Annotated in this window: 41 protein-coding genes and 1 tRNA gene (1 of these 42 cut by a window edge); 15 read left to right on the plus strand and 27 right to left on the minus strand. The window is 37.5% G+C overall.

What is annotated here, in order from left to right; genetic code table 11:
* The 4 genes from IEV57_RS03910 to IEV57_RS03925 form a co-directional block, all read right to left on the minus strand.
* A protein-coding gene (locus IEV57_RS03910) for an alpha-amylase family glycosyl hydrolase (protein WP_188439878.1) crosses the window boundary here: on the minus strand, window positions 1–38 show its 5' portion. The gene continues 1,513 nt to the left of window position 1, outside the view; 38 of the gene's 1,551 nt are visible here — the first part of the coding sequence; its start codon is at window positions 36–38; its stop codon lies off the left edge, out of view.
* Between the two features lie 67 nt (window positions 39–105).
* Window positions 106–1,167 carry a class II fructose-bisphosphate aldolase gene (gene fbaA / locus IEV57_RS03915; RefSeq protein WP_188439881.1) on the minus strand — a complete coding sequence of 354 codons (1,062 nt, stop codon included), beginning with the start codon at window positions 1,165–1,167 and terminating at the stop codon, window positions 106–108.
* 21 nt (window positions 1,168–1,188) lie between these two features.
* Window positions 1,189–3,984: an alpha-amylase family glycosyl hydrolase gene (locus IEV57_RS03920; protein ID WP_188439883.1), complete on the minus strand. Its 2,796-nt coding sequence runs from the start codon at window positions 3,982–3,984 to the stop codon at window positions 1,189–1,191.
* 112 nt (window positions 3,985–4,096) lie between these two features.
* Window positions 4,097–5,143 carry a SusE domain-containing protein gene (locus tag IEV57_RS03925; RefSeq protein WP_188439885.1) on the minus strand — a complete coding sequence of 349 codons (1,047 nt, stop codon included), beginning with the start codon at window positions 5,141–5,143 and terminating at the stop codon, window positions 4,097–4,099.
* Between the two features lie 350 nt (window positions 5,144–5,493).
* Between IEV57_RS03925 and IEV57_RS03930 the strand changes: the two genes are divergently transcribed.
* The 4 genes from IEV57_RS03930 (at window position 5,494) to IEV57_RS03945 (ending at window position 11,500) form a co-directional block, all read left to right on the plus strand.
* The gene (locus IEV57_RS03930) at window positions 5,494–6,522 is read left to right on the plus strand and encodes a LacI family DNA-binding transcriptional regulator (RefSeq protein WP_188439887.1); all 1,029 of its coding nucleotides are present in this window, start codon (window positions 5,494–5,496) and stop codon (window positions 6,520–6,522) included.
* A gap of 212 nt (window positions 6,523–6,734) precedes the next feature.
* A complete protein-coding gene (locus tag IEV57_RS03935) occupies window positions 6,735–9,158 on the plus strand; it encodes a glycoside hydrolase family 31 protein (RefSeq protein WP_188439889.1) in 2,424 nt (807 codons plus the stop codon).
* Window positions 9,159–9,190: 32 nt separating this feature from the next.
* The gene (locus IEV57_RS03940) at window positions 9,191–10,525 is read left to right on the plus strand and encodes an MFS transporter (protein WP_188439890.1); all 1,335 of its coding nucleotides are present in this window, start codon (window positions 9,191–9,193) and stop codon (window positions 10,523–10,525) included.
* Window positions 10,526–10,630: 105 nt separating this feature from the next.
* On the plus strand, window positions 10,631–11,500 hold the full coding sequence (locus IEV57_RS03945) for a substrate-binding domain-containing protein (protein WP_188439892.1): 870 nt from the start codon (window positions 10,631–10,633) through the stop codon (window positions 11,498–11,500).
* A gap of 67 nt (window positions 11,501–11,567) precedes the next feature.
* Here IEV57_RS03945 and IEV57_RS03950 read toward each other — a convergent pair whose 3' ends face one another.
* Genes IEV57_RS03950 through IEV57_RS03965 form a run of 4 tightly spaced genes read right to left on the minus strand, consistent with a single transcriptional unit; the run spans window position 11,568 to window position 14,370 of the window.
* Complete coding sequence (locus IEV57_RS03950) at window positions 11,568–12,584, minus strand: hypothetical protein (protein ID WP_188439894.1); 1,017 nt, start codon at window positions 12,582–12,584, stop codon at window positions 11,568–11,570.
* On the minus strand, window positions 12,571–12,993 hold the full coding sequence (locus IEV57_RS03955; RefSeq protein WP_188439896.1) for a hypothetical protein: 423 nt from the start codon (window positions 12,991–12,993) through the stop codon (window positions 12,571–12,573). The genes IEV57_RS03950 and IEV57_RS03955 overlap by 14 nt, the downstream gene beginning before the upstream one ends.
* A complete protein-coding gene (locus IEV57_RS03960; protein WP_188439898.1) occupies window positions 12,990–14,129 on the minus strand; it encodes a DUF4221 family protein in 1,140 nt (379 codons plus the stop codon). The genes IEV57_RS03955 and IEV57_RS03960 overlap by 4 nt, the downstream gene beginning before the upstream one ends.
* Before the next feature lie 52 nt (window positions 14,130–14,181).
* Window positions 14,182–14,370 carry a hypothetical protein gene (locus IEV57_RS03965; protein WP_188439899.1) on the minus strand — a complete coding sequence of 63 codons (189 nt, stop codon included), beginning with the start codon at window positions 14,368–14,370 and terminating at the stop codon, window positions 14,182–14,184.
* A gap of 230 nt (window positions 14,371–14,600) precedes the next feature.
* On the opposite strand from IEV57_RS03965, the gene IEV57_RS03970 reads away from it, so the two are divergent.
* The gene (locus tag IEV57_RS03970; RefSeq protein WP_188439900.1) at window positions 14,601–14,807 is read left to right on the plus strand and encodes a hypothetical protein; all 207 of its coding nucleotides are present in this window, start codon (window positions 14,601–14,603) and stop codon (window positions 14,805–14,807) included.
* 59 nt (window positions 14,808–14,866) lie between these two features.
* On the opposite strand, the gene IEV57_RS03975 is transcribed toward IEV57_RS03970, so the two are convergent.
* From IEV57_RS03975 to dnaG, 5 genes are all read right to left on the minus strand, one after another.
* Complete coding sequence (locus IEV57_RS03975; RefSeq protein ID WP_188439901.1) at window positions 14,867–16,105, minus strand: S8 family serine peptidase; 1,239 nt, start codon at window positions 16,103–16,105, stop codon at window positions 14,867–14,869.
* A gap of 162 nt (window positions 16,106–16,267) precedes the next feature.
* Window positions 16,268–17,050 carry a 5'/3'-nucleotidase SurE gene (gene surE / locus IEV57_RS03980; protein ID WP_188439902.1) on the minus strand — a complete coding sequence of 261 codons (783 nt, stop codon included), beginning with the start codon at window positions 17,048–17,050 and terminating at the stop codon, window positions 16,268–16,270.
* Between the two features lie 6 nt (window positions 17,051–17,056).
* Window positions 17,057–17,689, minus strand: a complete 633-nt coding sequence (locus IEV57_RS03985) for a hypothetical protein (RefSeq protein ID WP_188439903.1) — start codon at window positions 17,687–17,689, stop codon at window positions 17,057–17,059.
* 373 nt (window positions 17,690–18,062) lie between these two features.
* Window positions 18,063–19,280 carry a bifunctional 3,4-dihydroxy-2-butanone-4-phosphate synthase/GTP cyclohydrolase II gene (locus IEV57_RS03990; RefSeq protein WP_188439905.1) on the minus strand — a complete coding sequence of 406 codons (1,218 nt, stop codon included), beginning with the start codon at window positions 19,278–19,280 and terminating at the stop codon, window positions 18,063–18,065.
* An 87-nt stretch (window positions 19,281–19,367) separates the two neighbouring features.
* A complete protein-coding gene (gene dnaG / locus IEV57_RS03995; RefSeq protein ID WP_188439908.1) occupies window positions 19,368–21,311 on the minus strand; it encodes a DNA primase in 1,944 nt (647 codons plus the stop codon).
* A gap of 185 nt (window positions 21,312–21,496) precedes the next feature.
* On the opposite strand from dnaG, the gene IEV57_RS04000 reads away from it, so the two are divergent.
* From IEV57_RS04000 to IEV57_RS04025, 6 genes are all read left to right on the plus strand, one after another.
* Window positions 21,497–22,591 (plus strand): Mrp/NBP35 family ATP-binding protein, encoded by a 1,095-nt coding sequence (locus IEV57_RS04000; protein ID WP_188439910.1) that lies wholly within the window; start codon window positions 21,497–21,499, stop codon window positions 22,589–22,591.
* Between the two features lie 184 nt (window positions 22,592–22,775).
* Window positions 22,776–23,018: a NifU family protein gene (locus IEV57_RS04005; protein ID WP_188439912.1), complete on the plus strand. Its 243-nt coding sequence runs from the start codon at window positions 22,776–22,778 to the stop codon at window positions 23,016–23,018.
* Between the two features lie 17 nt (window positions 23,019–23,035).
* Window positions 23,036–26,104, plus strand: coding sequence for a T9SS-dependent choice-of-anchor J family protein (locus IEV57_RS04010; RefSeq protein WP_188439914.1), 3,069 nt, complete (start codon window positions 23,036–23,038; stop codon window positions 26,102–26,104).
* A 260-nt stretch (window positions 26,105–26,364) separates the two neighbouring features.
* On the plus strand, window positions 26,365–27,138 hold the full coding sequence (locus IEV57_RS04015) for a PASTA domain-containing protein (protein ID WP_188439916.1): 774 nt from the start codon (window positions 26,365–26,367) through the stop codon (window positions 27,136–27,138).
* A complete protein-coding gene (locus IEV57_RS04020; RefSeq protein WP_188439918.1) occupies window positions 27,138–28,976 on the plus strand; it encodes a T9SS type A sorting domain-containing protein in 1,839 nt (612 codons plus the stop codon). Before IEV57_RS04015 ends, IEV57_RS04020 begins: the two co-directional genes overlap by 1 nt.
* A gap of 4 nt (window positions 28,977–28,980) precedes the next feature.
* The gene (locus tag IEV57_RS04025) at window positions 28,981–29,283 is read left to right on the plus strand and encodes a rhodanese-like domain-containing protein (protein WP_188439920.1); all 303 of its coding nucleotides are present in this window, start codon (window positions 28,981–28,983) and stop codon (window positions 29,281–29,283) included.
* A 217-nt stretch (window positions 29,284–29,500) separates the two neighbouring features.
* On the opposite strand, the gene IEV57_RS04030 is transcribed toward IEV57_RS04025, so the two are convergent.
* Together IEV57_RS04030 and IEV57_RS04035 are read right to left on the minus strand one after the other, a co-directional pair.
* Complete coding sequence (locus IEV57_RS04030) at window positions 29,501–30,616, minus strand: site-2 protease family protein (protein ID WP_188439922.1); 1,116 nt, start codon at window positions 30,614–30,616, stop codon at window positions 29,501–29,503.
* Window positions 30,606–31,238 (minus strand): HAD family hydrolase, encoded by a 633-nt coding sequence (locus IEV57_RS04035; RefSeq protein WP_188439924.1) that lies wholly within the window; start codon window positions 31,236–31,238, stop codon window positions 30,606–30,608. Before IEV57_RS04035 ends, IEV57_RS04030 begins: the two co-directional genes overlap by 11 nt.
* A gap of 102 nt (window positions 31,239–31,340) precedes the next feature.
* Here IEV57_RS04035 and IEV57_RS04040 point away from each other — a divergent pair.
* The 3 genes from IEV57_RS04040 (at window position 31,341) to IEV57_RS04050 (ending at window position 35,612) form a co-directional block, all read left to right on the plus strand.
* Window positions 31,341–31,414, plus strand: a tRNA-Ile gene (locus tag IEV57_RS04040).
* Between the two features lie 1,009 nt (window positions 31,415–32,423).
* A complete protein-coding gene (locus IEV57_RS04045; RefSeq protein WP_188439926.1) occupies window positions 32,424–34,322 on the plus strand; it encodes a tetratricopeptide repeat-containing sensor histidine kinase in 1,899 nt (632 codons plus the stop codon).
* A gap of 1,086 nt (window positions 34,323–35,408) precedes the next feature.
* Window positions 35,409–35,612: a hypothetical protein gene (locus IEV57_RS04050; RefSeq protein WP_188439928.1), complete on the plus strand. Its 204-nt coding sequence runs from the start codon at window positions 35,409–35,411 to the stop codon at window positions 35,610–35,612.
* A 100-nt stretch (window positions 35,613–35,712) separates the two neighbouring features.
* On the opposite strand, the gene kdsB is transcribed toward IEV57_RS04050, so the two are convergent.
* The 7 genes from kdsB to IEV57_RS04085 form a co-directional block, all read right to left on the minus strand.
* The gene (kdsB, locus tag IEV57_RS04055; protein ID WP_188439930.1) at window positions 35,713–36,435 is read right to left on the minus strand and encodes a 3-deoxy-manno-octulosonate cytidylyltransferase; all 723 of its coding nucleotides are present in this window, start codon (window positions 36,433–36,435) and stop codon (window positions 35,713–35,715) included.
* A gap of 171 nt (window positions 36,436–36,606) precedes the next feature.
* Window positions 36,607–39,060, minus strand: coding sequence for a GumC family protein (locus IEV57_RS04060; RefSeq protein ID WP_188439932.1), 2,454 nt, complete (start codon window positions 39,058–39,060; stop codon window positions 36,607–36,609).
* Entirely contained in the window at window positions 39,060–39,872 is an 813-nt protein-coding gene (locus IEV57_RS04065) for a polysaccharide biosynthesis/export family protein (RefSeq protein WP_188439934.1), read from the minus strand. The genes IEV57_RS04060 and IEV57_RS04065 overlap by 1 nt, the downstream gene beginning before the upstream one ends.
* Window positions 39,873–40,765: 893 nt before the next feature.
* Entirely contained in the window at window positions 40,766–41,821 is a 1,056-nt protein-coding gene (locus IEV57_RS04070; RefSeq protein ID WP_229744218.1) for a glycosyltransferase family 4 protein, read from the minus strand.
* A gap of 1,370 nt (window positions 41,822–43,191) precedes the next feature.
* Window positions 43,192–44,199, minus strand: coding sequence for an alkaline phosphatase D family protein (locus IEV57_RS04075; protein ID WP_188439936.1), 1,008 nt, complete (start codon window positions 44,197–44,199; stop codon window positions 43,192–43,194).
* Window positions 44,180–44,842, minus strand: coding sequence for a cyclic nucleotide-binding domain-containing protein (locus tag IEV57_RS04080; RefSeq protein ID WP_188439938.1), 663 nt, complete (start codon window positions 44,840–44,842; stop codon window positions 44,180–44,182). The genes IEV57_RS04075 and IEV57_RS04080 overlap by 20 nt, the downstream gene beginning before the upstream one ends.
* A gap of 116 nt (window positions 44,843–44,958) precedes the next feature.
* Entirely contained in the window at window positions 44,959–48,150 is a 3,192-nt protein-coding gene (locus IEV57_RS04085; RefSeq protein ID WP_188439940.1) for a TonB-dependent receptor, read from the minus strand.
* Window positions 48,151–50,664: 2,514 nt separating this feature from the next.
* Here IEV57_RS04085 and IEV57_RS04090 point away from each other — a divergent pair.
* Window positions 50,665–50,847, plus strand: coding sequence for a hypothetical protein (locus tag IEV57_RS04090; RefSeq protein WP_188439942.1), 183 nt, complete (start codon window positions 50,665–50,667; stop codon window positions 50,845–50,847).
* Window positions 50,848–51,096: 249 nt separating this feature from the next.
* On the opposite strand, the gene IEV57_RS04095 is transcribed toward IEV57_RS04090, so the two are convergent.
* The 5 genes from IEV57_RS04095 to IEV57_RS04115 form a co-directional block, all read right to left on the minus strand.
* Complete coding sequence (locus IEV57_RS04095) at window positions 51,097–51,477, minus strand: hypothetical protein (protein WP_188439944.1); 381 nt, start codon at window positions 51,475–51,477, stop codon at window positions 51,097–51,099.
* 205 nt (window positions 51,478–51,682) lie between these two features.
* On the minus strand, window positions 51,683–52,069 hold the full coding sequence (locus IEV57_RS04100; protein WP_188439946.1) for a hypothetical protein: 387 nt from the start codon (window positions 52,067–52,069) through the stop codon (window positions 51,683–51,685).
* A 347-nt stretch (window positions 52,070–52,416) separates the two neighbouring features.
* Window positions 52,417–52,584 carry a hypothetical protein gene (locus tag IEV57_RS04105; RefSeq protein ID WP_188439948.1) on the minus strand — a complete coding sequence of 56 codons (168 nt, stop codon included), beginning with the start codon at window positions 52,582–52,584 and terminating at the stop codon, window positions 52,417–52,419.
* Window positions 52,585–53,613: 1,029 nt separating this feature from the next.
* The gene (locus tag IEV57_RS04110) at window positions 53,614–54,549 is read right to left on the minus strand and encodes a terpene synthase family protein (RefSeq protein WP_188439950.1); all 936 of its coding nucleotides are present in this window, start codon (window positions 54,547–54,549) and stop codon (window positions 53,614–53,616) included.
* A 48-nt stretch (window positions 54,550–54,597) separates the two neighbouring features.
* Complete coding sequence (locus IEV57_RS04115; protein WP_188439952.1) at window positions 54,598–55,176, minus strand: hypothetical protein; 579 nt, start codon at window positions 55,174–55,176, stop codon at window positions 54,598–54,600.
* Between the last annotated feature and the right edge of the window lie 1,350 nt (window positions 55,177–56,526).

Consider the following 56,526-nt stretch of genomic DNA (forward strand, 5'->3'; position numbering starts at 1 on the left):
AAAACAGTTAAAATGGAGGCAAATAAATATTTTTTCATGGTAATAGAGTAAAAAAGAAAAAGTCACCGTAAAGTGACCTTTTCTTTGATAGGTAATTGATTGTTTTTAATTTCTATTGACAGCATTGAGCATGTCAAATGCTACTTCTAATCGCTGCACAAAGTTCTCCTCTCCTTTTCTCATCCAAGCTCTTGGATCGTAGAATTTCTTGTTCGGACTGTCAGGCCCATTAGGATTACCTAGCTGCGTTTGAAGGAAGCCTTCATTTTTTTGATAATATTTCAAAACACCTTCCCAGAATGCCCATTGCATATCTGTATCTATGTTCATTTTGATCGAACCATAACTGTTAGCCTCTCTAATCTCTTCTACCGTGGAACCTGATCCACCGTGGAATACAAAGAACAAAGGCTTTCCAGAAGTACCATATTTTTGATTGATATAATCTTGAGAGTTTTTCAAAATAACCGGCTTTAAGCTCACATTTCCAGGCTTATAAACACCATGCACATTGCCAAAAGCTGCCGCAACTGTGAATAAATCACCAACTTGCTTCAGATGCTCATATGCATATGCAACTTCTTCAGGTTGAGTATATAATTTTGAGCTATCGATGTCAGTATTATCTACCCCATCTTCCTCACCGCCTGTGACACCAAGTTCTATCTCGATAGCCATTTCAAGCTTATTGAACTCTTTGAAATATTTAACTGAAGTTTCTACATTTTCTTCCAATGATTCTTCAGATAAATCCAACATATGAGAACTGTACAAAGGTCTTTTAAAAGCTTTGTAGTACTCCTTTCCCTCTGCAAGCATACCATCGATCCAAGGCAATAATTTCTTGGCTGCGTGATCTGTATGAAGTATTACAGGCACACCATATGCCTCTGCCATTTTGTGTACATGCAACGCGCCAGAAATGGCTCCAGCTACACTAGCTTCTTGGTTGCCATTTGGAAGAGATTTACCTGCATAAAACTGTGCTCCTCCATTCGAAAATTGAATAATTACTGGGGAATTGACCTTTTTGGCCGTTTCCAAAACACCATTGATTGTACTGGTGTTGATTACATTTACTGCTGGAAGTGCAAATTCACTTTCCTTGGCATATTCTAAAAGATCCTTAAGTTCTTCACCGTACTTTACTCCTGGTTTGAATTTCATGTTGCTGATTTAATGGTTTGATTATTTCTTTATAAACCGCTTTCTAACTAACTGACGGTTATCATTTAGCTCAAAGATATAAAGACCTGCCTTAAAATCCTTAATTTCTAACTCTAAATTGTTATTCAGGTCAAATTCCTGTCCTTCCATTAAAACTTTTCCAGTAACATCTAATATTCTATAATTGAATTGATTAAATCCATTTGGTATAGAAATATTTAATTTATCCGCACTTGGATTTGGATAAATTTTGAATGCTGTTTCATCAATTTTTTCTTCTTCAAGGGAGGTAATGATATCCTCCAAAATCTGTCCTTCGGGCAAAGGAAGTTTCTGATTCGTAAACAAAACAAATTGATTGCCTCGCAAGCGTTGTGTGATGGAGTTAGAAACCACATTAATTTCTTCACCTGTAAAGTAATTGTACCATGTGCCATTAGAGGGGAAGGTTAAAGAAGCGTTATTTACGTCTGTTAGACCAAAATTCCCATAAACTACTACACTCAAATCCCCTTCTGACACTTTGATTGATTTCACAGATTGGGTTAAAGACAAAGTCGCTTGATCTGGATTGTTAAAAACATTGTAATTGTTTTTTAAGTGGATCATAGCTTTGTACAGATTAAAAAGCCTTTGTCTTTCTGGATTATCTAAGTAATTCCAACGCGTAGGTTTCACTCCAAGACGGTCATTGTTCAATTCCAAATCGTAACCAAATTCTTCGAATTGCCACAACATCTTTGGTCCAGGAATCGCGAAAAAGAAGGTTGCCATCAACTGATTTCTATTAGTTGCATGATTCAATTCTCTGATATCAATAGGCGATCTTTGTCCAAAGTTGACAGATTCCCACATGGTACGTTCTTCATCATGACTTTCCATATAAGTAATCAGATTACTCTGCTCCCAACCTCTCGTTTTGTAATATCCCCAATCGAAGTTTCTGGAATTTCCTTTTGCCATTTCTCTAAAATCTCCGTTCATGTTTCCCCAAAACATCAATCCATAATTAGCCAGTTCTCGCTCCTCACTGTTATCAGCAAAATGCTCTAAAATTAAATAAGCATCAGGGTGATTCGCTTTGATGTTGTCATAAATATCCTTCCAAATAGCAATTCTAGAAGCATCTCTCTGACCCCACAATGAAACATTTCCACCTGAATTAACCTGAGTAAATCCCTTACTCAAGTCAAATCTATAGCCATCAAATTTATATTCAGATAGCCAATAATCATTCACAGAATCAACAAAAGCTTTGGTGTAAGTACTTTCATGGTTAAAATCATAACCTACATTGAACGGATGCTTCGCTTCTCTATTGAACCAGGGATTGTCTAAAGTTGGCGCTCCATAATCTCCATCATTGTAAAGTCTCACCATAGGATTTTGTCCAAAAGCATGATTAAGGACCATATCAAGAATCACAACCATATCTCTTTTATGTGCTTCATCGATCAATTCTTTTAGTTCATTTTTAGTCCCATAGTACTTATCAGGCGCAAAAAAGAAGGATGGGTTGTAACCCCAAGAAAGGTTTCCCTCAAACTCCTTTATAGGCATCAATTCTAATGCATTGATACCCAAATCCTTCAAATAATCAAGCCTCTCCGTAACAGACTTGTACGTTCTTTTGTCATCAAAATCTCGAACTAAAAGTTCATAAACTACTAACTCCTCTGGTTTAGGCTTCACATAGTCCAAGTGTTTCCATTCGTAGGGTATTTGGGCTGTTTGCAAGTAGGTTGCTTGGAATTCTGTTTTACCTTGAGGATATGGCTTTAAGCCAGGGTGTCTATTTTGATCTATAATTTCCTGATCATTGAATGGGTCTGAAGTTTTATCTGCATATGGATCTCCGATTCTAATGCTTCCATCAACGAGATATTGAAAAATGTATTCTTGACCCGGAATTAGGTCAGAAATTCTTAACCAAAACATTTCCTTATTTGGCGTTTGAAACATTTGATAGTTTGGCAGGATTTGCCAATTATTAAAGTCTCCAATGACAAAAACATTCTTTTTATTTGGCGCCTCAAGTACCAATACTACTTCAGTGTCTGAAATGTAGTTAATTCCTTTTTTTGCTCCTTGGGGTAAATTTGCTTGCGGACTTTGACCTACTACATTGATAGAAAGATTTGCTGTGGCTTCTTCTGTTCCAGAAATAGCTTTTGCCTGAATATCAAAAACACCTTCGGTGGTGGCTTCAAAAATATAATTTAAACTTTCCGAGGCTGTGGCTGTGGCCACTTCAGTATTATTGACAGAGATACTTAGATTTGAAGTCTCTGAGGCGATTACTGCAATGTTTTGACTCTCTCCTATTTCTAACAATATGGATGAAGACTGAGGATTTGTAAAACTTACATCAAAGCCTTGACTAAGATTCACAAAAAAATCTCCATTAGCATCATTCTTTCCTTCTAGTGATCCAGTTGCATTCCGGAAAACCATCCCCATTCTATAAATAACTTGTCCAGAAGAGATATTAAAGAACTCATTAGGAGTCAATTCCCATTCCCAAATATTTGATTGGCCAGCAACTTTAGTCATTCGAGCATTGGCATCAGCAGTACCCCAAGTAAAAGGAACGATTGCCCATGTAGTCGATGTAGGTCCAGCGATAACTGCTCCAATATGTATATATACAGGATCTACACCTGAAAGCCCAGAAGTTCCTTTGCTAGCATCATAGATAATTTTTACTTTTTGATCCACTCTTGGGAAACTTGGTACCGTGGTCACTTGTGCAAAGACATTTCCGAAGAAGAGAAATAATGATAAAAAAATGGCTGAAATAGTAAATTTTGAAATCATAATCTTGAATCAAGAAAGGTATGGGTGTATTGTATTTAATCAAATAAATTGATGAGGATGGATAAAGAAAAAGTACTGAAATAGTCCAGTACTTTTTCTAAAGCTTTCAATATTAGTTTTTAGTAACTGTATAAAGAACAGCACCAGGAGTTTTGAAATCTAGCGTAATTGTGTAGTTACCATCCTCTGGAATAGGAATATTGTTTGCACTATTAAAATTAGCCACACCGCTTTCGTCACCTAAACCGTAGTTTTGATCCCAAGTATTGGTTCTAAATTTAATTTCACCCTCAGTGAGATCTGTCGTGATTTTCAAAACATTTTGAGCTGCATCAAAAGTCATTGGAGTTTCAGTATTCCAATCGCCTGTTGTGGCACTTCCAATAATTCCCCATACTCCTACTCTTTCTAACTCATATGTAAGGTTATTCAAATCAGCTTTTACTCTGTAAGTTCCAAATCCATCTGCAATTTTAACGTTACCACCCTTCTCTACCAAAGAACCTGGCGTTGCACCTTCTCCAAAATCTGGGAACTCATCCCATGCTGGACCTGTGATAAACTTGAACTCTCCCGAACCACTCAAAATATGAACAAAACCTTCATAAACATCATCAGAATTTTCTGAAAATAATATGGTGTTGTCATTAGATGGGTTCCAGCTTTGGTAATCACCAGGAACTCTTAAGGATGGTAGTACGACTTCAGTCGAATAAGGAGTCACTGAAATAACAACTGCTTCACCACTGACAGCTGATAATCCAGCTCTTGAAGGTGTTGCATTCACTCTGAATTCAAGATTTCCCGCTTCACCTGCAACAAGACCCTTGGATATTGCACTCCTGTTTAGATCGTCAACTTTGACCTCAACGGTTGTTGTAGTAGCGGAACCTACGCCTACTGGTGCTGCAAAATTATTCCCTACGGCATCCACTTGAATTTCATAGGTTGTCTCAGAAACATTCACGCCAAAATCAGCGGCATTCAAATTAAAAACAATCAATTCCTCAGCATCATCCATGCTTAGAACGATATTAGAAGGTGCTGCTGATAAGGTGGCTCCAGTTTGTTCAATAATTCTAGGTTGCTCAAGTTGCTCACAAGACCAAACTAATGGTAGTGCAAAGACTACAAATAGAAGTTTACTAAGTACTCTCATAATAATAGATTTTGGTGTAAATTGTTAATTCTTCAATAATGATTATTTTATATTTTTAATTTATTTTATCATATCATAAATAAATTCACGCATTAGATCGCATAATTTCTTTCGACAGTTATATATCTATATTATGTGTTGAAATCCATCCAAACAAGTCTTTAATCAAAAAAATAGTTACAATTTATCGTGCAATCGTCGCCGCAATCGTTTGCACGATATGAAAATTTTTATTCATCGAAGTACTCAAATTATAAAAATCAAGAAAAATCAAATTTTTAATGGACAAGGAAAATCCATTTTGAAATAATTTCCGCTATCTTTAAAATTCTTCGAATAATATAATTTTTATGAAATTAGGACAAGTAACAATCAAGGACATAGCTCGTGAGCTAAATGTTTCGACTTCAACAGTTTCTAGAGCTCTGAAGGATTATCCCGGGATCAGTGATGATACCAAAAAGAAAGTTAAAGATCTTGCTGAAAAATTACATTATAGACCCAATGCTGTAGCTTTAAGCTTAAGAAAAAGTAAATCCTTTACCATCGGAGTGATTATCCCCGAAGTTGTTCACTTTTTCTTTTCCACTGTAATCAGTGGCATCGAAGAAATTGCCTATGCAAATGGGTATAATGTCATCCTTTGCCAAACCAATGAAAAATTACAACGAGAATTGAGTAGCATTGAAACCATGCTTGACAATCAAATTGATGGGCTTTTGGTAAGTTTTTCTAAAGAGACTGAAAATTTTGATCACTTTACAAAGTTGATGGAACAAAACTTCCCTATCGTTTTTTTTGATAGAGTCCCTGATATAGAAAACACAGTGAATGTTACTGTGAATGATTTCAAAGGCGCTTATGACGCCACTAAACATTTAATTGAACAAGGTTATAAAAATATCATCCATTTAGCTGGTCCCAAAACACTTCCAATCAGTGCAAAAAGAAAGGATGGCTACAAGCAAGCTCTACAAGATCATCAAATGATTTTAAATCCAGAATGGATTATCCCTTGTCCTATTGGCACGCAAGAAGAGAGCTACGAAATCACAAAGACACTCTTTAAAAGTAACGAAAATCATCCCGATGCGATTTTCGCAAGTAATGATATTGCTGCCGCAGGCGCCATGATGGCAGTGAAAGAATTAGGTCTAAAAGTTCCTGAAGATGTTGGAATAGTAGGCTTTTCCAACTGGCAATTTTCATCAATGATCGACCCACCACTCTCTAGTGTTGAACAGCCAGGTTTTGAGATGGGTGAAAAAGCGACAGCTATGCTTTTGGAAATGATAGAGAAAAAAAAGGAGTCTAATTGGGAAGCAAAAACGATCGTGCTTGAGACAGAATTACTCGTGAGGAAGTCTTCACAGAAATAATTCTATAAATTTTCATTTCTTTTCAAACAATTAATGCAAACGTTTGAATAGGTCTTGGTTTAAAAAAAACAAAGATTACTTTTAACATTTAGAAGAATATTGTGTAATCAGGCCTTATCAAGCAATTTTTTACTTTAAATTTACTTTATAATTTAGCTTTACACAATAAGCAACGTGCTAGTTCTTAGCATTCCAAATACAACTTTGATTCAATGACCTTAGCTTCAAAAACAAGAAATTCAAATCGAAATCTTCATCTAGGAAATGTGGAGAGTTGGGAAAAAACAGACTTTGGTATTACAGGAAAAACAAATCATGGATTTTTCACGATCACAGTCTTTGAACACGATACAATCAGAGTTCAAGCGAACCAAGAAGAAGCGTATTTCCCTAATCCGTATAGTGTTGTTGCGCAACCGAAACATTGCGGTTTTTCGATTGAAGAATTCGAGGAACTGCTCGTCATCAAAACCAAAACTATTGAGGTTAGAATCTATCTCAATCCATTTCATATTAAATTTTATGATAGGAATGGCAAATTATTAAATGAAGATGATGCTTCATTTTCTATTTCTTGGCTTGGAACAGAAGTGACCAATTATAAGAAATTACAACCCAATGAAAAGTTTATCGGCTTAGGTGAGAAAACAGGTAATCTCAACCGTGCGGGGAATGCTTACACCAACTGGAATACAGATTACTTTGCATACGGAATTGGTGATGATCCTCTTTATATGTCTATTCCTTTTTATTTAGGCATTCACAACCAAACTGCTTACGGAATCTTTTTTGATAATACACACAAGTCTGTTTTTAACTTTGGAGCTTCCAATAACCGATTTATGTATTTTTCTGCTGAAGATGGAGAAATCGATTACTACTTTTTTCATGATGATGGTGTGGACAAAATTATCAGCGCCTATACCAAGCTGACAGGAAGAATGGAAATGCCCCCCATGTGGTCATTAGGATTTCAGCAATGCCGATATTCTTATTATCCTGAATCTGAGGTGCTAAATCTTGCTCAAACTTTCAGAGAAAAGGACATGCCTGCTGATGTAATTTATCTTGATATCCATCATATGGAAAAGTACAAGGTTTTCACATTTGACAATGAAAAATTTACCGATCCAAAAGCCATGATTGCTAGATTGAAGGAGAAAGGCTTCAAAGTAGTGGTCATCATGGATCCAGGGATCAAAAAGGAAGAGAGCTACGCGCCCTTTAACGAAGGCTTGGAAAAAGACTTATTTGTGAAGTATCCTGACGGAGAAATTTATGAAGGTCAAGTATGGCCAGGTTGGTGTGCTTTTCCTGATTTCACCAAAGAAGAAACCAGAACTTGGTGGGGTGAAAAGATGAAATTCTATAAAGATGCGGGGGTTGATGGGTATTGGACGGACATGAACGAACCGGCTTCTTGGGGTCAGCACACGCCAAATCTGATTGATTTTCACTACGAAGGCGAGCTAGTTAGCCACCGAAAAGCGAGAAATGTGTATGGCATGCAGATGGCCAAAGCAGCCAAAGAAGGAAGTGAATTGCAAGCGCCAAATCAACGGCCGTTTGTATTGACGCGTTCAGGATTTTCAGGAATTCAGCGCTATGCAGCCGCTTGGACAGGTGATAATGTGTCAAGTGAAGAACACATGTTGGCTGGTGTCAGATTGGTTAACAGTCTTGGATTGAGTGGGGTTTCGTTTTCTGGATATGACATTGGGGGATTTGCAGGAGAAGCCTCTAAATCTTTGTTTGCAAGGTGGATGAGTATCGCCACTTTCTCTCCATTCTACAGAGCACATTCAATGATCAATAGCTGTGATTCAGAGCCTTGGTCTTTTGGAGAAGAAGTAGAGGAAATCTCAAGAAACTATATGAAATTGAGGTATCAAATGCTCCCGACTTTATATAGTAACTTTTTCAAAAGCACGCAATCAGGACTTCCTATAGCTAAAAGTTTGGCGATTGATTATCCTTTTGATGCCAAAGTTTATGAAGAAACTTACCAGAATCAATACCTATTTTGTGAATCCTTACTTATTGCTCCCATAGAAAGCACCAAGGAAATCACTAAGGTTTATCTTCCGGAAGGCGACTGGTATTATTTCTTCAATGATCAAAAGTATTCAGGCAATCAGATAATTTATGTAGATACACCATTGAGCTATTTGCCTGTTTTTGCGAAAGCAGGTTCAATCATCGCCATGCAAAGTGCCATATCACATACTGACGCTCCACATGAAGAAGTCTTGAAGCTTCATATTTACAAAGGAAAGGGTTCATTCACCTATCTTCATTATGAAGATGATGGAAGTAGTAAGGATTATCAAAAAGCTGCATTTTTCAAAAGGGAAATAACTTGGGATTCAGATCAGCAAGAAATCCAATTTGGAGCTGTGGAAGGCAATTACCAATCAGCATTCAAAGATATTCAGCTTTATCTTCATGGTATTGATTCAGATTCAGTACAAATGGAAGATCAGCAAATAAATGGTCATCAAGAAAATATAGCCTTTCTAGGACGCTTGACAGAATTTGATCCATTACCAGATTATTCTCAACCTTACTATGAAGTAGAAGACATCCATTCTTTTAGAATAGAACATCGATCTACTGCATTCAAAATCAAAATCTAAACCTATCCTGCTTAATCCATAAACCCAAGCTAATGCAAACAGAAGAGAAAAGGCCAAGACTGAGTTTTTGGCAAATTTGGAATATGAGTTTTGGATTTCTCGGAATCCAATTTGCCTTTGCTTTGCAAGGAGGATTTATGTCTCGAATTTTTCAAACCCTCGGTGCGGAGAAGGATGATATTCCTATTCTATGGCTTGCAGCTCCGCTTACAGGTCTGATCATACAGCCGATTGTAGGGTATTTGAGTGACAGAACATGGCATCCCATCTTAGGTAGAAGAAGACCTTTTTTCTTTATTGGAGCAGTTTTCAGTACCATAGCCTTATTCTTTGCTCCCTACTCTAGCGCTTTGTGGATGGCGGCTTCTTCTTTATGGATTTTAGATGCTTCGATCAATATCAGCATGGAGCCCTTCAGAGCTTTAGTTGCGGATAAACTTCCTGACAGTCAACGTTCTTATGGATTTGTAGTGCAAACATTGATCATTGGAATTGGAACTTGGATTGCCAGTAATTTACCATGGTTTATGACCCAAATAGGAGTTCCAAATACAGCCGCAGCAGGTGTGGTACCTGATTCTGTAAAGTTTGCTTTTGGAATTGGCGCTTTTGTATTATTTACTTCTATCCTCTACACGATTCTCACCACGAAAGAATATCCACCAGAAGATTTAGAGAAATTTGAGAGAGAGAAGGCTGCAAGCAAAGGTTTCTTCAAAGGAGTAAAAGAAATATTTGAAAATATTCTGGACATGCCAAAAGTAATGCTCAAGCTTGGTGTTGTTCAGTTTTTCTCTTGGTTTGCATTTTTTACCATGTGGACTTATGCAACACCAGCTATCACAGAGCATATTTTCAAGGCAACAGATACCGCATCATTGGCTTACAATAATGCAGCAGATAGTGTGGGGAATTATTTGGGTACTTATGGACTAATCTCTATGTTTTTTGCCTTGATATTGGCTTTTGTAACCAGTAAGGTCAAAATCAATAGAAAACTAGTACACATGCTCAGTTTGATTTCGGGAGGTATTGGATTTATTTCCATATTCTATATTACCGAGCCATGGATGCTTCACCTATGTTTTGCATTGGTTGGAATAGCATGGGCGAGCATTCTCTCTATGCCTTATGCCATGCTCTCTAGTTCTGTAGATCCAAATAAAATGGGGATATACATGGGAATCTTCAATATGTTTATCGTAATTCCTCAGATCATTGCCTCTGTAGGTGGCATTACCGTAACATATAAATTCCTATTTGGTGAAGATGTGATCTACACGATGGTCTTAGCAGGCACATCTCTAATCTTAGCAGGATTTGCCAATCTCTTGATCACAGATAGGAATGCTACCCATGATGGATAAAATATTTTAGCCTCTTAAGTTTAATAAATTTGAAATCCGATAATTTTGTTTGTCGGATTTTCTTTTTTTAACTAGTGAATCAACGCAATTGAATTAATTTTGACCATGCAAAAAATTAGAATTACGGGTGTACCAGAGCATTTCAATTATCCTTGGTTGCAGGTGATTGCACAGCAGCCATTTTTAGACGAGGGCATTGAGTTAGTTTGGCAAGAAGAATCAAAAGGTTCCGGTGCGATGAACAAAGCCCTTAGAGAAGGAAGTACAGACCTTGCATTGGTATTGACTGAGAGCTTTATCAAGGATAGAACTGAAGGAAATCCAAGTAGAATTATTGGACTTCATATTTCCTCTCCTTTGAATTGGGGTATCCATCTGTCTGCCAAGTCAAAAGAAAATGCGCTGTCAGAACTCAATGAAGCCCCATTTCTGATCAGCCGCTATGGTTCTGGCTCTCACTTGATGGCATTTTTACTTGCGAAGCAAGAAGGTTGGAATACGAATAAATTGCAGTTTGAGGTCATTGACAACTTGGAGGGAGCCAAGAAAGCGTTTGAAAACAAAGAAGCTAAAATGTTCCTTTGGGAAAAGTACACCACCAAACCACTTGTGGATGCAGGTCAGTTTAAGCGTGTCGGAGAAATTCCCACCCCTTGGCCATGTTTTGTGATAGTGGCTACGGAGCAAATCTTAGAGACCCATGCAGAAGTACTCGTCCGATTACGAGATATGGTCTATGCCTTTGCTGATAAGATGACTCAGGACAAGGATTTTCCATCCACAATTTCCAAAACTTATGGAATCCAGCAAGAAGATGTAAAAGCTTGGTTAAAACAAACCAAATGGTCGACAGATAATAAGATTGAAAAATCCACTTTGGAGGATACGATGGATGTTTTATTGAATTTGGGATTGGCTGAAAAAAAAATTAAAGTAATAAAACTAGTCGATTTAAAATTTATAGACTTAAGCTAATTATCAATAATTTTACTTTCTTCTCTAATTTGATAAAAGTTATCCTATTAAGATGGAAATTTTATTTTTATTGGTTCAAACTTTTAATGAAAGGCTTAATAAAAAACTTATAATAATCTTCTTCAATTGTATAACCAATAAAATGACCTTGATTATCAAAACTCACGGGATACTTTGTTGAAATCTCAAAATAATTCTTTTTGTTTCTCTCAATATTTTGGACTAAAAAAGGATTTTCAATATCATCTGAAACAAGCTGACTTGTAATGTAATTTTTATCCTTATTTACATAAATTTGGATGTGCTTATCTGATTTATATTCAGCTCTTTCAGATTTCGATAATTTGGCATATTCAAATCCGCTTCCTGTAAACTCCTTTGGTTTTATATATTTCCTATTTTCACTTATTTCAAATTCCTCAATTCTATAATTTTGATTATTTAAGTCTATAATACCTATTTCATTTGAATATGGCATCAAAACATATAATTCATTGTTTCCAACAAAAAACGCTAATTCATTTACATTATCATTTACCCTTCCTTTGTGAATTTCTGAAAAATTGTCAGAACCAATAACCCCTTTTATCACTGTAAACTCCTTTACATTATTCTCCATCAAAGAATAACAGCTAAAGTAGCATGTCCCATTTTTATCGACTTCAATAGTTTTACATTTATTTTTTTCTGGAAAAACATGTCTCATACTAATTTTTTCAATTTCTTCGCCCAAATAGCTATACTTAACAAACTGTCCAATATCTTTTATTAAATAAAAATAATCTTGAAAAAGAAAAATCTCTTCAGGAATTCCACCAATGATTGTTCTGGAATTAGGCTTGATTAACTGTTTTTCCCAAATTTTTCCATTTTCATTTATGATATACAAACTTTGCCCTTCTAAGCTAAATTGATTTAATGCTACAAATTTTCCATTAAGGAATTTGACCTTTGAAAATTTTCCAGAAATATCTTTAATTGTTACTTTAATCGTTTGATTTAAATTTTGGTAATTTTGTTTTTCGCTAGAATAGCAAGAAAATAAAACTAATAACAGACAAATAAATATATTAATTTTCTTCATGATTTAAATTTTTTTTCAATTTTGCAATATGGTTAATTGGAATTGAGTCATAGTGTCCTTCGTTTAGCTTATATAAGACGGGGAGACTTTGAAACAGCTTAAGTTCCCAAGCTAAATAAGTACTATCTATGATAAAAAAATCTATTTCTTCAATAAAATTAACTGATTTAACTTTCGATCGAGAAATAACAACAGTGGTAACATCAGAATTTTCAAAAACTTTAGATAAATTCTGAAACTCGGAATAGCAAACAGGGCATTCATCTAAGCCTATAAAAAATATGGCTTTCCCATGATTGATTTTATTAATTTTTATAAATTCATTTAACCTAGAATCCAAATTCTTTGCATTTGGCTTGCATGATATAAGCAAAAGAAAAATCAACGATGTATTTAAAATATTATTCATTGAACTTGATATAATTCATATGAAATTTTATTTTCTTTGAGTTCTGGGTTTAAACCATTTGATAATGGAAGATATAACCCTTTTTCCCCAACAAAGCTTTGTGTAGGTTTATATTTTTTTGCTGGAAAGAATTTTTCAACAATGATTTTGAAATTTTCATCTAGCACCACAATTACAAATGGAAAGAAATCAAATCTATGTATTCCTGGAATCTCTTCAACTTTATCTTTGGGTTTAGCGAAATAAATTCTGTAATAACAGTTCCTAAATCTGTCATATTTAATACTATAATATAAGTTGGATCCCATCGTCTCGTTGGGAAATGAAAATTCAGCATAATCCAATTTCGATGGTCTCAACTTACTTTTGACATAATAACTTTTCTTTATTTTGTAATCAAAATCATATACAAACACGGAGTCTAGTAAATCCCATGAATACACCCAGTTATCTTCATGTCCCATAATTCGAGAAACAGAAGTACTCGGACTATTCCATGTTTTATCCCAAAATATAGGTGGAAAGCCAGAGTACTTTTCAAAAGAAATATCTAGGCTATCTATTCCAAATTTGCCTGCATGAAGTACATCTTTATTAAAATTATCTGGATTTTTATTGTCCATTAGCTGGTAACTTAAAAAATAAAGATTTTTATTTTTATAATAAGTTGGGTTTTTTGGAATTGAAACATGGTTTATAAGATCTTTTGCTGATTGCTCCTTTACCCCCGGCATATAAGAATTCTTAACCTCCCCTAGAGAATTAATTAATAAAGTCCCTCTAAATGTCCCTCTTCTATATAAAAAAATTGAATCTGAATTGACAAATGTAAAGCCTTGAACATATCCCAATCCAAAAGGTCCATCAATTGGAATTGGAATAGTTTCCTTTTTATTTCCTGATTCCAAATCGTAAAAATCTAAAGAATTATTTACTTGATTGATTACAACTAAACACTCTCTTTCATTCCAATTTACAACATCATAATAATAAAAATTGTAATCAGTTTTATCATCAAGATTAATTTCAAAACTATCTTTTAAAGTGAACTCTTGATCATAGTCAAGTTTTTCCTCAATGTTTTTACAGGAAATAGTAAATATTAGAATTACAAAAAAACCTCTTAAAAATTTCATTTTAATAAAATTAAATGCGAACGACAATATTAAATATTGTCGCTAAATTAAATTATACTGCAATAACACAAGTGTCACTACAATCTTTACAAGATCCATCACCTTGATCTTCTGAGTACACTATAATATACCCATCATCATCAGGATCACCGACTTCCTCATAGCCTGGGCAAGCAGCATTCGCATAAAACCCAAAGGAAAATAAACTAGCCATCAATACACTAAACATAATTTTTCTCATAACATTTTTTGTTTAAATAAATGATTGATTAAAATACTTTAAAAATGTTTCCACTTATTAAGTCGTTTACAAGAAAGAAAGAAAGATAGATAGAAAGAAAGAAAGAAAGAAGCAAGTTTTTAGTTCATAAATTTCTATTTAGCTTAAAAAATTGATATCTAATCTGTTGACTATTTTTTCAGAGAGAATTTATAAAATCAGTTGATCATTTTCGAAAAAAAATTAGCTTTATGTATTTAACTTTAGATTATTCTGATGATAAACTTTATGCTTACTTGAGAGAGGAAACATATCAAAGGGGTTTGAATTTTAAAGAGGCTAGTGATGATATAAGCTTTACACTCCATTACTCAGACGAAGATCGTCAAACCATTGCAAAGACTTACAATATCAAAAGGACAGATATCGAAGATGGGGTGTTTTTGATAAAACTTTAAAAATAAAGAGGCTGATTCAAGTTGAATCAACCTCTTTATTTAATTCCTTTCCAATCTTTTTATTTTCTTCTGAATGCAATCGGATCAGCTTTTTCCCTATAATTCAACACATAACCATCTGAATCAATATCTCCTAAAACTCTTAATCCTGAAACATGCGGTGCCGCCATTGATGTGCCTGTTTCTCCTCGATACCCTCCACCTTTCCAAGTGGATACCACTCCAATTCCAGGCGCTGCAAATTTGATAGGTTCTCCATAGTGAGAAAACCACGCGCGTCTATCTCTCGAATCTATCGCTGATACAGTGATTGTATATTTACCTTGTATTCTCGCTGGGCTAAATTCTGTAGCAGGCAAATTTGAGTTTCCAGAAGCAATAACCATCCAAATTCTTCTTTTTTCAGAAACATTGAGAACGGCATCATCTAAAACACGGCTGTTATCAAAACCTCCAAAGCTTAAATTCGCAACATCACCTGGGATACCTCTTACTCCAATATGTTCTATGCCTGCTACCATTCCAGAGTAGCTGTAAGCTGCCCAAGGCCCAAAAAATATCTTAACAGGTACTACTGGCACACCTGCTGCTACTCCTACTACACCAAAGTGATTATCTAAGGCTCCGACTGTTCCAGCTACATGAGTACCATGACCATGTTCATCATCCATGTTCCAGTCCTTTTTCTTTGGATTATAGGCATCAAAACCTTTTTGCGTATTTACATTCAAGTCGGGGTGATCTAAATCAATTCCAGTATCCACGATAAAAACACTATGTCTTCCTTGATAATCGAAAGGGCCACCCACTCTTGTTATACCCCAAGGAACTGTTTGTGTACTTGTTATTGGTTCTTCTGGCTGATTTTTAGGATTATCATTTGGTCTGCCTAGCATGCCCATTCTGTCTTGCTCCACATATTTCACACGTGGATCTAACTTAATTTCTTCAATTTTTTCTTTGGATATTCTTGCTGTAAATCCAGTCAAGGCCATCGTGAAAGTCTTATCCAAATCATCTGAACTGATTTTATAACTTCTCAAAAAGTCTGAAGCTTCTTTTCGCATGGCTGCCTGAGAACCTTCATAATTATTTTCATCAATCCTAAAACTAAGTTGATTTTCATTAAAAACTACAAAATATTGCCCATCTATGGGTTCTGTTTTGTAATTGGGAAAAGTTAATACTTCAGATTCCTCATTAATTAAAGAATCTCTTTCCAAATCCTCAGCACAAGACATGATAAGTCCAAGTGCAAGAAACAAATACCCAACCTTTAAACTTCTGTAATTTCTCATTTTATTAAAGTCTTAAAACTCAAATATACAAACAAAAATGTATTTCATAACAAGTTTATTGTTTTCAATTTTCACTTAAGTCAAAAGTTATCTTATAAAACAAAACCTGCCTGAAGTAAACTCAGACAGGTCAAATTGGTTTGGATTCAACTTTATAGAAGACTATAATTCATCCCAATTCCAATCCTCATTCATTTGATTAATCGCATGATGTGCTGTGAGATCATACTGACATGGGACTATCGATACATAATTATTTGCAATAGCCCATTCATCGTTATCCTCACCTTTGTCAAAATTCACGAAGTTGCCCGCCATCCAGAAGTATTTTCTTCCATTCGGATCGAATCTTTCTGAAAATTCTTCCTGCCACTTCGCATGTGCTTGTCGGCAGATTTTGATGCCTTTAATCGCTTCATTTCTCTTAGGTGGGAAATTCACGTTTAAAGCTACACCTTTTGCAATACCATTATCTAATACTTGTTTTGCGATTTTATAGACATACTCTTCTACGTGACTGAAATCAGCTTTGGAGGAATAATCGCACAAACTGAAGCCAATCGATGGGTAGCCTTCTAAAGCACCTTCAATAGCCGCTGACATCGTACCAGAATATAAAACAGAAATAGATGTATTGCTCCCATGATTGATTCCACTTACGACCAAGTCAACTTTTCTATCTTTCAGTACATAATGCTTTGCAAGTTTGACGCAATCTGCAGGAGTACCACTCGATTTGTATGCTTGTATATCATCGAAAATATCCTCCTCTGACAATCTAAGCGTTTCACCAATGGTAATCGCATGTCCCATTCCTGACTGTGGACTATCAGGAGCTACGACAACTACTTCTCCCAATTTCTTCATCACATTGACTAGGACTCTAATTCCTTTTGAGGTAATACCATCATCATTTGAAACTAGAATCAAGGGTCTTTTAGACATAAAATTTTATTTTATTTGATTGTAATATGCTGTAATTCTTAATAGGTCTCCTCTTTTATCGTGAGAAAGTCTGTTTTTTCTCATAAAGAGTTTTACCTCATCTTCTCGATCATCGAAAAAGACCATCAAATCTCTTTTTTTCTGAGAGTATTTTTGAATCTCTCCATCTTTGAAAAAATAATAATTGAATGCCAATCTGAAACCCATCCCCATTGGTGCACCCCACATAGGATTCATCATCATCGAACCATACATTCCCATTCCTCTGTTGTCATTTGCTATATATTCTCTACAGAGCAATGCCACGTCGTTACCTTGTGTAAGGACTTCAAAGAATACTGGCGTTTGATAATCAGTGGCTAAAGCATATGGTAGTGAATAGAATATTCTTACTCCGCCATATACTTCATCAAAAATCTCAAATTGCGATACATTTGAAGCTCCAAAGGTTTCAACACCTTCTCTTTGTAACTGAACAATGTTATTTTCTAAATCATACAATACCAAACCAGTATATACTTGCCCTTCCACTGTAACAACCTTTCCCTTATGCCAGATTTGCGAAGGGAATTTGTTTTGTGCAAATCCAGAAAGGATGATACCTGCGGTGAAAAATAGAAGTAAGAAGATCTTTTTCATTTGTTAAATTTTTTGATGAAGTAACATCTTAATAACGAATAAAAACGAAAATTGGTTGATCCCATGGAGCTGAATAAGAAAATTGTGGATTAGGGATTAGTGGAATAGTTGATTAGAGATTAGGGATTGGTTGAGTAGTGGAATAGTAGATTAGTTGATTAGGGATTAGTGGAATGGTAGATTAGTGGGATAGAGATTAGGGATTAGTTGAGTAGTTCATTAGTGCGTTAAGCGCTAACTTATGCGATACCATAAAAACCAACTATTTACTTAATCACCTAATCAACCAATTAAACTCATAACTAGATTCACTATTTTACCTAATCAACTAACAACCAATTCAACTACTCACTCAATTAACTCTTTCAGAAACTTACTTCTTCAGGATCGAATGCCCCATTTGATCGCGTTTTGTCTCCAAATACTTCTGATTATGCGGGTTAGAGCCAATTTCAATAGGCAATTGCTCAACGATCTCTAGTCCATATCCAAGAAGACCAACACGCTTAGTAGGATTATTGGTAATCAATCTGATTTTGCTAACTCCTAAATCTCGCAATATCTGTGCACCCACGCCATAGTCTCGCGAGTCCATTGGAAAACCTAGGGCAAGGTTGGCCTGAATAGTATCCATTCCTTGCTCCTGTAGCTTGTAAGCTTTTAATTTATTCACTAAGCCAATTCCTCTCCCCTCTTGATTCATGTAGAGCACCACACCTTTTCCTTCTTTCTCCACCATTTCCATGGATTTTTGCAATTGAGGACCACAATCACATCTACAAGACCCAAAAATATCGCCCGTCACGCAGGAAGAATGAACTCTTACCATTACAGGCTCGTCTTCTTTCCACTCACCTTTGATCAAGGCCATGTGGATTTCTTCCGTGTTTGTCTGCTTATAAGCGATCAGATCAAAATCGCCAAATTTTGTAGGCATTTCAACTCCGATTTCTCTTTTAATCAAAGATTCATTTTTCAATCTATACGCGATAAGGTCTTTGATTGAAACCAATTTCAAATCAAATCTTTTGGCAACTTCAAACAAATCAGGAAGTCTGGCCATGGTGCCGTCTTCATTCATGATTTCGACCAAAACCCCAGCAGGTTGTAGGCCTGCCAATCTTGAAAAATCAATCGCTGCTTCTGTGTGACCTGCTCTTCGTAGTACGCCACCTCTTTTGGCTTTTAGCGGAAAAATATGTCCTGGCTTGCCCAACTCATCTGGGTGGATGGAGTCATCTACCAAAGCTTGAATAGTTTTTGATCGGTCACTGGCAGAAATACCTGTAGTACATCCATGACCGACTAAGTCTACAGATACTGTAAACGGTGTTTCAAAAGCAGCTGTATTGCTTCCAACCATCAGCTGTAGCCCAAGTTGATCGCATCTATCTTCGATTAATGGCGCACAAATCAATCCACGACCATGTGTAGCCATAAAATTGATAATCTCAGGAGTTACTTTTTCAGCAGCACAAACGAAGTCCCCTTCATTCTCTCTATCCTCATCATCAACGACAATGATTACTTCTCCATTTTTTATTGCTTCTATGGCTTCCTCAATGGAATGCAGTTGATTTTCTTGCGACATAATATTATTTTGAATGCTATTAATTAGGGTTTGTAAAATTACAAGTTTTATGGGATTAAAACCGACTCAAACCAATTAATGTTTGGTCTAGTTGCTGATTACGATTCCCAGTTGTTTGTCTATTTCAGTCTGATATCCTTTCAATTCCATATAGACTCTCAAGAGATCATCCATGGAATCATTGGCATCTTTACGGTCCTGAGCTTCTTTTATTTTGAACCTTGCCTCTTCGAGCATCTTTTTGACCACTTTCTGTTTCAATCTCAGGATGTTGTCATACACCGATTTAGCTAAATCGTCGGCCTCAGTAATAGTAAATATTTGATGCCTTTCTTCCCAAAGTTTAGAGATTTCGTGTTTTCTTGTGATCATATTGATGATCTCTTTTTTCACATCAGCATCAGGAGAATTTAGAAAATATTCTGGCTGTGGTAGCATATCTACTGCCAAAGCATCTTTATATAAATTCAAAATCTTGTTGAAAACAGGAGTTTCGAATTTCAATTCTTCTGTCTCCTGAAGCAAGTAAGCACAGACACTTAGCTCGTCAGATACCATCTCAAATCCATAATTGACGAGCATGCGCATCATTTCTCTTTCTTGCGCTTCGAGTTGTGTGGTATAGGAAACTGGCTCTTCTTGTGTTGGAAGAAATTCTTCAAAAGGTGTTTCTTGTGTATCCTGATCTCGCTGATCTCTAAAATATTGATCCTTTTGGACCTTAAGGATGATCTTATTCAATTCTACTTGAATGATCTCCTCGTCTATTTCAAGTAGGTTGGCAGATTGACGAACGTAAACCGTCCTGATAATCGGATCAGGGATTTTGGACAAACTCAAAACAACCTGCTTGATCAAGTCAGCTCTTTTGACAGGATCATTTGTGGCTTCTTCTGCATGCAAGCCAATCTTGAATGCGATAAAATCCTGAGCATGAGAAGTCAGGTATGTATTAAATTCCTCTGAGCCTACTTTTCTAGAATAACTATCAGGATCATCTCCATCCGGGAAAACCACGGCCTTGACATTCAACCCACCTTCGAGTAGCAAATCTATACCCCGAAGAGAAGCTTTGATCCCTGCCGCATCTCCATCAAAAAGAACAGTCACATTATCTGTAAATCTCTTGATCAGCTTGATTTGATTTTCCGTCAAGGAAGTCCCAGAAGATGCTACCACATTTTCGATACCGGACAAATGCAGAGATACCACATCCGTGTAGCCTTCTACCAGGTAGCAATTGTCCTTTTCTCGGATAGATTTCTTTGCCTGAAACATGCCGTAGAGCACATCACTTTTGTGATAGACTTCTGTCTCAGGTGAATTAATGTATTTTGGTTGCTTTTTGTCTTGCGTAAGAATCCTCGCACCAAACCCAATTGGTTTTCCGCCAAGATTATGAATGGTGAACGTCACTCGCCCTCTAAATCTGTCATACAATCTAGAAGGATCACCTTCTTTCTGTAAGATCAAACCTGCTTTGAGGAGAATTTCTTCTGAATGTCCAGCAGCTTTCGCTGCTTTGAGCAAATGATCCCATCCTTCAAGCGTGTAGCCAAGATCAAACTTTTCAATAATCGCTTGACTAAATCCTCGTTCTTTGAAATAGCTTAATCCGATAGCTCGTCCTTCTTCTGTTTCTAGGTTTTTGACGAAAAAATCCTTTGCAAAATTCAGTGCGATGTAGAGACTTTCTCTTTCATTATAAGCCTGAATATCCTCAGGAGTAGAGGCTTTATCTTCTTCGATTTCAATACCATATTTCTGTGCGAGGTGCTTGATCGCTTCACCAAAACCTATGCCCTCAATATCCATCACAAACTGAATAGGGTCGCCAGCTTTTCCACAACCAAAGCATTTATAAATTTGCTTGGCTGGTGAAACCGAAAAGGAAGGTGATTTTTCATTATGAAAAGGGCAACAAGCCCAAAGGTTCTGTCCTTTCTTTTTCAAGGGGACATAATCATTCACCACATCTTCAATGTCTGCTCTTTCTCTAACTCTTTCTGTGGTGGCTCTACTAATTCCCATAAAAACTCAAATCTAAGAGTCAAAGATAAAAAGTATTCCTGCAAAACATAAAGTGGTTTGAAGAAACTATTTGAAGGTTTGAAAAGTTAAAACCTTGACAAATAAAATTCTGATAATAGAAAACTCAGTGGTTTTATTTAGAATAATTATAGACTAACTTGCACAAAAATTCGTACACTTTATTCATGAGCTTAACAAAAGAAAAAGTCCTCCAAGCACTCTCAACAGTAGAAGATCCAGATTTAAAAAAGGATTTGGTCACTCTTGGAATGATCCAAAATATAGAAATTGAAGGAAATAAATTGAGTTTCAAAGTGGTATTAACCACTCCCGCTTGCCCACTCAAAGAAGTTATCAAAAATAATTGTATTGAGGCATTGGAAGATGCGTTTGGAAAAGATGTGGAGTTGGGTATTTTTATGACTTCCAATGTCACTACAACAAGAGACAATACTCCTCTTCTGCCCCAGGTAAAAAACATCATTGCAATTGCTTCAGGAAAAGGTGGTGTAGGGAAATCCACAACAGCTTGTAATCTTGCTGTTGCGCTTGCAAATACAGGTGCAAAAGTAGGCTTGATTGATGCTGATATTTCAGGACCATCGGTTCCTACGATGTTCAACGTAGAAGGTGAGCAGCCTTCTGTGAAGCAGGTAGATGGAAAAAACATTATTATCCCAATAGAACAATATGGAGTAAAGTTGATGTCTATTGGTTTTCTAACCCCTTCTGATTCGGCTGTAGTATGGAGAGGTCCGATGGCGAGTTCCGCTTTAAAACAATTCATAGGTGATGTAGAATGGGGAGAGTTAGATTATTTATTAATCGACTTACCTCCAGGAACATCAGACATTCATTTGACCATGGTGCAAACCATTCCTGTGACTGGTGCCGTAATTGTAACAACACCGCAGAAAGTAGCTTTAGCAGATGCGACCAAAGGGTTGACCATGTTCAAGCAGCCACAGATTAATGTGCCTATCTTAGGTGTTATAGAAAATATGGCTTATTTTACGCCAGCAGAACTTCCTGATAACAAATACTACATATTTGGCAAAGAAGGAGGAAGAAAACTGGCAGAGAAATTTAACGTTCCATTCCTTGGAGAGATGCCAATTGTGCAAAGTATTAGGGAAAGTGGAGATACAGGTTATCCGGCTGTATTCAAGGAAGGTCTTACCAAGACTGCATTTTCAGAACTTGCTGAGTCCGTAGCCAGACAAGTTGCGATTAGAAATGCTGAGAAAAGTAAGACGGAAGTTGTTCATGTGAATGGTTGAAAAGTTAACGGATAACTGTCAAACGGTCAACAGACAACGGTCGACCGATGATGGAACGCATCTAGAAGCAACAATTTAAGGTTGTAAGTAGGAAAAGTATACCTACATAAACCTAATCTTGAATAGAATATCGATTGAATAAAAATAATGCTTGGCATTATCAAGAATATAAAGATTACAAAAAATGGAAATGAACGATAAAATTGAGCAAGCATTAGACAGTATCAGACCTTATTTAGAAGCTGATGGAGGCAATGTGAGAGTGGTTGAATTGACAGAAGATATGGTTTTGAGATTAGAACTTACTGGAGCTTGCAGTTCTTGCCCTATGTCAACGATGACATTGAAAGCGGGTGTAGAAGAAGCCATCAAAAGAGCTATTCCTGAAATTATTAGGGTAGAGGCTATCAATGTCGCAGTAGCATAACGTTAGCTCAGAATAAGATGGTTAGGATATTTCAAACTTCATGGATAAGAGTTTTCCTATCCATTTCCCTTTTCTCGCTAATAAGTACCAATACTTTTTCTCAGAACTTTTTCGGAAAGCCTTTTCAACATGTTCATGATGAAAAATGTGCTTCTTCCCATTTAGAGAAAATGCAGGAAGAGGCACTTGGTATTTACGGAAGTAGAGATTATTTTGAATCTTGGATGTCTGGAAAGATTGAAGAAATATCCAAGAAGCCATCCATCCAAAATAGAGTTAAGAATGAAAGAAGAGTTATTCCTGTTGTAGTTCATATTATCCATAATGGAACAGCAATAGGAGAAGAAGCGAATATTCCATTATCTCAAATCACTGCTCAGATTAGGACGCTTAATGAAGATTTCAGAAGACAGAATCCCGATCAAAACCTAACCCCAATAGAATTTGCCTCTGTTGCCGCAGACGCTAATATTGAATTTGTGTTGGCAAAAGTAGATCCTAATGGACTGCCTACAAGTGGCATAGTAAGGGTTCAGGGTCCACAAAGTGTCTACAGTCCCAATGACGCCCCATTGATATCATCGATTTCGTCATGGCCTTCTGAGGATTATTTAAACATGTGGGTTTTACCCATCACCCCACCTTTTATAGGATATGCTACATTTCCTGTATCAGATTTGCCTGGTTTAAATTTTTCTCCAAGCTCAAGAGAAGTAGATGGAGTGACGATGGATTACAGGTATTTTGGAGAAGGAGGTAATGCTGTAGCTGGTTCTCGTGGAAGAACTACGACTCACGAAGTAGGTCATTTTCTTGGTTTAAGACATATTTGGGGTGATGCTAATACAGGGCAAGATGGTTGTTCTGTTGATGATTTTGTCGCTGATACTCCAAATCAAGATTCCGATAATAATAATTGCAGAATCAATAACCCTAGATTTTCGTGTGGTTCAAGAGACATGACGGAAAACTATATGGACTACACTCCAGATGCCTGCATGAATTTATTTACACGAGGTCAGGTAGGAAGAATGAATGTAGTTTTAGAGTTTAGTCCAAGAAGAGGTTCTTTGATTAATAATTTCGCAACTATTGATCCTCAGGTTCCTGATTTAGATCTTTCAATTGAAAACATCATCAACCCTCAAGATTTACTGTGTAGCAATACACTTGTCCCACAAGTTGAGCTTTTGAATCGTGGGTTAAATGTCATCAATACAGCAAGAATTCAGATTTCTTTCGGAGGTAATGTTCTTGAGACAAGAGATTTTAATTTGAACTTGTCACTAGGTGAAAGAGCAACAGTATCCTTCAATTCAATCAATATACCAGGAGATGGTCAGGCACTCTTTGAAGCAAGGGTACTTTTAGTAAATGAATCGGCTGACGAAAATCCTTCAAATAATGTTCAGACAACTAGGCCTCTCTTGCAACCTGAAATCAATATCCCTTACCTTCTAGATCTTTCAGATTCTGAGAATGATTGGCTTATAAGAAATCCTGATGCGAGTTTCACTTGGGAAAATATTACCCTTCCAATTTCTGGAGTCAATCAAAACCTTCTTTGGATTAGACATTATGAATATGAAGGCATAGGTGAAGAAGATTTCTATATTTCACCGTCTATCAACCTCAGTGAATTTCCTAACGCCCAGTTGACTTTCAATATGGCACACAGTCCATTTATAGCTGCAGGTTTCTCAGACTTTCTTTATGTAGCGGTTTCGACGGATTGTGGAAACACCTTTAACATTATCAATGCTCCTTACAACAAGGACAGTAATCTATTACAAACTATTGCCCCACAGGAAAATGAGTTTATTCCTACTTCTAACAATCAGTTTAGAAGAGAAATACTCAATCTTTCCCAATTTTCTGACTTTGATAATATTAGGATCGCGTTTATAACACAGAATGGCTACGGAAATAATATTTTCTTGAAAGACATAGAAATCCTATCCGAAGAGACATATAACTACAAGATTGATTTGAATAGATTAGTTAGTCCGGGTCCAATCCACAACGGCTCTCAAACTACAGAGGTGGTGGAAATCACGAACACCGGTAATCTTCCTATTAACAGTTTTGTTTTACAAAGAAGAACGAATAATGGTTCTCCTCAGAGTTTTGTCGCGAGAGGTCAGCAATTGGAAGTAGGTCAGTCCATCAATGTAGAAATACCAAATTCCCTTGTAGCGACGGGGGTTTCCAGATCTCAGTACAATCTACTTTTCCCAAATTTTGATCAAAATCCTGGAAATGAATCGCAGCTCGTTCAATTTACTGAAAAGAATGAAAATACAATCAGAGCTCCATGGAGACAAAATTTCAATCAGTCTACAAGTTTACAGCCTTGGTCGAGTATAAATATTAACACCAATATCAATACTTGGTCAGTCATTCCTGTTCAAAGTGAGGCTCAAAATGTGGTTACTTTGGGCAATACCAGTGCTTCTAATAGCAATTGGCTTGGATCGCCAGTTTTTGATCTTTCCATCAGTAGTCAGGCAAGTGTATTTTACAGTCTCGCTGCGAGTAATCAATCTGCTAATACTATTTTCAAGGTAATGGCAAGTGAAGACGGAGGTGTGACTTATACTGAAGTCGAGAGGAAAATGGGATCTGAAATCAACACGATAGCTTCAGGAATAGTAAATCCAAATAATAGGTCTGAATACAGAAGAGAATTTATTGATTTGAATGAGTTTGCAGGAAGAGGTCAAAGAAATGTTAGAATTGCATTTGTTGTTGAAAACGGAAGTCAAAGCAATGATCCAGTTTATATTGATGATATTGAGCTCTATCTCTCTTCAAACCCTGAACCTGTGGATCCTGGATTAGGCAACACAGTCATTTTCCCAAATCCAGCTCGAGAAGTGTTTAATATTGCATTCAATTTTGCTACTTATGAAAATGTGAATATTCAGGTTATCTCTTCTTCTGGAACTTTGGTTCAGGACATTGATTATCCGAATACTTTGAATCAGACTTACAGTTTCTCCACACAGTTGTTTTCCAAAGGGGTATTTATCGTCAAAATAACGAGCAACTCTTTAACCGAAACTAGGAAGTTGATCATACATTAATAATGATTTGTAGGTTGTTTACGAGACGTATGTGTGTCGAAGGTTAACGGTCCACAGCAATCAAATAAAGTATTCATATTATTTTAAGTGATTATTAATAAGAAAGCGGAAATACTTAATGATTCAAGTGGCTCTTTGTGGACGATGTGTCAGGTAAAAAATTTATTTGTGAGTAGGTAATTTTCATTAGGCACATTTATTGGTAAAAAAATTAAATATAATTTTACCTTTATACGTTAGTTAAAAAAATCAAGCACTTCATGAGCAAAATAACAGATTCACTCAAAAAGGTCGGGATTCATATCGGCATTATTTTAGGAGTAATCGTCCTTCTCTCTTTTGTTTTCTTAAAAATCTTTTTGCCTTCGTACACCAATCATGGTGAAACAGTATCTGTTCCTGATGTCACGGGGTTTCAATACGAAGAAATTGAAAATTTTCTCAGCACGAGAGATTTGAAATATGAAATCAATATTGACAGTGGGTTTAATGCGGAATTGAAGCCTTTGACTGTACTCAAACAAACACCAAAGCCAGGGAATAAGGTAAAGTCAGGTAGGAAAATCTATTTGACATTGAATTCAAAAAATGCGCCTTTGCTCAAAATGCCTAATTTGGTAAATAGTCCTTTGAAAAATGTACAGGAGATCCTAGCTAATATTGGATTGGTAAGAGGAGAAATCAAATACGTTCCAGATATTGGTATCAATGTAGTTTTGGAGCAAAAGTATAGAGGACGAAATATCCCTGAGGGGTTTGAAATCCCGAAAGGTTCACAAATAGATTTGGTTGTAGGTGATGGATTAGGGAATCAAATTTTAGATGTTCCAAATCTTGTAGGGATGGATGAAATAGATGCTGAGTTTCTCATTATAGGCTCTGGTCTTCGCATGGGAAGAATCAACTACGTCACTACCGATACGGTTCCTCAAGGCACGATCGTTCAGCATTTACCTCCTGCTGGCGCCGAGGTAAAGACTGGAGAACCTATTGATCTTTGGATATCAGAAATTAAAAGAGAAATGAATTTTTAATGACTAATAAATATTTCATAGGATTATTTTTTGCTTTCATACTTGTTTATTCAAGTATTGATCAAGCTTTTGGTCAATTTCAACAGCTTCCTACTCCAAAGAAATTAAGTTCATCAAAAAACATTCAATTTAGAATAGCAGACAGCACGCCTCTTTCAATCCCATTTTGGGATGATTTTAGTTCTGCAGGTATAGATACAAGTTTATGGATTTCAGAAGGTGTAAGCCACTCCTTTACTATCGGTAACCTTGCTCCTAGCCTTGGTGTGGCTGTTTTTGATGGCATAGCTGCTGACGGTAGACCTTATGAAAATATCCCTACTGCACAGGGGATTACAGATCAACTTTTCTCTAGGGCGATTGATCTATCTGGATTAAGTGAATCAGAAAAGCAAACTGTCTATCTTAGCTTCTATTGGCAGGCTGGTGGAAAGGCAGAAATCCCAGATGTGAATGATCAAATTGTATTGCAGTTTTTGAATGAGAGTGGAGATTGGGTAGAAGTTTGGAATCAATTTGGAGCATTAGAAGCAGAGCAATTCTTCTTTACACAAGAAACCATACAGGTGGAAGAAAGCTTTCAACACGAGGCTTTTCAATTTAGATTTCAGGTTAGAGGAAGAGCTTCAGGACCTTTTGACAGTTGGTTGATCGATTATGTTTATTTGAATAAGAATAGGTCTTCCACTAATCAAGCTTTTTTTGATAGAGCATTGACTCAAGTGAATGCCCCTGCCTACACGAAATATTCTGCTGTTCCTCTTTTTGAATTGCGAGCAGAACCTGAGTTTTATTTGTCTCCTACTAGCAATGAGTTCAATAATCTTGAGAATAGATTTAGAGCTATGGAATACACCATTGAGTTTAGAGAAAAGGAAAGTCAAGAAGTTCTTTTAAAAGTAAATAACAATACCCCATTCAATCCTGTGCCTTTGGCTTTAGAGCGAAGGAGTTTTAATAGTAATCCCATAGCTTCACTTCCCCTTCCAGAAGAAGTAACTGATTGGGAATTGGTAACCTATCTCAGTTCTGGGGACGGGCCACTTTTTCAAATTGTCGCAGGAGATAGTCTTTTTTTTCCTGAAGTAGATTTTAGGAAAAATGATACAGCAAGAACAACAGTACCTCTAAGAGACTTTTTTGCTTATGATGATGGTCATATTGATTATTCAGCGGGAATCAATCAAAGGTCAGGCATGCTTGCTGTGAAGTATGAAAAAACACAATTAGCTTATCTAAAAGGAATCAGCATCAACTTTACCAATTTCAATCAATTTGGAAGGGGGATTGATGTGATGGTGTGGAATGATTTGGATTCTAATCCTATTTATGTCAAAGAGGCCTTAATTCCAAGCAAGGAAAATGTGGAAGAGTTTGCCTACTTTGAAATTGATGAAAACATCTTGCTTGGTGATGTTTTCTATATTGGTTTTACGCAGTTCACCAATGATTTTGTATATGTTGGACTAGATAAAACGAGAGATAATGGAACTGAGATCTACTACAATGTAGCAGGTTCATGGCAGCAAAATGAATTTGTTGCAGGTTCCTTGATGATGAGACCACATTTAAGCGAAACTCCTCCAATAGAAGAGACAGATGCAGCTATTAAAGGGGAGTTATTCATCTACCCCAATCCAACAGTTGATGTATTGAGAGTAAATGGGGTTTTTGAGTTGACCGGAATCATTGATCCATTTGGTAGATCAATAAAAATCCCTGTTGAAGACGTGGGTAATGGTAAAATACTTAATTTTGCGAACTCCATGCGTGGTTTATATTTAATCAATGTCTTGGAGCAGGGCAAACCTAAATCATACAGAATTTTAGTTAAATAAGAAAATGGAAGATATAACAGTAGAAGAATTAAAAGAAAGACTTGACAAGCAGGAAGAATTTGCATTTATAGATGTTCGTGAGGAGTGGGAATATGAAGAAGATAATCTTGGTGCTTTAAATATTCCTTTGGGAGCCCTCCCCCATCAGTTGGGCGAAATTGATCAATATAAAAATCAAGAGTTGATCATTCATTGTAGATCAGGTGCGCGAAGTGGCAATGCAAAGAAGTTTTTAGAGACCAAAGGGTATTCCAAGGTAAGGAATGTGCTTGGAGGGATCGTTGCGTACAGGGAGCTGGAGGATTAGTTAATTGGGGATTGAGTTATTGGTGAATTGAGGGATTGGGTTTATAGGGGAAGGTTGATTGAGTGATTGGGGACTGGTTGATTGGGTTATTGGTTATTAGGTTAATTGGGAAGGTTGATTGAGTGATTGGTTATTTGTATTTATTGCGATGATAAGTTGAGTTTTACATTGCAAAGTAGCTAAAGTATTATCATTGACTATTCAAACTTGTCCTTTTTTATTCAAAGATGAAAGGCTGCGGGGTGAAGCAGAGAATAAATATTAAAATCGCGATCCAACCAATGATTTTTCTATTTCTACTGAGTTCTTTTGTTCCGTTAACTTCTGGGTGGGCAAGTCCCATAACTCTCCCTAATAGTAATGCATATAATAACCAACCTGAATAACCTTGAATAGTTGGGATCATGAAAACAAGTAAATATTGCACGGAAGCGATTAAAAGAACGATCATCCATTTATTTTGCTCTGATAAATCAGCCCTTCTAAAACAGATATAAAGAAAACCGATGTATAGTGGAATCGTCCACATCAGCGTATCGATAGATTCAAATGGGTTGAGGACACCCAATCCTGCATAAAAAACAAATACCGTGTAAGCTGCCAAAGAAATCCATTTATGATGCTTGGGAAACAAGCCAAAGACGATATGTCCACCGTCCAATTGTCCTATCGGGAGAAGATTGAGAGCGGTAAAAAACAAAGCCAAATACCCTGCAAATAGATAAGGAAAATGAATGATTTCTGACATATTTGGCATTTTCTCGGGGTCTGCCAAAGTCTTTTCAAAGATGAAGAACAATAAATTGTAACCCATCTCTAATGTCAGGTAGCCATCTGCTTCACTGTGCCCTTCAAAATTTGGGTCTAAATACTCAGGATGAATCTCGTAAATGTAATCAGCATCGGGCAGATTCGTGAATCCATATACTAATACAAAAATAGCCACAATAAATCCAGCCAAGGGACCGGCTACGCCTATGTCAAAGAATTTTTTCCTGCTATTGATAAAACTTTTCATTTGAATCACTGCACCGAAAGTTCCTAAGGAAGGTGATCCTAGAAAACCCAACCAAGCTGGGATAAAATAAGGGAGTGATGATTTTACTTTATAATGTATAGCAGTCAGCAAGTGTCCCATTTCATGGACAAATAATATTCCAATAAACGGAATGGAAAAATGCAGTGACTTCAGAAAATATTCTTGCGTAAGCAAACCTTCTCCTTCTCCTAAGATACTTTTTCCAAAAAGCCACTCTGCTCCTGCTAAAGTTGTGGCGATTAGGGTTAAAATGAAGAGTGTGGTATGTATAAGATATTCCTTTTTAGAGTACATTTTCAAAAAAATTGATAAGTGCTTTTGGATGATCGATCAATTGTGTTTGATATCCAACTTTTTGTGCGCCCATTAAGTTCTCTGCTAGGTCATCAAAGAACAATATTTTTTGTGGAGCTGTATTCAGCCTTTTCGCAACCTCTTCATAGATTTCGACATCAGGCTTAGCCATCTGAAGTTCATGGCTAAAATATACCTGATCAAAAAGTGGGTGTAAGGAAGGTACTTCAAATTGTGTTAATAGAATTTCATCGAGTCTTTGAATGTGTAATTCGTTGGTATTGCTTAGGACAGCTAGTCCAAACCGAGTTCTTAATTTCTTGATCAGATCGATTCTTTCCTCGGGAATATCTTTCAATAAGCTGTTCCAAATATTGTCAATTTGATCATCTGACCAATCTTCCATAAAGTGGTTTCTGATCTCAGATCTAAATTCTGGTGTAGAAATAAGACCTCTTTCATATTGCTTATGAAATTTACTTGGAAAAAATGCAGTAGTAAGATGTTTTTTTTCTTGAGGGAGTAATTTATTTAACTGATTGATTGTAAACTCATAATCTATGTTAATGATTACATTGCCCAAATCGAACAACAAAAAATCAATATTTTTAATACTTTTCATGAAGCTGTAAGTTGTAAATTTAAGTTCAAATATGTAACATTGCAGTCCCATTTGCAAGGTGCTTATCTAGAAAGTTCTTGTAATTAAAGTTCAAAATATTTCGGGCCTATAGCTCAGTTGGTTAGAGCTTCTGACTCATAATCAGGAGGTCCCTGGTTCGAGCCCAGGTGGGCCCACAAAGCCGAGGTTTATTCCTCGGCTTTTTTTATTATTTTTATTCTTATGAAATCTTATTTTTATATTCTTTATAGCGAAAAACTCCAGCGCTTTTATTCAGGAATCACCACACTAGATGTTCATGATAGATTAGAAAATCATCTTAATAAGGTTTATTGGTTATTAGCCAATTAGTTATCAGTGCATCAATTGGTTTAAAACACGACAATTGTTTGGCTATTGGGGAAAAGCGGATACACATATAAATTAATTTATGCTTGGGTCCCTATCGTCCGGAGAGGAAATATTTATTTCTAATGATACTCACATCCCGGACTCTTGGTTGGATGTATGAATGCCTTGACCATGCACGGCGGCGCATTTCGGTTGTTGTGACTATAAATGTTTTATTAGCGCCTTCCCGCAATTCTGCGGGACAAGTTGTACATGCCTGCCACCCTTTGGGAGGGCTAATAGATATATATCCCCGATGGGGATGCTTTAATTGACTATGGCTTTAAGTTAACAGGTTTTACCTGAGGGAAATAAGCTTTGGTATTAGATCCTTTTGGGATATTTTTTGGGTGAACTTTTGTCAATTCTTGCATTAAGTTTACTTGGGAATGGATATCAAAGCGTAGTTGCAAACTACGCCTAGTTAACTTGGGGGTGGATATGAAACCCTAGTTGCAAGCTACGCCTAGTTGATTTGGGGGTGGATATGAAAGCGTAGTTGCAAACTACGCCTAGTTGACTTGAAAATGGATATGAAAGCGTAGTTTCAAGCTATGCCTAGTTGACTTGCGTGTGGATATGAAAGCCTAGATTCAAGCTATGCCTAGTTGACTTGGGGGTGGATATGAAAGCGTAGTTGCAAACGATGCCTAGTTGATTTGGAAATGGATATGAAAGCGGGCATAAATCATTGAACTGAGATCTAGAAAAAATGCACACTAATTTTTTATTATTAAATTTTAATTTGGTTTAAAAAATATTGTAGCTTGGACGAAAATTGTAATTGCCCGCTTCATGACGTTATCTACTTTCTTTTTCTTCTGCTTTTATTCATTTTCCCTACTTAATTTTACTTCAAATGAAACTCTTATTGAACAACAAGATGAAGTAGTACATCAGGAAATCAAAAAGCCAAAATCTATCGAAGAAATTGATGCCATGAATAATCATGCGTTTTCTTTGAAAGGAAGTTATCCGGATTCATTGTTTATTTATGCCGGCATCGCACTTGAGGCAAGTGAGCAATTAAACTACCAAAAAGGAATCGCTCATAGCTACACCAACTATGGGGTCTATCATTATCAAAAGGCAAATCATGGACAAGCCGTCGAGTTCTATTTGAAGGCAAATGACATCTATAAAAGGGAGAAATTGCTGAACAAATATGCTAGCACGAGCAATAATATTGGCTCGGTTTATTTTAGAGAAAAGGATTTTGAAAAGGCTTTGGAATATCATCAGAAAGCGATAGATGTTTCTGATGAAAATGAGAGTCTCACCAACCTTGCAAATTATAAACTCAATAAAGCGACTGCCCTAACAAAGTTAAAGTCCTTTGAAGAAGCCTTACCCACTTATTTTGAAGCGATAAGAGACTTAGAAAAATCAGGAGAAAATATTTACATAGCCAATGGCTATCTCAATTTAGGTAATCAATTTGGTGCCCATGCGCAATTTGATTCAGTAAAGAAATACTTCGATAAGGGACTAATAACAGCAGAGAAAACCACTGATTTTGAAACTTTATCTTATGCCTATACCAGTCAAATCAGATACTATACGGCAATTGAAAAACCTAGTGATGCCTTAAAGTATGCGGAAAGGTCTTTAAAAAATTCGCTTATCTCAGGTTCAAATTATAATATTTCGGAGGCCTATTTTGCTGTTGCTGGTTTACAAGAAGCCACTGGGGATATAAAAAGAGCTTTAGAGAATTTGAGGAATCACCATATGTATAAAGATTCGCTCAGAGAAAAAGAGCAAACGCTTCAAATTGCTAGGTTAGAGGCTCAGAAAGCAATTGAAAAAGAAAAAGCTTTATTTGATTTAGAATTGAAAAATAAAGAGGAGAGTAATCAACAAAAAGCATTGATCATTACGCAGCTTATTTTTTTAGTCTTTACGGCAGTGGTTCTATTTATTTTAGTTTCCAAAAATCTCAAAAAATCAAAAGAGCGAAATCAGATTCTTTCTGTAAAAAATCAAGAAATTGAGGAGCTTGCAGCTAATCTTAAAAGTCTAAATAATCATCAAAATCAAATTTTCAGCATTATTGGTCATGATTTGAGAGGCCCGGTTAACTCTTTGATTACTGTGACCGATTTGATTTCAGAAAAACAACTCGATCAGGAAGAACTTGCACAAATCATCCCTCGTCTAAGTTCGGAGATCAAAAGAGCGGGAATCACTTTAGAAAATCTATTGCATTGGGCATTAAGTCAAAGAGAGGGACAATCTATCCATCCCATAGACTTCAATTTGAAATATTTATTTGAAGAAATCATTGCTTCTTTACAATATGCAATTGATCAAAAGAAGCTTCAAATCAAGCTTCAAATCCCCAATGAAATCAAGCTACATGCTGATAAGCAAATGATTGAAATTTCTTTGAGAAATCTTATTTCAAATGCTATTAAATTCACTAATAATAATGGTTCTATCTCTTGCATTGCAAACATTGAGGACAATAAAATCTTTATACAAATCGAAGATACTGGAACTGGTATTGACTCTGAGACTTTAGAAAAATTGAATCAAAATATTCTGATTTCGAATTTTGGGACTCAAAATGAAAAAGGGACGGGTCTGGGCTTAGCACTCTGCAAGGGGTATATTGAGAAAAATAAGGGAGCTATAAAAATAAGTAGTGAAGTAGGTGTGGGCACCAAAGTCGTGCTTCGTTTTGAAGCTTAAAATCTATTATGTGGTTTGATTCCGTGAACCTCTAGACTAGGGAAATGGAGTTTGGAAGTAATCAAGCAGCATATAGACTTGAAATAGGTGTGTGTAAGTATTCAGGATGAAATAAATTGATTCTCACTGTTCAAAGTCAATCTTTTTGCTTTTTTAACAGCCTTCCGATACAAGGAAAAAGCTTTTAGGACGATGAATTCAACACCTTCGGTGTTGGGAGTTTTATGTGGGATGGCCTTTTTCCCCAGGTTTCGCCTGGGGTTAATAACCGTTGGTATTGGATCCCTTCGGGATTTTTTGGGTGGCCTTTGTGATCCACTGGTTATACTTGAGACAAACAAGTGTCTCTATTTGATCCCTTTGGGATATTTTTTGGGTGGACTATGTGTTGCTTGGTTTTTTAGAGCTTTTGGAACGATGAATTCAACACCTTCGGCGTTGGGAGTTTTATGTGGGATGGCCTTTTTCCCCAGGTTTCACCTAGGGTTAATAACCGTTGGTATTGGATCCCTTCGGGATATTTTTTGGGTGGCCTTTGTGATCCACTGGTTATACTTGAGACAAATAAGTGTCTCTATTTGATCCATTTGGGATTTTATGGGCGGACTATGTTTTGCTTGGTTTTTTAGAGCTTTTGGAACGATGAATTCAACAACTTCGGCGTTGGGAGTTTTATGTGGGATGGCCTTTTTCCCCAGGTTTCGCCTGGGGTTAATAACCGTTGGTATTGGATCCCTTCGGAATTTTTTGGGTGGCCTTTGTAATCCACTGGTTATACTTGAGACAAACAAGTGTCTGTATTTGATCCCTTTGGGATTTTTTGGGTGGACTATGTTTTGCTTGGTTTTTTAGAGCTTTTGGAACGATGAATTCAACGCCTTCGGCGTTGGGAGTTTTATGTGGGATGGCCTTTTTCCCCAGGTTTCACCTAGGGTTAATAACCGTTGGTATTGGATCCCTTCGGGATTTGTTGTGGGTAGTCTTTGTGATCCACTGGTTATACTTGAGACAAACAAGTGTCTGTATTTGACCCCTTTGGGATTTGTTGTGGGTGGCCTTTTGTCAATTCTTGAATTGGGTTGATTTGTGAAAGGATATGAAGGCGTAGTTGGAACTACGCCTAGGTTGGGATATTTTTTGGGTAGCCTTTGTGATCCACTGGTTATACTTGAGACAAATAAGTGTCTGTATTTGATCCCTTTGGGATTTGTTGTGGGTGGACTTTTGTCAATTCTTGCATTGAGTTTAATTGGGAATGGATATGAAAGCGTAGTTGCAAACTACGCCTAGTTGACTTGGATGTGGATATGAAAGTGTAGTTACAAACTACGCCTTGTTGACTTGGGGGTGGATATGAAGGCGTAGTTGCAAACTACGCCTAGCTTAAAAATTATAATTGGGTCTTAAAATAGGTAATGGCTTTTTCGAGATCTTCGGGGGTGTCGATTGCTATGGCTTGATGGGTGGTGGGGATCATTTTAATTTTAACGCCTTTTTCCAATAGTCTGAGTTGCTCGAGCATTTCTACTTGCTCGAGGTAAGATTTTGGCCAAGCGGTGAACTGCAATAGCATTTCTTTTCTGTAGGCATAAATCCCCACATGTTTCCAATAATGAGTTAGTCGCCCTTCTTCCCGTTCAAAAGGTATAGGAGATCGGCTGAAATATAAAGCATTGGCGTCTTGATCAACTACTAGTTTGACTGCATTTGGATTTGTGGCTTCATGGGCGTCTATTTGAAACATCATGGAGGCTACTTGGACTTTTGGATCATCAAAAGCTTTTATTAAGTCTTCTAAGGACTTTTTATCCTGAAATGGTTCGTCGCCTTGCACATTTACTACGATATCTGTATCGAGCTCTTTTACCGCTTCTGCGATCCTGTCAGAACCACTTTCATGAATTTGTTGGCTAAAAAAGATCTTCCCTCCTACTGCTTGAATTTGATCTACAATTTCTTGGTGATCGGTAGCCACTATTACTTCATCAAAAACTCCTGTCTCCACGGTACTCAAGTAGGTTCTTTGAATCACTGACAAACCACAGAGGTCTTTGGTGAGTTTGGCTGGAAACCTGGTTGAAGCGTAGCGGGCTGGGATGATGGCGGTTGGCATGGGGAGGGATTAGAAGATTGGGGTTAGAGAAATTGGAAGGTTGAAAGGTTGGAAGATTGGAAGGTTAGGTTATGTGTGCGATTGAAATGGGGTTTAGGATTGGAAGATTATGGTGTTGTTGGAAGGTTGAAAGGTTGGAAGATTTGAAAATTGGGTTGATGGGGGTTGGGGTTAGACTCGGAATCTGGCGAGGAAGTTGTTGAGTCTGTCTTTTGGTTTTTTGGGTTCTTCGTCTTCGTAGTAGTTGCCGGTATATTTGTTTTTTCTCATGTAGGAATAGTTATAGCCGTAACCATAATTGTATCCTCCAAAATCATAGATATCTCCTCCTGCGCGCATGCCGTTAAAGACTGCGTAGAAGTTTCTAATTTGATCATTGGCATAGAGGTCATTGATCATCAGAAGGTATTTTTTGTGTGTATAATCTTGCCTGATGATGTACAGGTTGACATCGGAGAATCTTAACAGATCCATGGTTTCTGATACTAATCCCAAAGGCGGTGTATCCATGATAACGATCTCAAATGATTCACTCAGGTGGTCCAAGAAAGTGGACATTTTATCTTTCAGAAGAAGTTCCGCAGGATTCGGAGGTACGGGTCCTGAGGGTACTATGTAAAGATTTTCGTATTTGGTTTGAATGATAATTTCCTCTTGAGTGGCTTTGTCAACTAGGAATGAAGATAGTCCTACTTTGTTTGCAACCCCTACGTACTCTGATATCTTTGGTTTTCTTAAGTCTAGCCCAATCAAAACCGTCTTTTTCCCACTTAGCGCAAGCGCAGCAGCAAGATTGAGGCTGACGAATGTTTTGCCTTCCCCTGAAACGGAGGATGTTATTAATATTCGTTTTGATTTCTTTTCACTGGCAAGGTAAAAGAGTGCAGATCTAAGGGATCTAAATGATTCAGACACCATAGATTTGGGGTGTTCTGCCACGATCATATTCGTTTCTTTTGTACTGTATCCGATGGTCCCGAGTAATGGGATTCGGATGGAGTTTTTGAGTTGGATTTGATCCATGATCCTGTTGTTGAGGTAATGGAATCCGAGTAAGAAGGACAGCGGGATAAAGAAACCTAGTCCAACAGCAAGACCATAGTTTTGGGATTTTTTAGGGAAAATCAGACTTCCTCTTCTTGCATAATCGACAATGGAGTTGTCCGAAATGTTAGATGCCTTTGCAATGCCTGCCTCTGCCCTCTTTTCCAAGAGGTAATTGTATAGATTTTCTCTCAGTTTATACTCCCTAAATATGTTGGTATAGTTTGATTCTGCTTGTGGGAGCTTAGAGAACTCTTGGTTGTATTCTACGAGTTTTTGGGTTATTTGTCTTCTTCTACTTTCCGTATTTGCAACGAGGTTGTTGATATTTTCAAAGATATTTTCTCTGATTTTATTGATTTGGCTGTCGATCTCTTTGATTTTCGGGTGGACTTCTTCCACTACGGTCAGGAGTTTTCTTCTGTCGAGGGAGAGTTCGGTGAGTACAGCAATCAGTCCACTCAATGAGCCATCTGACACGCCCATAAGGGAAGGTGCAATTATTTCGCTGTAATCATTTCCTTTGACTTCAAGGTAAGCTTGCAGGGTTTTGTAATAGCCTAGTTCAAACTCCATATTTTGAAGCGTTTGTTCCAGATTTTGAATGTTGCTCAATACGCCTCCAAACTCTGAGTTTACGTCGAGGAGCTTATTGTCCACTTTGAAATTGAGCATTCTTCTTTCGACATTTCTCAGCGAGTCTTCGACGATATACATTTGTTCATCGATGAACTTGAGTGTGTTTTCAGAGATTCTATTCTTTTCATTGAGGTCATAGTCCAAGTAAGAATCCATCAAGGCATTGACATAGTCTCTTCCTTTTTCTACGACGGTGGAAACGGTGGATACTTGAAGGACAGTACCGTAGCTATTTAATGGTCGTACTGTGACCGATCTTGAATACTCGTCAATTGTATTTACGGGATTGTTGATGGTAAAGGAGAGTTTATCTCCTTGCTTCATTGGTTTGAGTTGTCGGACGATAAATTTGGATCTTTCGCTAAAGATCACTTCTCCGAAGCCATACACTTTGTTGAGGATGTCCTCGTCAATTGGGCCATTTGCTTTGGCGGCTATGAAGTCAAAAAAGCCTTTCTCCTCTTTACTCAGCTTGAATTGCTCGTCATTGATCATGGTCAGCAGGATCATGCCTGATTCCATTTGAGGATAATCCCAATCAACCTCTACTCTGATCGGTGATTTGTCATAGAGTTCTATTTCCTTGATATTGGTAGAAGCGTAGTAGGTTACGTCAAAATGAAGTTTTTTGAGTGCTTCAGCAGCAAGGTTTTTGGAGGTAAAGAGGAGGATGTCATTTTCGAGGTTATTTCCACCTGAGAAGATATTAGATCTATCGAGGATTCTCACTTCTGGGGAAGCGTTTCTTTTGATGAGGATACTTCCTTTGACTTCATATTCTTCTACAGAATATCTATGAAAGAGAAAAGTAATGACTAAGCCAAGGAATATGCAGGTAGCATAAAGGGGCCAATACCTCGAGTATTTGATGAGGTAGTATTTGATGTCAATGGGTTTGACATCTTCTTCGAATTTGGAAATATCTATTTTGCCGTCAATCATTATAATCCTCCACTCAGTAGTGCAAATAAAACTAAAACTGATGAAGAAATCGACAAAATCAGTCCTAAAGAAGAAGATAAATTATCAGCAGAACCTATTTGTCTGATGCGCATTGGTTCTAGGTACAGGATATCATTTGGCTGGATAAAAAAGTATGGAGAGGCCAGAAGTTTTCTGTCGTTGAGGTTGATTTGGTGAATTTTTGTCCCACCGTCGTAATGTCTGATGATAAAGAGTTTATTTTTCTTTGCGAGAATATTGCTTTCTCCGGACATGGCGAGCGCATCGAAGATGGTGGCTCTATTTTTCATGATCACTTTTGTTCCGGAGCTTCCGAATTCTCCCAAGGTGGTAAATCTTATACCACCGAGTCTGAGTTTGACGAAGATTGATTCTTTGAAGAAAGCGTCCATGGCCTCTTGAACTTTTTCTTTTGCTTCCTCTTCTGTGAGTCCTGCGATTTCTATTTTTCCTAGTTTGGGTATTTCTACAAATCCTTGTTGGTCGATGGAGTATCCTGTAAAGTAGAAGATATCTCCTCCTCCACCACCCATTCCCATACCGCCACGCATTCCTCGGGATCCTTGAAATTCAAAGGCTTTGGTGAGTTCTTCGTCTGAGGCGGCGAAGTCAATATCTACGATGTCAAAAGGTTGCAATACATATCTATATTCCACTTCAGCAAAAGGGATGAGTTCATCCAAACCTATGGGTTCATCCCCAGGAAGGTTTTGTAGGTAGGTTAATCGTTTATTGGATATGCAAGATGCTGTGAGTACGATTAGCAGTAAAAAGAGTGGTAATTTCCTCATGAAATGGATTAGTCATATGCTTTTCAAATATAGTGAAAGATTATTTATAAAAAAGGGGGGGGGTGAAAGGATGAAGGGGAAAGGGAAAAGGATGACCACGCCTGCCTACTGCAGGTAAAGATTTTACGAATTGAACGAATTTATATTTTAGGGATATAAAAGATGGATTGGATTTGATGATCGGAAATTGGATTTAGATGGATTTATAAATTATGGCGCTGAAGCGCTAAGGATTGACACGAAGAGCCATCCCAAGAGAGAGAGAAAGGAATTTAAAGGATGAAGGCAAAAGGATGAAGGAGGAGAAATGAGAGAAGCCTGAAGGGCTTCAACTTTTGAATAGCCCCCGGTGGAACCGGGGGTTGAAGAGTAAATTCCATTCCAATATTTGCGACCCTGTCTGCAACAGGCAGGCCTGTAGGGGTCGAATTTCTTTTACACTGATTTTAGGACTACGGATTGAACAATTAAGGCTTTTGATTAAAGGCGCTGAAGCGCTGGGGATTGACAGGAATATGGGAAAGGGTTTTTACCACAAATGAACACGGGTAGAATTTAAGATTGTAGATTTTAGATTGAGTCTCACACAGATCCTCCCTGAAGGGAGGTAAATGCACAGATTTTTTTTATTGATTTACCACAGATGAACGCGGATGGACACAGATGAAAAAAGGCTTAAAAAATCATAATCCCGATATAAATTGGGAGAATGTCCAATTTAAAATGTCGAACTGGTGGATATGGACGTGTAGATGCAATCTGAGATTGGGGGAAAGAAAAAAGATTCGAGAGAAAAGGTTAAAGGGGTTAAAAGGTTCATTGGTTGATTAAGTTTAATAAGGGTTTAAATGAATTAAGATGTTAATTGTTTAATTGATTAAAAGGTTAACTGTTTAAGAAGCCAATACTTTTTTTAAGATTTCGAAATTCTTTTCTAGGGTATATTTTTGCTGAACGAGATGGTGTCCTGCTTGGCCGAAGGATTGGCGGAGATGGGGATTGGTCAGGAGCTTTGCTAGGGAATCTATCCACTCTTGTTCGGTGCTGGCTAAGAAGCCATTTTCACCGTGGATAACGACCTCTTTGTTCATGCCTACAGGAGAAGCTACAACTGGAAGACTACAAGCCATGTATTGAATGAGTTTGTAAGCACATTTCCCTCTCTCCCATGGTGAATCTTCAAGAGGCATGATTCCGATATCCATCTTGTTGATAGCTGCTACCTCTGTATCTTCTGACCAAGGAAATACTTCGAACTCTCCTTTGTAGTTTAATTTTGAATCACCTCCATTGATGATCAATAACTTAAATGGGTGAATGATAAATAGTTTCTCTAAGACAGGGAGAATGGTATTCAAGTACTTCATCGTTGTAGGGCTACCTATCCATCCGATAACAGGAGTATTTTTTTGTGTATTCGTAATTTGGTGATATCTATATGGATCTATAACCGTTGGAAGGTAAACAATTTGCTTCGCTCCTGCTGCCTTTGCTCTATCGGCTAGATATTGGTTCCCTACGAAAACGACCTTTGCATAAGATATGACCTTATCAATTTTATCGCCCATCGCTTTTCTCACTACAGAATTACTATGCCTGTCATAGTTGTGGAATACTGCATCATCATAATCCACCACGTATCCCCTACTCCATTTGTTGAGCAGGTACTCGCCCCAAGATGGCAGGAACGGGAAGAGTTCTTTCTCGATTACAATCAAGTTATATTTTGAAGCGGTAAGTAGTGTCAACAGTCTACCGAAGTAACAAAAAAGGACATTGATAATGCTTGGTTTTTGTTGAGCATAAAGTTGCTTGAGGTATGTTTCATTAAAAAAAGGAGATATCTTGACTTGATGGCCTTCATTTTCCCAAAGTGGTATGTACTGAAAAGTTCTCAGCCTGCTTGAGGCTCCCATTCGAGGGTACTTAGGGAGGAAAAGTATTTTCAAGGGTGGTTTATTTTTGGGCAAGTTAAAAAAATGTGTTTGTAGATTGTGTGGATTAGGCGGGTTTTTATTTTTAGCACGGATGAACGCGGGGTGAATTTTAGATTGTAGATTGTAGATTGAGTCGCACACAGATCCTCCCTGAAGGGAGGTGAATACGCGGATTTCACAGATTTTTTTATTTTTTACCGCAGATGAACACGGATGGACACAGATAAAAAAAGGGACCACAAATTATCCGAATTGAACGAATTAGGACTAAAGGGGCTTAGATGCTGGTTTGGGTTTAAATCTGGTATTTATATCTTTTAAACTAGTTTGAATTATGCGCCAGAGCGCTTCAAATTATGCGAATTGGAGGAATGGGTTTTTACCACAGATGAACACGGATGGACACAAATGAAAAAGGGTCGCCTCCCTAAAGGGAGACAGGCACGCAGATCCTCCCTGAAGGGAGGTAAATGCATGGATTTTTTTTTGGATTAAGGGCGCTGAAGCGTTGGGATTGAGGCGAATGAGGAGATGAACCTCCAATGGATTTTTTACCACAGATGAACACGGATGGACACGGATAAAAAAAAGAGGGACCACGAATTAATCGAATTGAACGAATTAGGACTAAAGGGGTTTAGATGCTGATTTGGGTTTAAATCTGGTATTTATATCTTTAAAATCATTTTGAATTATGCGCCAGAGCGCTTCAAATTATGCGAATTGGAGGAAAGGGTTTTTACCACAGATGAACACGGATGGACACAGATGAAAAAGAGTCTCACACAGATCCTCCCTGAAGGGAGGTGAATACGCGGATTTTTCTTATGGATTTACCACAGATGAACGCGGATGGACACGGATGAAAAAAAAGGGGGAGCACGCCTGCCTAATGCTGGTAAAAGTTAATCGAATTAAACGAAATGGAATTTAAAGTATGGAGACTTTGAGGTGCAGTTGAAAAACTGGGATAGTTTAGGGTTCAAGCCTCCTTAACGGAAGGCAAGTCTGAAGACTTTAACTAAAAGGGTCCAAGCCTCCCGAAAAGGGAGGTAAATGTGAAGACTTGAACCAAGAGGTCATGCCGATGGCATTGGATTAAAAGTCTGGAGACTTTGGGGGGCAGTTTGAAAACTGCAATGTGGTATGTCCAAGTCTGAAGACTTTGGGGGGCAGTTTGAAAACTGCAATGTGGTATGTCCAAGTCTGAAGACTTGAACCAGTGGGGTTTAGGGTCCAAGCCTCCCGAAAAGGGAGGTAAATGTGAAGACTTGAAATTAAAAGGTCCAAGCCTCCCGAAAAGGGAGGCAGGTTCAGGAGACTTGAACCAGGAGAAACTTGAACTAGGGGAGAGATTTGAATTTTTTTTGGGGGGGGTGCTTTTAATCTAGTAGGTTAATTACTTGTTCTAAGTATACTTGGCCTTTGTCTCCTTTTATTTGGTATGTCATTTGGTTTTTGTTCCATTCAAAATTAGCCATGCCATAGTGTAATGATGCTATCAAGCCTCCTACTCGGTATGGGTTGTATTCTTCTTTGTATGTTTTCCAAACATGTGTCATTCCACTTGAGGTAATTTCATAGAGACCATTTGGAAATCTTTTGTCTTTTAGTCTTGAGACTTCTGCTATGTGTCTGTCACCACTGATCAACACTGGATTTTTTACACCTGAGGTATGGATTAGGTCAAATAGTCTCTCCCTTTCTTTCGGAAAATTGTCCCATTTTTCATACGGGTGTTCGGTTGGGATAAACTGAATTCCAGATGAGATGATGTTCACTTTTGCTTTGCTGTTTTTCAATTCACTTTCCAACCAAGCCCATTGTTCTTCTCCTAACATTGATCCTTCCAGATTTGTAAGATATACTCCTTCTTCTCGGTAGAGGGTGTCTCTGTTGTATCTTGCGTCAAGAAGGAAAACTTTGACTGACTCCTCCCCTGTTCCATATTCATAAGATGCATAAACTCCTTGTTGCTTCCTTCTCGGGCTATCTTTTGGTTCATCCAAAAAGTCTAGCATCAGTTGCATGGATTTTACTCTCTGGGAATAAAATTTTCCACCGTCATTGATTCCATAATCATGGTCATCCCAAACTCCGATTACTTGCGTGTTTTCTTTTAGTTTTTGATAGGCTGGTATTGCTTTCTGAGTGTTGTATTTGGATTCAAGCAATTCCATATTGTGGGTATCTCCATAGACATTATCCCCTAACCAAATAAATACCTCAGGTTTATCTTCCTGAATGGGATTCCATAGTGGTTGTGGAAGATCGTGTTTGTTGCAAGAGCCAAAGGCTATTTTAGTAATCTGCTGTGCTTCTACATTTTGTTGAAAATTAAGCAATAAAAGCAGCAGGAATGTAATTCCTTTATATTTTGATGTGGTCATTGTTTTTGATTTTTCTGATGTATGATTTTGACGCTGAAAGATTCAGCAATTTTTGATCTGAATTAATTTCAGCTGATTTTAATAATTTAGAAACTGTTTGCCTGGATATCCCTGTCATTTGTGCAATATCAACGATATGAAGAAGATCTATCACTTTGAATTTTCTTGATCTTGGATCAATGATGGTTCCCTCAAACTCTTGGAACAGGGCTTTTATTCTGTCTAGTGGAGATTGTGTACATATTTTGAAAAGTCTCGTCTCCATTTTACACCATCTTTTGATGATTGATTGGTTGAACCAATCGGAAACAATAGGGTCATGAACGATCATCTTTTTATAAAAGGACAATTCATAGCAGGTAATTTTACAATCTGTTAAAGCCTTGGCAAATTCGAAGAACTGCCCATTCAAATATCTTAGGTTTCCAAAGACCTCTTTATTGTAAAGGATATCATAACAAACCTCCTCCCCTTCATCGGTATAAGTTCCAATCTTGACTACTCCAGAAATAATCTGAAACATCTCTGTGGGTTTATTTGGCGGCATATAAATATACTCCCCTTTTCTGATATACAGTTCCCTGATCAGTTTTTCAGACTCCTCTTTATCAAGTTGTTGCTTAAAGTAGGTAAGGATATCCATGTTTTTTTTTATAAAATTCAGGAAGTGTAGGCACAAAAGCACTACACCTCCCAAATCTTAATCAAAACTTAAATCGTTCTTAACAGAGATATTTCAATTTAAACATTGGAATAATCCTAAAAAGAGTACCTTAAGCCTAGTTGAATTCTCCAAGGCGTCCCATTGACAGGCAATACGCCGACCCCTTGCTCTACATTGTAGATGTATTGTTGTGTATCTTGATTGAATCCACGAATACTCTGAAGGTTTCTAGAGCTACTGAGGTTATTATTTACTCCCCAATCTTTGCTCAGCATATTCATGAAATTGAAGACATCACCTGATATTTCGAGTCTTTGAGTTCCCGCAATTTTGATTTGTTTTAATAATCTCAAATCTAGGTTATAAAACATGGGGTTTTCTCCGCCATTTCTTTCAGCGACCTTTCCAAAACTATCCCTCAAGTACTTTTTGGTACTTTCAGAAGTATTCGGATCATTGAGAATCGCATTGTATCCATCTCTGATGTTTTCAGGCGTGTTTGGGTTATTCGGATCAAATACAAAGGCAAGGGCATTGTTGAGTGGGAAATCCCCTTGAAGTGACCCATTAGACACTAAGAAAGAATATCTAGATCCGCTTACCCCGATTAAAGTTGCTCCCATCATAAAGCCTTTCCAAGTTGGTGTAGCACCATTCAAGACAATTTTATGCTTGAACTGATTGTCAGAATAGGCCCAATTTAGATTTCTTGAATCATCTACAACTGGAAGGAATGTGGAAGTATTTGCTACACAGCAATTGTAAGAGGTGTTGTCAAAAGCCTGATTGTAAGTGTACGATGCTGTAAAGTAACCGTCTTTTCCAAGTCTAACACTCCCGTCTAAGATCAAGGCATATTGATATCCTGCACCTACAGAGTTCAGTTCTAAGACTCTCCCCACATTTTCTGATTTCCTTGAATTCAACCAATTTGTCTGACCATTTGCCCCAATGGTATTTGCTGGTACAAACACACCCCTATCGGCTTCATTCGTCAATCTGAAATATGGATCATCAACCAAATTTCTTTCTAAATAAACATAGTTATTGAAAGTATAGGAATAAATGATATTCGCTCCTATTCTGTATCTATCTCCTAAAAGCTTGTTGTAATTCAGGTTTGCTTTGAAGGTATTCGGTACTCTGAAATCATCAGAAACGCTGTTGATTGTAGAGATGAATTCAGCACCTTCTGGTATGCCTGGTGCTTCTACACCATTTCTGTAGCCAATAAAATCCGCTTCAGGAACCAAGGCACCCTGTACATCAATTGCTGCGAGCATCGCACCAGAGTTTTGAATGTTATTCACTTGTGCATAGTAATGTGGTTGTGCGGCGAAAATCCCTGTTCCAAACTTTATGATATCGGTATTTTTTCCTTTGATATCCCAAGTAAGTTGAACTCTAGGCTGGATATTTCCAAAATCAGCAGGTTTATTATCTGTTCTGATACCCAATTCACTGGCAACAGCAGGGTTAAATGCAGCTTCATCCATAAACATTGTTGCATCATACCTGATCCCCGCTACCAAGTTCACATCCTTGTGTGGATTTACTTCCATTTGAGCAAAAGCAGAGAGGTCAACAACAGTTTGCTTGACGATTGGAAGCCCTTGAAGCGGAACTTCCCTTGCATATCTGAACGGATTATTATTTTCGAAATCCTGGAGGCTATTGTAGAAGAATCTCCCGTTTTGTTCATTACTTAAGAGTGTTTCCAAGTAAGTAACCATGTTGTCCGTACCAAAGGTAAAGTTGAACTTTCCTCTTTGCATGTAGGTGGTATTGACGATGTGAACTTGCTGTTCAAGGTTTGTTTCAGGTGAAAACCGCTGACCTCCTATTTGTAAATTTGTAGTTTGGATTGCGTTGGGGTTGTTTGCTGTTGGAAAAGGAGACACCACCCTTACAATCGCTCTAGGCATATTGGTTGCGGGCAATTGTCTATTTACAGAGAATGCCCTTTCTGCATGTTGGAATTGAACTTTGAGTTCGTTGGTTGTATTGGCATTGGCGATAGATCTCAAAGAGACCAACAAGCTGTTTTCTTTAGAAGTAAAATCCCCTAGTACTTCAGCAAGATTGATTGAAGTATTGTCATTGATTGAAAAAGGATTTGACCAATCCGTGTAATTGTTTCTGATTGTCAGTTTATTTCTTTTGTTGATTTGCCAATCTATTCTTGCGAAGAAGGTATTCGCGACAGTTTTCCTAGAAAACTCACCCACCTGCTGTTCAGGCCCTACGCCGTAAAGTCTTCTTGCAACGTCTACAAATTTATCTAGCGTATCTTTTCTGATTCTAAGTCTTCTTTCATCGTCTTCATTTCTAATGTCTCCAATGAAAACTGGTTCCCCGGCATCTTGTCTATCAAAAACGGTGAAGAAGTGAACTTTATCTTTGATGATTGGGCCCCCTAAACTGAAGCCCCACTGGGTATTGTTGAATACTACATCTCTGTTGTTTCCTCGGATATCGTTTGGACTAGCGAGGTTATCATTTCTATGGTAAACAAAAGCAGAGCCTTCCAAGGTATTGGTACCAGATTTTGTAACCGCATTGAGGGCACCACCGGCTTGTCTTCCTTGTGTGACATCGTAGGAATTGGTGGCTACTTCAAATTCTCTGATTGCTTCAATCGAAACAGTATATGGACCTCTTCCGATCTCACCTGCTGTCAATTGGTTTCTTGCATTTACACCATCCAAGGTAACATTGGTGGATGTTCTTCGTTGTCCTCCTAGGTTTAATCCACCACCACCTTGTAGCGGAGAAAGCGCTGTCAGGTTGGTGAAATTCCTTCCTTCTGTAGGTAGATTTTTGATTTGATTTGAATTGATGGCAGTTACTGCACCAAGTTTATCCATTTGATTTTTGAAGTTATCTGCTGATACGACAACTTCTGCTAGGTCATTGCTCCCATATTCCATGATCAGGTCAATATTCACTCGATCACCTTGGTTCAGCTGGTATCCTGTACGTTTTTGCGTATCGAAGCCGATAAAGCTAACCGTTATCGAGTAAGGCTTTCCTAAAGGGAGCTGCTGAAACTGAAATCTACCATCTACTCCTGTGATTGTTCCTGCCTCGAAGCCTGTAGATTCGTTTCTCACGAGGATACTTGCGCCGATAAGTGGTTCTTTGTTATCGTCTAGGACTAAGCCACTTATTGTGGCATTTGTAGCTTGTGCCAAAGCAGATGGTACGTTACCTACTGATAGAGAGATCCATGTTAAAACAAAGATTCCCAGCACTTTTTGGAATTGTTTTGTAATGTTAGAATACATAAGATTAGTGTTTTTCGTTTTACAAAACTGAATTTGATCTGCTGAGAAAAATGTTAATTTTTAACATATTAAGTCATGTTAAAAGTAAGTTCATTTAGGGTTAATATTAGGTGATGATTTTTTAGGAAGATTGTAGATTGAGTCTCTCACAGATCCTCCCTGAAGGGAGGTGAATACGCGGATTATTTTGGATTATATACCACAGATGAACACGGGTAGAATTTTAGATTGTAGATTTTAGAATGTAGATTGAGTCTCACGCAGATCCTCCCTGAAGGGAGGTGAATACGCGGATTTTTTTATTTTTTACCACGGATGAACACGGGTTAACACGGATAAAAAAATAGGGACCACGAATTTATCGAATTATACGAATTGGGGTTTTGGTGGGGTGATCTTGGTTTGAATGTTGAAAACTTTATTTACTGGCTTTTTGGATTAAGGGCGCTGAAGCGCTGGGATTGACACGAATGAGGAGATGAACCTCCAAAGGATTTTTTACCACAGATGAACGCGGGTAGAATTTTAGATTGTAGATTTTAGAATGTAGATTGAGTCTCACGCAGATCCTCCCCGAAGGGAGGTAAATGCGCAGATTTTTTTATTTTTTACCACAGATGAACACGGATGGACACAGATAAAAAAAAGGGGACCACGAATTATCCAAATTGAACGAATTAGGATTTGGTGGGATGATCTTGGTTTGAATATCGAAAACTTTATTTACTGGCTTTTTGGATTAAGGGCGCTGAAGCGCTGGGATTAACAGGAATATGGGAAAGGGGAAAGAAAGTATGAAGGAGGAAGGATGAAGAGGAAAGGAGAAAAGAGAAAGGGAAAAGCAGAAAGGGGTTTGGAAGGATGAAAGAGGAATTTAAAGGATGAAGGCAGAGGGAGGAAGGATGAAAAAAAGGAAAAAGGGTGACCACGGATTTTACGAATTGAACGAATTTATATTTTAGGGATATAAAAGATTGATTGGATTTGATGATCGGAAATTGGATTTAGAGGGATTTAAAAATTATGGAGCTGAAGCGCTGCGATTAGCACAAAAAGCCATCCACCTCTTGATTTCTGCGGGGCAGGCTAGCTGGAGGAAACATTAGGGGTTGAGGTAAAAAGAAGATCAAAAATCTTTAATTACACAGAGGATGAAGGAGGAAATGAAAAAAAGGGAAAAGGGGAAAGTGGTTTGGAAGGATGAAAGAGGAATTTAAAGGATGAAGGCAGAGGGAGGAAGGATGAAAAAAAGGAAAAAGGGTGACCACGGATTTTACGAATTGAACGAATTTATATTTTAGGGATATAAAAGATTGATTGGATTTGATGATCGGAAATTGGATTTAGAGGGATTTATAAATTATGGAGCTGAAGCGCTGCGATTAGCACAAAAAGCCATCCACCTCTTGATTTCTGCGGGGCAGGCTAGATGGAGGAAACATTAGGGGTTGAGGTAAAAAGAAGATCAAAAATCTTTAATTACGCAGAGGAGCACGGAGGAGGCACAGAGTTCCTCAGAGGATAAAGAAAGGATGAAGGAGGAAATGAAAAAAAGGGAGAAAGGAAAAAAGTGAAAGGTTAAAGAGGTTAAAAGGTTAAAAATGATGAATATCGATCCCGAAAGCTTTCGGGAGAATTAAAAATGTCGAAGGGAGGGAAAGATGTGGAAGTGTAGATGCATTTAGAGGATAATCAAGTCAAGGAAATCAGCCCTGAAAGGGCTGAACCATTAATAGCCTCGTATCAGGCGCTGAAAAACCGATATGGTCACTTTCTCTCGCTATGCGCCGCAATGCGGGGAAAAGAAATGCGCACACCTGACCGGGAGTCCCGGCGGTGGATATATTAGGGAGAAGAGGTATTTCTCGGGACGATAGGGAAAAGGTAAATTTAGAAAGGAAAAAGGGTTGATTTTGAGTATTGAGAGAAAGTGTTGAAGCGATATATATTTTTTTCTCTTACTTTTTCTCTCTGTTTGAAAGTAAGAAATTCGACGCCTTTCAGGGTCGGTAATTTTAGGAAAATTTAAGTTTAGTTACCCCCCGAGTTCCACACGGGGTAAATACCCTTGCGGATTTGAACACCTTTCGGTGTTCTTTATTGATATCACATGAAACACTTAGTTTAAGCTACTTTTGCTTTTAAAAAAAAATATTTCATGTCATGAAGAACAAATTGCACTGATTCCAATTTTTTTGACTTAGAAAAGTACAATCTTGTAAAAATTATATATTTTCTTGGTTTTTCGCCAAAAGTCGGCGAATGGTCGGGAGGCATACGGGACACGGTCGGAACACGGACGGGAGGAAGACGGGGGAAAATGGGGTATTTTTGGAATTAAATATGATTATTATATATATAATTGTATTATTTTAATATGCAGAAATTGAAGAAATCAATCAAAAATTGAGGTAAAAACTTGGATTATAACCAAAGCAGCAGAGTTGCATCATGGCACAATATCGGTCGTACTTACGGCACTAGAGGAGATGAGATTTTGCTTTTGTCCCAGCAATGAATTGCTGGGTTAATATGTCGGTCATGCCGATGGCATTGGAGTCAGGAGATTTTACTTTTATTCCAGCAGTGAACTGCTGGGTTAATATGTTGGACATGCCTTCCTTCGGTAGGCAGGCCTACGGCATTGGAGGAAAGTCTGAAGACCTTGAGGGGCAGTTTGAAACTGCGATGTGGTAGGTCCAAGTCATGAGACTTGAACCAGTGGGGTCCAAGTCTCCCAAAAGGGAGATAGGTCTGAAGACTTGCACCAGAGTGGGCCCAGCATTGAAATACCGGGTTAAGAGGTCGGTCATGCCGATGCCATTAGATTTAAAGTCTAGAGACTTTGAGGGGCAGTTTAAAAACTGCGATGTGGTAGGTCCAAGCCTCCCAAAAGGGAGGCAGGTCTGAAGACTTGATCTTATAAGTTAAGAGTTCGTTTTTCTTCTACTTGTTCCATTTCGGTAATTCTCCGGTATGGTCAAAAAAGTTTTTTAGCATTTCAACTTGTTCTTTCATTTGGTCGATATTGCCATCTGTTACATACCAATAAATGTCAAGAGCGTCTGTTTTGTCTTTTATTAATTGATCAGTCCAAGCAATTTTTCTTGGATTTTTGTCGAAGTGAATTCCATTTACTATTTCATTGTAAAGTCCACCTGAATTTGAGAAACCGATATAGACTAAATTTATTTCTCCGTTTCGTAGTTCCAAAACTTTAAAAACACCGTCTTTATCTTTAGGGGCGTTGCAAACTTTTCTTAAGTCCTTAACTGCTTCAAAAAAGAAATGGTCGTTGTCTGTATATTTTTTAGGTTCTTGAAACATTGTCTATTTGTTGTTTTATTTATCTAGATTGATACTTAATTATTCATTTTGTAACGGGATTCAGCTTGGAGACGGCGGGCCTGTCTGACGCCAAGCGGGCATTCGGAGCCGTAATCTTCAAACTTACTCCTAGCTTCTTGAAGATACTGATTTTAATATTTACTCGGTACTGCCCGCTGTATCCAAGGTGATGTTGGCAGTAGTTTCAACTTCTTATCCAAGGGTTGAATGTTTTTTCTGAAATTATAAGTTTTGGCTTAAACAATGCAAGCATCCTTTTTCGTCCGGTTAGCGTTTTGGGTTTTTGAGAAATCAAAATATAAGTTTCCTCCCATATTTCACCTAATTCTGTTTCGCTTTTTATATGATTTATAGGTGAAGTAAGAAATTCTTTTATGTATGCTTTAAATTCTTGGGTTGATTTGAAATTATACTGGATAAAAACTTCCTTATCATTATCTATAAAGAAATCACAAAATCCCTCAAATATTTCCAAATAGAACGGAATTCTGTCTTTATCCGTTGAATTTGAGGCGAATTTGACGTAATCAGTATTTTCCAGAAACCCAATTTCTATTTCCTGTTCATCCAAATCATTCAATTCGAACGTTAAGCATTCAAATAGTTCAAAAGATTTTTTGGAAAGAGTCTTTTTGAGTTTGGTTGTTATATTGTCACTTCCTTTCATTATTTCAAATTACCGCCAACATTTTGCTTTCCAATATAGTAGAAAGCATTCCATTTGAGAAGATTTCCATCATAATAGAGGATATCTCCTAATTACTAAACCTACCTAAAAGATCTTAAACAAAAAAATACCATGAACAGGGTATTTTTACGGATTAAATTGAGGTTTTTGTAAATATAGGTAATTAAAAGAATTGGGTATTGATGATGAGTCCTTTTGAACTAAGTTCTTTTAGGTATGATTCAACTTTTTCAAATTTTCCTTGATTGAGGTATTTGATAGTCTGGCGCACGGTTTCTTTTAATTGCCGGACTTTGGAAAGTCTTTCGAATGGTAATATCGGTCGTACCTACGGCACTGGAGTCAGGAAATTCTACTTTTATCCCAGCAGTGAACTGCTGGGTTAGTATGTCGGTCATGCCGATGGCATTGATATTTTAAGTCTGGAGACTTTGAGAGGGCAGTTTGAAAACTGCAATGTGACAGGTCCAAGTCATGAGACTTGAACCAGTGGGGACTGCTGGGTTAATATGTTGGACATGCCTTCCTTCGGTAGGCAGGCCTACGGCATTGCAAGAAAGTCTGGAGACTTTGTAAGGGCAGTTTGAAAACTGCGATGTGGTTGGTCCAAGTCATGAGACTTGAACCAGTGGGTTCTTCGGGACAGGCATTGACACATCCGCCTCAGCGGACTTTTTGAGAAAAGTAACCAAAAAGTCAAGAATTTCGAATTCCCGCAATACTGCGGGACAGGCTCTTCAACCCGCAAAAGGCCACCGCCTGCCCGGTCGAAATTCAGCCCACCCGCATCAGACGGTTTGAGTATAGGTGACGGTTTATTCCAATATGTAGGGTTGGGAAAATAACTTCAATTAGGGCCGTCCTTTGGGAAGCCTGAAGCTGAGATGAAGAAAAAGGGTTTTAAAGGAGGAAGGAGGAAAAAGGTTAAAGGGAAAAGGGAAAAGGGAAAAGGGTTTTAAAGGATGAAGGAGGAAGGATGAGGGATGAAAAAGAGGAAATGGTGAAGGAAAAAGATAAAAAAGTGTAGATGCAATCTAGAATTGGGGCTCTTTTGATTTCTAGATGTAGGGGTCGATGTCTTCTAGGGGGATGCCGGAGAATTGGGAGAATTCTTTGATGGTGACGAATTGATGGGATTCTTTTTTGTAATAAATACGCATTTTGGTAAGCAGGTCCTGGGAATACCTCTCTGATCTATCTGTTATCCTTTGGATATCTTTGGGATATATGACGCATCTCTTCTTAAACATGCTTTTGAACCTATTTGTGAGGAAAAAACTTTGTTTGACGTTTTGATAATTGAGTGGATTGGTTGAATATTTTAGATTGTAGATTTTAGATTTTAGACCTACCTATCATTAGGCAGGTTTTAGAAGGTAGACAGGTTTAGGATTGATGTTGCATGGCTGGTGTTTCGAAAGAGGTTTTTATTGTTTTTCGATGATGTTTCCGTTTAGGTTGTTGTGGTATCTTATGGTTTCGGAAGTAGACCAATAGTGGCTTCCTGCTATCATGTGCTTTAGTGCTTTTATATATTTTGAAAGGTTAGGTTTGTCTTTGTTTATCGAACATAGTTGCATGAATTGATGGAGTAGCTTGGTGTGTTTTTGTTTTGCTATCTCCATTAATTCGTCTATTGAAAACTGGTGTTCTTTCATTAAAATTATTAAGAAGTTATGAATTGAATCTTCATTGAGTTCTTTGTAAAAAGATCCAATGTCATTGGCTAGACAGATTAATGTGGTTGCTTTACTTTCCAAGTAGTGTAATTGACAAATATCCATTTCCTTAGTCTGTAAGAGGAAATTGATTAGAATTTTCATGAAATAGATTGCTAGATGGGCTCCTGATGCATAGGGTCTTTTGAAACAATATTCTTGAATTGGTGGAATTTCCATTGAGTTGTTTATCTCTAATTCCCATTGTTGAAATTCAATGTATTCCTTAAAGCGATTCATAAATTCCGTGTGCTCTTCATTATTGACGAGTTTTTTCCATTGATTTGTAAAATCCAAAAAAGCAATTGAAAAAGGGCTTTCAACTTTTGAGGCCTTGTCATACAAAATATTTATAAAACTTTGGTGTATATCTTTTATTTCGTTTTGTTCTGCTTGGCGTCTATTGTCGGTGAGGTCATCTAGTAGGAAAAGGATTAGATAGATTTTCGTGACAGGCAGGAGGAACTTTTTACTTGCATGAGGATATAGACAGGATGCAAAAGTGTCGATTTTCATCTGCTTAATCGTATTTACTTGTTTTCTAGAATTAAGCAGACCCAAATGCACTGCCCAGGTTGTAGTCAATTGATCCATTTCGTCAGAAAGGGGATTGATCATGCTTTCGAAGGGGTATAAAAGTTCCATAATGAAATTAATTTAGAGTAGTTAAAACCTCGGCTAGATCCATGTGAATTATTCTTGTGACAGTTCTTTTCTGATTCTAAAAACTGATCTTTCTGGGATATTTAAGATTGCAGAAATCTCCAATACCTGAAGGAGGCCAAAAACCCGACAGATTTTTTGAAGGGAGTTGTAGGCATCTTTCTTTTCCATGTAGTGCAGTCTTTTCCATTGTTGATCAATTTTGGTCATTCTATGGTTGATTTTGAGTGCGAGTTTGGCGAAAACAGGGATATATTCTATGACGTTAAACTCGTCTGCTTTGTGGAGCTCTCCTACTTGAACATCTGTAAATGCTTTGAGCGTGATATTTGATTTTTCTTCGGACCAGTAGGATTCAAAATCACAGGCAGTTTCCTGAGCGCTGAATATTTTTCTGCAATAAAGCTTCTTATCTCTGTACTCGTACTCAGCGATATCCCCGCTAAAGATGTATCTGCTGACCATTTCGAGTTCTTCATGAGATTTTAAAACCTCTCCTTTTCTGTAGCTTTTGATTTTTAAAAATTGAAATAGTTTGATATACTCCTTGCGATCAATCACCAAAAGGCTGTCCAAATCTTCTTTCATTTGGTTTATTAGATGCTCCATAACCTGTATTTAGTTAAAAATTTTAGAAACGATAATTCATATCGACTATGCGATACTTACCGAAACACAAGGAACTTGTACAGCGCAACGAATTGTATTTCAGACCACAAGCAAAAAAGAGATTCCACTCTCCAACAGTAAACTATAACCAATTTTGATTTAAAATATTTGAAAAAGCAAAATAATTAGTAATTATTTAAATATTAAGTATGGTTTTTCTGCCAAATGGCAGGGGGAATGAGGGGTTTTATGCATGATTTTTTGCCAGGGGTGAATACTGTTGATTTAAGATTTTAGATGGTAGATCTACCTTCCGGTAGGCAGGTTTTAGAATTAGTCTCACACAGATTTCACGGATCCTCCCTGAAGGGAGGTAAATACGCAGATTTCACGGATTTTTTTTGATTTAGGGCGCTGAAACGTTGGGATTGAGGCGAATGAGGAGTTGAACCTCCAAAGGATTTTTTACCACAGATGAACACGGATGGACACGGATAAAAAATGGGAGACCACAAATTATCCGAATTGAACGAATTAGGACTAAAGGGGCTTAGATGCTGGTTTGGGTTTAAATCTGGTATTTATATCTTTAAAACCATTTTGAATTATGCGCCAGAGCGCTTCAAATTATGCGAATTGGAGGAAAGGGTTTTTACCACAGATGAACACGGATGGACACGGATGAAAAAAAAAGGGAGTCAATATGAAGACTTGAACCATAGTGAGCTCCTCCCTTTCAGTGAACAAGCTATACCCTTTGGGGAGGCAGGCCATCCCTTTTAGTGAGGCAGGCCTAATCGAAATTCGTCAGGCCCGCATCAGAATTGTTGAGTGGAATTGTAGGTTTATTTCCAAATAGTAAGTAATCGCTACCGAGTTTCAAACAAGGCCCAATATCGGTCGTACCTACGGCACTAGAGGTGATGAGATTTTGCTTTTGTCCCAGCAATGAATTGCTGGGTTAGTATGTCGGTCATACCTATGGTATTTGGATTTAAAGTCTGGAGACTTGAATGGATAGGGTCCAAGCCTCCACAAGGGAGGCAGGTTCTGAAGACTTGAACCATCGTAGTTGGATAGGGTCAAAGCCTCCACAAGGGAGGCAAGTCTGAAGACTTGAACCATCGTAGTTGGATAGGGTCAAAGCCTCCACAAGGGAGGCAAGTCTGAAAACTTGATTAAAAAGTACGCACACTTGACCGGGAGACCCAGCGTTGAGAATTATTAGAAAAAAGAGTTTTCTCTCGGGAAGATAGGGTTTTGATGAATTTAGAAGGGAGAAGGGAGATTTTGAGTAGTAAGAGAAAGTGTTTTGAGATGAATATATTGTTTTCTTTTACTTTTTGCCTT

Origin of the sequence: Belliella aquatica (assembly GCF_014637795.1) — a bacterium.
Taxonomy (GTDB): Bacteria; Bacteroidota; Bacteroidia; order Cytophagales; family Cyclobacteriaceae; genus Belliella; species Belliella aquatica.

Coding starts and splice junctions, on each gene's coding strand:
- IEV57_RS04025 (WP_188439920.1), top strand. CDS start 28,981: ATGGAAGATATAACAGTAGAAGAATTAAAAGAAAGACTTGACAAGCAG.
- dnaG (WP_188439908.1), bottom strand. CDS start 21,311: ATGGGAATTAGTAGAGCCACCACAGAAAGAGTTAGAGAAAGAGCAGAC.
- IEV57_RS03990 (WP_188439905.1), bottom strand. CDS start 19,280: ATGTCGCAAGAAAATCAACTGCATTCCATTGAGGAAGCCATAGAAGCA.
- IEV57_RS03950 (WP_188439894.1), bottom strand. CDS start 12,584: ATGAAGAAAATTAATATATTTATTTGTCTGTTATTAGTTTTATTTTCT.
- IEV57_RS03965 (WP_188439899.1), bottom strand. CDS start 14,370: ATGAGAAAAATTATGTTTAGTGTATTGATGGCTAGTTTATTTTCCTTT.
- IEV57_RS03935 (WP_188439889.1), top strand. CDS start 6,735: ATGACCTTAGCTTCAAAAACAAGAAATTCAAATCGAAATCTTCATCTA.
- IEV57_RS04085 (WP_188439940.1), bottom strand. CDS start 48,150: ATGTATTCTAACATTACAAAACAATTCCAAAAAGTGCTGGGAATCTTT.
- kdsB (WP_188439930.1), bottom strand. CDS start 36,435: ATGCCAACCGCCATCATCCCAGCCCGCTACGCTTCAACCAGGTTTCCA.
- IEV57_RS04080 (WP_188439938.1), bottom strand. CDS start 44,842: ATGGATATCCTTACCTACTTTAAGCAACAACTTGATAAAGAGGAGTCT.
- IEV57_RS04095 (WP_188439944.1), bottom strand. CDS start 51,477: ATGTTTCAAGAACCTAAAAAATATACAGACAACGACCATTTCTTTTTT.
- IEV57_RS03960 (WP_188439898.1), bottom strand. CDS start 14,129: ATGAAATTTTTAAGAGGTTTTTTTGTAATTCTAATATTTACTATTTCC.
- surE (WP_188439902.1), bottom strand. CDS start 17,050: ATGTCTAAAAGACCCTTGATTCTAGTTTCAAATGATGATGGTATTACC.
- IEV57_RS04030 (WP_188439922.1), bottom strand. CDS start 30,616: ATGTACTCTAAAAAGGAATATCTTATACATACCACACTCTTCATTTTA.
- IEV57_RS03925 (WP_188439885.1), bottom strand. CDS start 5,143: ATGAGAGTACTTAGTAAACTTCTATTTGTAGTCTTTGCACTACCATTA.
- IEV57_RS03970 (WP_188439900.1), top strand. CDS start 14,601: ATGTATTTAACTTTAGATTATTCTGATGATAAACTTTATGCTTACTTG.
- IEV57_RS04090 (WP_188439942.1), top strand. CDS start 50,665: ATGAATTGCTGGGTTAATATGTCGGTCATGCCGATGGCATTGGAGTCA.
- IEV57_RS03945 (WP_188439892.1), top strand. CDS start 10,631: ATGCAAAAAATTAGAATTACGGGTGTACCAGAGCATTTCAATTATCCT.
- IEV57_RS03940 (WP_188439890.1), top strand. CDS start 9,191: ATGCAAACAGAAGAGAAAAGGCCAAGACTGAGTTTTTGGCAAATTTGG.
- IEV57_RS04065 (WP_188439934.1), bottom strand. CDS start 39,872: ATGAGGAAATTACCACTCTTTTTACTGCTAATCGTACTCACAGCATCT.
- fbaA (WP_188439881.1), bottom strand. CDS start 1,167: ATGAAATTCAAACCAGGAGTAAAGTACGGTGAAGAACTTAAGGATCTT.
- IEV57_RS04010 (WP_188439914.1), top strand. CDS start 23,036: ATGGTTAGGATATTTCAAACTTCATGGATAAGAGTTTTCCTATCCATT.
- IEV57_RS03955 (WP_188439896.1), bottom strand. CDS start 12,993: ATGAATAATATTTTAAATACATCGTTGATTTTTCTTTTGCTTATATCA.
- IEV57_RS04020 (WP_188439918.1), top strand. CDS start 27,138: ATGACTAATAAATATTTCATAGGATTATTTTTTGCTTTCATACTTGTT.
- IEV57_RS04105 (WP_188439948.1), bottom strand. CDS start 52,584: ATGACCGACATACTAACCCAGCAGTTCACTGCTGGGATAAAAGTAGAA.
- IEV57_RS04115 (WP_188439952.1), bottom strand. CDS start 55,176: ATGGAGCATCTAATAAACCAAATGAAAGAAGATTTGGACAGCCTTTTG.
- IEV57_RS04015 (WP_188439916.1), top strand. CDS start 26,365: ATGAGCAAAATAACAGATTCACTCAAAAAGGTCGGGATTCATATCGGC.
- IEV57_RS03975 (WP_188439901.1), bottom strand. CDS start 16,105: ATGAGAAATTACAGAAGTTTAAAGGTTGGGTATTTGTTTCTTGCACTT.
- IEV57_RS03985 (WP_188439903.1), bottom strand. CDS start 17,689: ATGAAAAAGATCTTCTTACTTCTATTTTTCACCGCAGGTATCATCCTT.
- IEV57_RS04005 (WP_188439912.1), top strand. CDS start 22,776: ATGGAAATGAACGATAAAATTGAGCAAGCATTAGACAGTATCAGACCT.
- IEV57_RS04000 (WP_188439910.1), top strand. CDS start 21,497: ATGAGCTTAACAAAAGAAAAAGTCCTCCAAGCACTCTCAACAGTAGAA.
- IEV57_RS04060 (WP_188439932.1), bottom strand. CDS start 39,060: ATGATTGACGGCAAAATAGATATTTCCAAATTCGAAGAAGATGTCAAA.
- IEV57_RS04110 (WP_188439950.1), bottom strand. CDS start 54,549: ATGGAACTTTTATACCCCTTCGAAAGCATGATCAATCCCCTTTCTGAC.
- IEV57_RS03930 (WP_188439887.1), top strand. CDS start 5,494: ATGAAATTAGGACAAGTAACAATCAAGGACATAGCTCGTGAGCTAAAT.
- IEV57_RS04045 (WP_188439926.1), top strand. CDS start 32,424: ATGACGTTATCTACTTTCTTTTTCTTCTGCTTTTATTCATTTTCCCTA.
- IEV57_RS04035 (WP_188439924.1), bottom strand. CDS start 31,238: ATGAAAAGTATTAAAAATATTGATTTTTTGTTGTTCGATTTGGGCAAT.
- IEV57_RS04075 (WP_188439936.1), bottom strand. CDS start 44,199: ATGACCACATCAAAATATAAAGGAATTACATTCCTGCTGCTTTTATTG.
- IEV57_RS03920 (WP_188439883.1), bottom strand. CDS start 3,984: ATGATTTCAAAATTTACTATTTCAGCCATTTTTTTATCATTATTTCTC.